This is a genomic window from Aureibacillus halotolerans, from assembly GCF_004363045.1.
GTDB classification, from domain to species: Bacteria; Bacillota; Bacilli; order Bacillales; family DSM-28697; genus Aureibacillus; species Aureibacillus halotolerans.
In genome coordinates, this window is record NZ_SNYJ01000007.1 from 115343 (window position 1) to 173013 (window position 57671).

Here is a 57671-nt window from a genome sequence, read left to right on the forward strand (position 1 = left end):
AGCGGCATGGAAAATCGCAATGGAGTCAACTGACCGACCAACAGCTCTAGTATTGACTAGACAAAACCTTCCAGTGCTTAAAGGGACTGTTGAAAATCGTTATGAAAAGGTTTCTAAAGGGGCCTATACGGTTTCGCCAGCATCCAAAGACATAGCAGATGCATTACTGCTTGCGTCAGGATCTGAAGTAAGCCTTGCCGTTGACGCACAAGAAGCGCTTGCAAAAGACGGCATTGATGTCGCAGTTGTTAGTATGCCTTCTTGGGATTTATTTGAGCAACAATCGGCTGAGTACAAAGAAAGTGTCTTGCCAGCAGCAGTGACAAAGCGTTTTGCAGTTGAGATGGCTCAGCCACTTGGCTGGGAACGTTATACAGGATTAGATAGTGATATTCTCGGGATCACAACGTATGGTGCTTCTGGAGAAGGTGGACGAGTGGTCGCTGAGTATGGCTTTACGACTGAAAATGTCGTTACTCGTGTGAAGGCGCTACTAAAGAAATAAAGTAAAAACGGTTGTCTTTTCGAGGGGCGTCGTTGCCTTCTTAGGCAACGAGCTTCTAAAAAGGTATAGCCAAAAAAGCAGATGAACAGTCTAAAACAGCCCACGGGCGTTTTAGGCTGTTTTTTTAATCGACAAAACTTGTGGTTCTTTGCTGCACAAAAAGACAGGTCTCTTGCCCATCTTCCCGTATACTTTGGACAACCTGTTAGAAACTTATCGTTGCTACTCTATAGCGTAAGCCATTGTTTACAATTTTTCCTGTTAAAAAGGAGGCCTTGGGCGATGTCTGTATATGAAATTTATCTCGTCAAAGAAAGTGTGGCGTACGACTTTTTTGGAAAAGAGCACAAACTGTTCAATCTTTTTCTTGAAAATCAGTATGAAGATTCTACTCTAGCGGCCATTCTTCAAAAACAAGTCACCTATATTACATGTTCTCTTTCCGAACAATTGCTTATTACGTATATCCTTTCGCGAACGTCAGGTGCACGACAACATACGTCTGAACCAAATGTAATCACTTATTATGATACTGCTTCAAAAGGCGCGACACGATTAACCGTTTGTCCAGATCGTGTACTATTGGAATCTGAAGGGTGTTTTTCAGGCGAGATGTCGTTTTTCGAATCGCTCCGTTCGTTTCATGGCTATTTTTTTGCATCTGATTATGAGTCAAGCCGTTTTGGTTGGTTAAAGCCACTCCGACTTAAAAATACACTCCATCCGACGGAACCTGTTGCGACTTCACAACTGATCTAGTACACTTATGGGTAGATGATGTGAAGGAGGATTAGCAACATGTGGTGGATTTACGTTCTTGTGGGCCTAGGTTGCCTGATTGCAGGTGCCGCATTAGGGTTTTTTATTGCCCGCAGATACATGATGAGTTACCTGAAGAAAAACCCGCCGATTAACGAGCAAATGCTTCGAGTGCTCTTAATGCAGATGGGACAAAAACCTTCTCAGAAAAAGATCAATCAGATGATGAAAGCGATGAACAATCAAGCAAAATAAACGGCGTACACCCATCATGAGCTTGTAACAGATGAAAGGGGCTTCCATGAAAGGCATTGACGATTTAATTCTGCAGTCGACGGTAAAAATCATTGCATTTGTCATTTTGGCCTTCTCATTATATTCCTTATTTGCAGGCCATAATGCGACAGGCGGTGGATTTATTGGCGGATTGATGACCTCAGCGGCACTGGTGCTTATCTTTATCAGCTATGGCTATGAGGTGGCAAGACATGTCATCCCCGTCGATTTTAAACGTTTAATTCCAGCAGGATTAGGCATTGCGCTTTTAACGGGAATAGGGTCCTTCGTGTTTCAACAACCTTTTCTAAGTCATACTTATGGCTATTGGGATCTCCCTTTCTTCGGCAAATTTGAATGGGCAACGGCTATGTTGTTTGATTTAGGCGTTTATATAACTGTCGTCGGAGTTACTATGACCATCATTTTATCGATAGCTGAAGATCAATAAAGAGAATGAAGGGGCTTGTTCCAGACGTCATAGCGATGACTCATGGGACAGGCTCTTTTTAATGTGGAGTCTCTTTGAACAAGCCTTTAGGGGTATGGTATACTGGCAAAAGACCTTTTATTGAAGGAAGGGATTTTTATGGAAGTGGTCATTGCAACCATTGTTGCAGTATGTATGGCACTTATTGCAATTATGATTCGACTAAAGGCTGCAGCAAAGCCAGCGAGTTTAAAGAAAATCCTCTTGCCTCCGCTTTTTATGAGTACGGGCTTTTTAATGTTTACCCAACCGATGTTCCATATTTCTTTAAGTAATGCATTGGAAGCCTTTATCGTTGGGGCTTTGTTTTCAATTGTCTTGATAAAAACATCCCGGTTTGAAGTGCGTGATGAAAAAATTTATCTAAAACGTTCTCGTGCGTTTCCTTTTATATTACTAGGGTTGCTTGTATTCCGGATTATACTGAAGCTCGTTTTGGGTCAATACATTGAATGGGAAGCCCTCAGTGGCATGTTCTTTATTCTAGCCTTCGGTATGCTTCTCCCATGGCGTCTTTCCATGTTCATCAAGTTCAAACGTGTTGAAAAAACGGTAATACCTCCGCCAACGCCAGTATCATAATCTACCCTGAAACAAACAAAAAGGATGCTTCTTAAGTAAGGAGGCATCCTTTTTGTGATTGTAGAAAAAGCTGTATAATGGACAGGCAACAAATTCAAACGACATGATGGCGCTTAAAAATACTGCTCGTATGGAGCGACATCTATATTTTGCTTAGCAAGCGTTTTTCGTAAATATTTATGATCTCGCTTTGGTGTGGCAAGTATATACCCTTCAATGATGAGACCTTCTGTCATCTGTGAAGAGTGGCGCTCAAGGGCAATTTGCCCAATTTTCCCTGCGATTTTCTCACGTGCAATATCACGAAACAATTCAGGAACTGGCTTAACAAGCTCTTCTAGTAGATGTTTTTGTTTGTCAGACCAGAGATTTTTTGTTTGCTGTATATAATAGTCCTGCCAATCTAGTATTGATTTTCCATCATCCTTAGGAAGGCGCTTTAAAAATTTCCGAAACATGAAAAAGCCACCGATAAACATAAAAACGATCATAAACAATCCCCAACTAAGAATGAACCACCCGAACCATCCATCGAACTCCATGTCTTACCCTCCCATCCCCACGGTATTGTCGCTAAAAATAGCTTACCAAATAGAAGACAGGACAGGCAATCCTTTTATGACTGTTTTACGAACGATGCCATAGAAAGATAAAAAAAGATGGCTCTTCTAAACTCAATGGAATGGCTGTTTGAAGTAGAGGTTCTGTGGGAAGACAAACCATATCGGTCCGTAATGTTGTCGTGATAAACAAGAAAGGCTCCTGCCAATCGAATGAAATGAATTGTTCATTTTCCCATTTTTCGATTTCAAGCTGAAGGAACTCGTCTGATAAATAAAGATGAGAGGAGGGAGACCAAGGATCCACAATAATGCATCTCCTTTTTCCCTATCCTATGCAAGCGCGGCGAGAAGTGCCGAATATGAAAAAAATTCCGATGAAGCAGGGCATCGCACAAAGCCATGCTTTTAAATAACGCAATCCGAACTCGATCTTTCGCTGCCTGTGAAGCAGATGATTTTCGGGAACCTGATGACTCAATTTTCGAACCTTAATTTCGGGGACACTCATAGAAATAGATGGATAAACCTACAATTTATTGTTGCATTTTATACAAGCTGCTATACGCTCGCTTTCATTCTAAAGGGCACAAGCGCAACATCGACTCCAAATGCTCTCGTCGTGTTTTCTTTGCACCCTAAATAGGTGGGACCGGGAAATAAAAAAATTTACTCAGGAAACATCAGCGTAGTCAAAATACGCAGACTCCTGCGGCAAAGAAAACACGACGAAGTCTTTTTGAGTCGATGTTGCACTTGTACCCTTTAGGGTGGAACAGCGCGAGCTGAAGATCCCCTTGGAAAGCTTTTGCTTTCCGAGGAAGCTGAAGCCGTGCCCGCGGAAGCGAAGTATTTTGACGAAGCGGTCGAATACTTATTAGCTTATCGTTCAATAGACAACTTAAATCAAAAAGCGGTTTGTACACAAAACTGAGTTACTTAAGAACCTTCCCCTTGATTAGCTTTCGTATGATTAGCTTGTTTCACTTTTTTTGAACCGCTAAGAGGCTTTTGTGAGTTTGCTTCCTTTTTGTTAGACGCTTTCAATTGCTTCACCTCCATTCAGGTATTCATGAAACTTATCGCTCTTCATAAAAGAGTTGAAATTTACTTATGATAGAGAATCATGTAAGATAGTAAAGGGTTTATAATAATTATAAACACGATCACTGTAAGCGAAATTGCTGGAAAAGGAGGGATTCCCATGGGTATAGATTCGTATCAAGCAAAAAAGACTTTCGAATCAAGTGGGAAAACGTATACGTACTATGATTTGCACGCTTTGGAGCGTGAAGGGTTCGGTAACATCTCTAACTTGCCTTTTTCTATCCGCGTATTGCTCGAATCCGTACTCCGTCAGGAAGACGGCAGAGTCATCACTAAAGAACATGTGGAAAATCTGGCGCATTGGGGCACAGCAAAACAACAAGAAATCGATGTCCCATTTAAGCCATCTCGCGTCATCTTGCAGGACTTTACTGGTGTCCCAGCTGTTGTTGATTTGGCTGCACTACGTAAAGCGATGGCAGATCTCGGGGGAGACCCAAATCAAATCAATCCAGAGAAACCGGTTGATCTTGTTATTGACCACTCTGTACAGGTTGATCGATTCGGCACTCCGGAAGCGCTTAAATACAATATGGAAATGGAATTCCAACGTAATGCAGAGCGTTATCAATTTCTAAGCTGGGCACAAAAAGCGTTTGACAACTACAGAGCAGTTCCACCAGCAACAGGGATTGTCCACCAGGTCAATCTGGAATATCTAGCAGATGTTGTCCACGCTGAAGAAAGCGCAGATGGAATTGAAGCGTATCCAGACACACTTGTTGGAACAGATTCCCACACTACGATGATCAATGGCATCGGCGTTCTTGGTTGGGGCGTGGGTGGCATTGAGGCCGAAGCAGGCATGCTTGGGCAGCCATCGTATTTTCCTGTACCTGAAGTAGTAGGTGTGAAATTCGTAGGTGCGATGCCTCCAGGAACGACAGCAACAGACCTCGCACTTAAGGTCACACAAATTTTGCGTGAGAAAAAAGTGGTTGGCAAATTTGTCGAGTTCTTTGGACCAGGTCTAGCCGAAATGCCTTTGGCTGACCGTGCGACAATTTCCAACATGGCACCTGAGTATGGCGCAACATGTGGATTTTTCCCTGTTGACGACGAGGCATTGGCTTACATGCGCCTCACTGGTCGTGATGAAAACCAGGTGAAACTCGTTGAAGATTATTGTAAGCAAAACGGCTTATTTTATACATCAGATCAAGCAGATCCAAAGTTTACAGAACTTGTTGAAATTGATCTTACGACGCTTGAACCTAGCCTTTCAGGACCTAAACGTCCACAAGACTTGATTGAGCTGAAGCATATGCAGGAAGAGTTCAAAAAAGCGCTCACTGCACCTGCCGGCAACCAAGGTTTTGGTCTTTCGCCTGAGGAGATTAAACGTACGGCTACGGTCGAACATCCAGACGGAACGAAGGCTGAGATGCAGACAGGCGCGGTAGCAATCGCGGCAATTACAAGCTGTACAAACACATCAAACCCATACGTAATGCTTGGTGCTGGTTTGTTGGCGAAAAAAGCTGTTGAAAAAGGGCTTAAAGTGCCTTCTTATGTCAAAACTTCCCTTGCTCCAGGATCAAAAGTAGTTACAGGGTATCTCGAGGATAGCGGCCTTATGCCATACCTCAACGACCTTGGTTTTAACCTTGTTGGGTACGGGTGTACGACATGTATCGGAAACTCAGGGCCTCTTGCCGAAGAGGTTGAAAAGGCGATCAGTGAAACTGACTTGACCGTTTCTTCTGTTCTCTCAGGAAACCGTAACTTTGAAGGACGAATTCACCCACTCGTTAGGGCCAACTATTTAGCGTCACCACCACTTGTTGTTGCGTATGCATTGGCAGGTTCCGTAGATGTTGACCTGCAAAACGACCCAATCGGTACAACAGAAGCTGGTGAAAAAGTTTACTTTAAAGACATTTGGCCAGACAGCAATGAAATTAAGGCTGAAGTTGAAAAAGTAGTCACACCAGAGCTCTTTAAGAAGGAATATGAGCGTGTATTTGATGACAACGAACGTTGGAATGCGATCGAAACAACGGATCAGCCTTTGTACAAATGGGATGAAAGCTCAACGTACATTCAAAATCCGCCGTTCTTCGTCAATCTTTCAAAAGACCCAGAGCCTGTAAAGCCTTTGACAGGTCTTCGTGCGGTTGGCAAGTTCGGTGATTCTGTGACAACAGACCACATTTCACCGGCCGGCGCGATTGCAAAAGACTCTCCAGCAGGGAAGTACTTGCAGGAAAATGGCGTACGTCCAATTGACTTTAACTCATACGGTTCCCGTCGAGGCAACCATGAAGTTATGATGCGCGGAACGTTTGCGAACATCCGTATTAAAAACCAGCTTGCCCCAGGCACTGAAGGCGGTTATACAACGTATTGGCCTACAGGCGACGTGATGCCTATCTTTGACGCGTGCATGAAGTATCAGGAGAGCAATACAGGACTCCTAGTTATGGCTGGAAAAGATTACGGCATGGGCAGCTCACGTGACTGGGCAGCAAAAGGCACAAACCTACTCGGCATTAAAACCGTTATTGCTGAAAGCTTTGAACGGATTCACCGCAGCAACCTTGTGCTCATGGGTGTGCTTCCGTTACAGTTTAAAGACGGTGATAGCGCAGAATCTCTTGGTCTTAATGGCACAGAAACATTTGAAGTGACTGTTGGTGAAGACGTTAAGCCACGCGACTTTGTCTCTGTAAAAGCGACGGATGAGCAAGGCAATGTGAAGCAGTTTGACGTACTCGTACGCTTTGATAGTGAAGTGGAGATTGATTACTATCGCCACGGAGGCATCCTTCAGATGGTTCTACGTGACAGACTAGCATCGATCTAATACGAGGAACAATGAAAACGTCGGCGCTTGAAGCCGGCGTTTTTCATATATACATCAAAAATTTCAATGACCGTATTTTTATGACATTTTTGTGACGACCGTCTATAAAAACAAAATTAAGGGAATACTATAATGAACAGCACAGAAAGGGGAGTAAACCGTTATGAGAAGAATAAAACGTTCATTAAATGATTTGATTTCTGAAAACAGAGAATCCTTATTGAAGGACCGGCTCGCAATGGAAAAAATAGAATCAAAAATAGATCAAAAACATACCAATCGCGTACGAACATCTTAAACTTGAGTGCATTGATGGGTAAACCGAACATTCGTTCTTTTGGAGGCGAATGTTTTTCTATTTAAATACAACAAAGTAAAGGGAACGAACTTCACACCATAAAATTCGGACATATCGAGCTTATCAAAGTGCTCGATGCTTAGTGTCACTATTCAGGATTAAACAGAACAGGAACATTCGTTCGTGGAAGCTGTTTAGCGCACCACATACGAACAACGAGACAGACGATTGTCTGTCTTTTTTGTGTTCACAAAAGGTTTAGCTTAGAGGATGGAAGAAATCTGTCTGAACTAATAAAATTTCGGGTAGGAGCCCTAAATTAGCCTTTATTCATTATAGTGATTGACTTCTGCGAATTTACACGCATATAATTAACATAATCAATATATGAATGATTGATCATATGTGTATTTATAGTTCGTTTAGAGAGGTGAATCATGAGTACAACTCAAGAAACAGTTCAGCGAGAATGGATACTTGAAGGGCTTGATTGTGCCAACTGTGCTAGAAAGATAGAGAACGGCGTACAAAAGGTGAATGGAGTAACCTCCTGTAATGTAAATTTTATAACAAAGAAATTGACGTTAGAAACTGAGGGAAAGATGCTCGAATTTGTAACCGAGAGCGTACGCAAAAAAGTCAAAAGCCTTGAGCCGCATATTCAGATAATTGATGCAGCCGCAGGAAAACGGGCAAATGCACGTGTCAAAAGCGCAGGACAAATGGAGTCCGGTCAAGCCGGGCATTTGCATAGCAGCCATGATCACAGCCAAAGGGATGACGATCATGTCCATGGGCAAGGGACAACACGTAAAACGATCTATCGTCTAATCGCCGCAGCTGTAATGGCAGTAATTGCGTATTTGTTTACTGACCAATACTGGCTGTCGTTCGCGTTCTATGTGGTTGCTTACGTGGTCATCGGTGGGGACATTCTCTTGCAGGCTGGACGCAATCTGGTCAGAGGCCAGTTGTTTGATGAGTACTTCTTAATGTCGGTAGCGACTTTAGCCGCCTTTTCAATTGGTGAATACCCTGAGGGCGTGGCTGTTATGTTATTTTATCAGATTGGTGAGATGTTCCAGGGAATTGCAGTCAATCGCTCGCGTAATTCAATTACATCTCTCTTAGATATCCGGCCGGATGCTGCCAACTTGCTTAAGAACGGCGAAGTACAACGTGTCTCTCCAGAAGATGTCCAGGTTGGTGACCATATCCAGGTTAGACCAGGCGAAAAAATTCCGCTTGATGGCGAAGTGATAACAGGACGCTCCATGGTAGACACCTCGGCACTAACCGGAGAATCTGTTCCACGCAGTGTCGATGAGGGCGAACAAGTATTAAGCGGTATGGTGAACAAAAATGGTGTGCTTGTCGTTGAAGTCAAAAAAGAGTTTGGCGAATCGACAGTATCCAAAATTTTGGAGTTGGTGCAGAACGCGAGCAGCAAGAAAGCGCCAACAGAAAAATTTATTACGAAATTCTCAAGATATTATACGCCTGCCGTCGTCATCATCGCGGCGTTGATGGCAGTAATTCCACCATTAGTACTTGGTGGCGCAACATTTACTGAATGGATTTATCGTGCAACGATTTTCCTTGTGATCTCCTGTCCTTGTGCACTTGTCGTTTCAATCCCCCTCGGATTTTTTGGTGGGATCGGCTCGGCATCTAAAATTGGAGTGCTGATTAAAGGCGGCAATTATCTCGAGGCATTAAATTCAGTGAAATACACTGTGTTTGACAAAACGGGGACGTTGACGAAAGGGTCTTTTAAAGTCACTGGTGTTTTTCCAACCGGCCATCTGAATGAAACCGACCTTTTGGAGACGACCGCTCTAGCTGAACTCCACTCCACTCACCCGATTGCAGAATCAGTCAAAGAGGCTTTTGGTGGGCATCTGGATGCGAGCCGTGTGGACCAATATGAGGAAATCTCTGGCCACGGGATTCAAGCCATTATCGATGGACAGAAGGTGCTTGCGGGAAATGCAAAATTGATGCAACTAGGCGACATCGCCTTTACACAATCTGATAACATCGGTACAGTGGTCCACTTGGCTGTGGACGGAGCTTATGTCGGCCATTTGATTATCGCAGATGAAGTGAAAGGTAATTCTGCAAGTGCCTTGGCTGAGCTGAAGAAACTTGGTGTCAAGAAAAGAATTATGCTTACTGGAGACGCAAAGGCTGTCGCAGAAGCTGTTGGCAAACAGCTTGGATTGGATGAAGTACATGCAGAACTTTTGCCACAGGACAAAGTGAAGAAAGTGGAAGAACTTGTGGCTAGTAAAACAGCGAAAGAGAAGATTCTTTTTGTTGGAGATGGCATTAATGATACGCCTGTACTCGCAAGAGCGGACGTTGGCGTCGCTATGGGTGGGCTTGGCTCGGACGCTGCGATTGAAGCGGCGGATATTGTTATTATGAACGATGACCTTTCCAAGCTGCCTGAAGCGATGATGATTGCTAGGCGCACACGACAGATCGTATGGCAGAATATTATCTTCGCTCTTGGGGTGAAAGCCATGTTTCTAACACTTGGGGCATTTGGAATAGCCACGATGTGGGAAGCTGTTATTGCCGATGTCGGTGTCACGTTGCTCGCTGTGCTTAATGTGATGAGGGTCTTGAAAACAGATAAAATACCGAATCGAGCCGGTGCAGCTTCAGCACAAATGAAGTAAACAGCTCGGTAATCGTTTTTAAAGAGAGTGACGCTGAATAACGCACGGATTCAATTCGTGTTCCGAAAAAAGCAGTCCATTCCTCCTCCGAGGGTGGACTGCTTTACTATTCGTAACAAATGCAGTCAATCTTTTCACCCATTGACTTTCAATTGTTCGAAAATTCTGGTGGGTTGAAGGGTAAGCTGACTAAGATTCCTCCTTGCAGATCGTGAACACGTCTATGTCAATGAAAGTGGTATTTACGAGAGTAGATGTCTCGATCGCTACAACGAAAATGAGCTTGTCACTCCTTAAGTCAAGAGCATTGAACGACATGCTTGGGAAAGACTAAAACCGAAAGGAGGAGAAGTTCATGAGCAATCCAAAAAAACATGCCTCTCAGTTTCAGCCGTCTCATTTAGGAACACAACCGCGTAAAGCCGGCGGAAACAAAGGGGCACAGATGCAGGATAAAACCGATCAGCAACCTGATGTCATTCAAACAAAGGGACATTAAACGACGCATGCGCAAAAACACGTCCGGGTTTCGGACGTGTTTTATAGTGAACTCAATGCCGTCCCCTAAAAGGGCAGATTCGATGAAGAACCCATGGTCTGTATGATAAAATAGTATCGAGTTCTTAAAGGAAGTGACGTTATGATACAAGAAAACAGCACAGATGAGCACTGTACACAGACGATAGATGAGCTCATTCAAGCACTATCTGAAAATAAGCATGATCATAAACAGCAAGCTCATGTGCTTGTCAGGTTGGCTAATAGAATTGCATTAGAAGGTCAATATACAGCGTTACAATCGTATTTAAACACACAAGCTCTAGCCTTAGATGAGTCCAATGAACACGCCTCTCTTTGGCAAGAACGCAAAGCCCTTGAACAAATCCGTGAAGCTCTGGATGAAATGGATTGGCCAGAAATTCGTCAAACCGATCATCCATCAACAAAACGTAGAAAGATTGTGGCAGCTGGCGAACGTGCACTTAAGGTAGAAGAGCATTTAACGAAGGCAACACCACGTGTTCTTTCAGAGCAAACGAAAGAGCAAATGAACCGCTTGCTTGCCAACGTTCAGCAAATACAGCGTTTGGCTCAAGAGTACGCAGAGAATTTCACCCGCACGATGGAGGGAAAAACAGCGTTAACGGAGTTCATGTCATTTCTTAACGAGGCAATGGCAGGAAGTACGGCGCTTGAACATGTATTGCCGTCATATACAGAGGAGCCTGTCTCAACAGATCTCATCGGTCTTGAACAAATTAAAACGAGAATGGCGCAGCTACAGCATTACGCATCGTTTATGCAGCGACGCCAGGAAAAGGGGCTTAAAACCACAGACCCTCTTGCTCTTGATGTGATATTAACGGGAAATCCAGGCACTGGGAAAACTACGCTCGCTCGTTTGCTTGCAAAGCAATATTATGAGGCAGGACTGATTGCGAAGCCAGATGTGATTGAGGTGCATCGTGGGCATCTTGTAGGCGAGTATGTTGGGCAATCGGAAGAGAAAACGATGCAAGCCGTTCGGAAGGCAGAGGGTGGCGTTCTGTTTATCGATGAAGCGTACAGTCTGAAAAGGGAAGGACAGTCGCAAAATGATTATGGGCAAGCCGTTGTTGATACACTTGTTTCAGCAATGACGAGCGATGAGCACCGTGGCACATTTGTTGTCGTACTTGCCGGATACCCGACAGAGATGCGTCAGCTCCTTTGGGCAAACCCTGGGCTTTCAAGTCGTTTCCCAGCTTCGAATCGGTTCCACGTCGACGACTATTCGACAGAAGAATTACTGAAAATAGGGTCCCATATGGCGATGCAAGAAGGGTTTTTGCTTGATGGGAGTGCGTATATCGAATTGAAGCAACGCATTCATGACGAACAGGTGGATGAAAGCTTTGGAAATGCAAGGAGTGTAAAGCAGATTGTATCCAACGCAATTTTTCATAAAAGTACTCGTACGAGCACGCATGAAAATGATGTGCTGCCGTTCATTTTGCTTGAAGGGGAAGATTTTAAGCGGGAGCAAATCGCCTCATCTGCACCTGAAGAAGATTTACGCGAACTCGTCGGACTTCATGAGGTGAAGCAAGAGGTTCTCAAAGTGATAAAGCTTGCTGAACTTCAACAAGTACGGCGTGAACGCGGCATTTCAATCCCACCAGTCCAATTTCATGCAGTGTTCACAGGACCACCCGGAACTGGAAAAACAACGGTGGCGAAAGTGTATGCACAACTTTTAAGATCGACGTCTATGCTGAAGCGAGGACATCTCGTCATAGCTTCTAGAGCTGATTTAATTGCACCGTATGTTGGGCAAACGGCCACGCAAACAAGGAAAAAGGTGCGAGAAGCTCTTGGTGGTGTGTTGTTCATTGACGAGGCCTATGCCTTAGTAAATGGAACGTCAGGCGATTATGGCAAGGAAGCAGTTGACACGCTTGTTGATGAAATGACTCGACACAACGAAAACCTCGTCATTATTATGGCTGGCTATTCGGCTGAAATGCAGCTGCTTCTGCAAGCAAACCCAGGTTTTTCAGGTCGTTTTAAACGCCATCTACATTTTTCGCCTTATACATCTTCAGAGCTATATGAAATCTTCACGAAGCAAGCCTCTAAGGCTGGTTATGAATTGGCGGAAGATGAGGGCGATGAGATAGTCAATCTCTTTCCGAATGAGCCAATAAAAGACAATGCTCGGTGGGCAGAAAACGTGTTAAATGAAGCCATTCTAGTCCAAGCAAGTCGGCTTGCGGAGGTACACACTGAGGTAGGTATGTTATCAGACAAAGAATTAGCTACGCTCACTGTTAGTGACATTGCAGCTGCTATTCAAAAACAATCCCTGTAGGAAGTGAAAACAATGCACAAAACAACCTCACGAATTCAAATTCGGTATGGAGAAACGGATCAAATGGGTGTTGTATATCACGCCAATTATGTTATTTACTTAGAGATTGGCCGCACTGATTTTTTAGCTTCATTAGGATTCAAATACAATGAAATGGAAGAGTCGGGATATGTATCTCCTGTATTGTCGATTGATGTGCACTACAAAAAAGCGCTTCGCTATGGAGATACCGCTACAGTGTACACCTGGTTGGAAGCCTATGATGGCCTAAAGATGACTTATGGGTACACTATAGTCAATGAAAATGGGGAAACGGCGGTTGCGGCAAAAAGCGTGCATCTATGTGTAACGAGGGAAGGGTTTCGACCTGTACGTGTGCGAACAGCGTTCCCTGAGCTCAATAAAGCCTACAAGCTCGTCTTAGAAGGGGATGCGTAATGGCCTTTGGAATTAAACGTCATGAGCTTATGCACTGGAAGCGAGCGGTTGCTCGAGGTGAAATCGCATTTTTGACACATTATTGGATTCACCCTGACAAGGATGATGTTCGAACAATTACAAAGGCAGGCTGTAGAGATGTTGACAAACTTGTAAAGTGGGGAGCCACGTACGGCTTAAAAAAAGAGTGGATACACTTCAGAGAAGCGTACCCACACTTTGATCTTTTTGGTCATATCCAATGGACGGTTTTGAAAAGGGAAGGCCTTGACAGTCACCTTGTTCGATTTCAAATTAAGAAGGAAATAGACACGCTGTAGTCATCATACATCAAACATATTTTTAAGCAGGTTCCGGAAATGTAAAGGCAAGCTCGTCTGTTGATTCGTCAAACTTGACCTCTAGGTCGTGTGAATCAAAAAACCATTCGTCCGTTTGTTCTACAAAAAACAAGATATTATCCCGCGTTGTTTCTGCGACTGGATCTTTTGGTATAGTCACATCAACACCAAGCGAGAAGTTGCTTTGTACAGAGCTACAGCCACCATAGCGGACGAAAAAACGGACTTGTGATTGGTCGCTAACACCCATTTCATCCTTAAACCATTCAAGCGCTTGATTGGAAACGTCTATTTTCATTGCACACACTCCCTGTGAAAATACATTCGATGTTCTTCTTCTAGTTTAGTGCAACAACGCCAAAAGCAAAAGTGTTTTGCTTTTGGCAGCTTTATTGCGTTGTCGAAACAGCTACCCTTGTCTCGTATTATTTGTCTCGGTAAAGATAGTTGAACCAGAAATTTCAATGACCGTATTGCGATAGAAAAGCTTAAAAAGTATACAAAGAAAGCTAATTAAAAGAAGCGCTACTCCTTCAAGCGATACTAAATACCATGGGTACGGACCTAGCACATCTAATAGTGATCCTTGCAACGGCTTATGTGAGACAAAAAAATAATTGCCTCCAGTGATGACATTAACGAGAAATGCACTCGCAGCTAATACGTTTAGAACGCCCCATGCTTGTAAAATAGCACGCCACTGCAATACAACACGCTTCGTCCAGAAAAGATGCAGGTTGGCAGCCAAAATCCCAATATGAGCAATAAAAAATTGATAAAAACGAAAATGATCATAGCCATAAAATAGTTCTGGCGTCAGAACGGCTTGAATAGCTCCTGAAATGGCCAATAAAAAAATGATTGGTGCCAGCCACTTGCTTGGACGCCAAAGCATCCATACGGTCCCATACAGCATCAGACTGCATAAATTATAGGGGAGTGTTGTGGCAGGATTCCATGCCCCTGTCGCTAAATACCAGACATACAGCGCGCCATCCATGACAAGCAGAATGCCAATCCAAATGTGTCTCCAAGTACGATCATTTTTCAAAAGCACCCGCCGACAATGAAATTGAAAGAAAAAGATCATACATGTGAGCACAAGAACAATGATATGTGCTAAGCTCCCGAACTCAAATCCAGTCGATTCGAGCGAAAAAAAACGATCTATCATGAGGGATCCACCTTTGATTTATTTGATACCAACGTAAACATAAGGAAAGCGGTCGAAATGATTTACTCATTTCGGCCGCTTTCCTTATTCAAAGAAAAACGCTGTATACATGTGGAGGACGTATTGTTCATTGTAAAACGTCGATCTTATTCTCCCAAAGCATCATTAAAATCAAGCAATTCATCAATACTACGTAGCGTTTTATGAGGCTTCCCAGAAGCAACGTCTTCTGCTGTATGGAATAGCTCTAATGAAAATTCCTCTGAATCACCGACGGTATGCGTCACAAACTTTACATTTGATTGCTCCCTATTCATTGTCATTGCTCCTTTAATGTGTATTTTTGATCGATGTTTGATGAACAAAATTTACTGCCGCCAAAGCGTTGGTTCAATGGAGTGCAACGCGCCTTTGTCTAACAAAAAGCAGTCATATTTAATATACGTAAATCAACATAGGTTTATGAATTCGCTTAATTGTGACAATTAAGCGAACTCGTATGTTACATTAAAAGCGGCTATTAAGCTCTAACCATTCGGAGAGAGCTTAATATTGCTATCACTTTCAAAAGACGTTAAGTTGTTAAGGAAAAAGTATAAGCGTACTAAGCTTCTAACGAAAGCTAAGTATTGCTAACATTTATACCTTAATTGGCAATAAAAATCAAGGGACAAATGAGCAGATTATTGCCCAAATTGGTTGAGCATATCATAGAATGAGATGAGGAAGCGATAAAACATCATGTCAGAAGGCGCAAGTTCTCGTTTCTTTGTCACGATAACGCCAACTGACCTTGATAAATCTGGCTCCGAAATGTTCATTCGTTTCGTTTCTCTCGGAACATTATCACTTAAAGACATTTCTGGAAGCAAGGTAATGCCAAGACCCGCAGCAACAAGCCCTTTAATCGTATCGGCATCATCTCCTTCAAAAGAGATATGTGGTTTAAAGCCGATATGCTTGCAGGCATCAAAAAATAAATCTCTCATTGAAAAGCCATTTGAAAAGGTGACAAAATGTTCACTTCGCAATTCATCAAGGCGCAATGAAGGCTTTCCTGCTAATGGATGATTTAATGGAAGGAGAGCGAGAATCTTTTCTGAGAAAAAAATATGCCCAGTTACATCAGGATGATGCTTTGGCACTGGAGATACAAGAGCGATATCGATCTCACCAGACACAACCTTTTCGAGCAACTGCTCATGAGTCCCTTGCTTCAAATGAAAGCCAATGTCTGGATGCTGCTCCTTAAAGGAAGCAATCGCAAACGTAAGCGTTTTTGGGGCCAATGTATTTGGAAAGCCTAAATGGATTTGTCCAGATTCTGGATTTAGAAATTCATCAACTTTTCTTTTCGCAAGTTCGATCTCATCAAGGGCTGCTTGTGCATGCTCCATAAATAAGGCGCCAGCTTTTGTTAGTTTTACATTCCTTCCTTCTCGGGTAAATAATTGTACGCCGAGTTCTTCTTCTAGGTTTGTAATTTGCCGACTGACTGCAGATTGGGCGACGTGCATATGAATTGCTGCTTCTGTGACATGCTCACGTTTGGCCACTTCTATAAAGTATTTTAGCTGTCTGAGTTCCATTTATATCACCCAATCATTAATTCATATCAAAAATAGATCAATTGCATCTAATTTATATATTGCTAGTATTATTCGCTAAATTTAGAATAGGGGTTAAAGGTTTCATGTGCAACTTCCTAACAAATGTATAGACATTTACCACAGGAGTTGATGAATGACATAGCCGCATTTTACCCGAGGGGGTTTTGAACAATGACACATCATGGATTTCCAATCAAACAAGGGCTATACGATCCGAAATTTGAGCACGACGCTTGTGGCGTTGGATTCATCGCTCATATTAAAAACAATGCAACACATGACATCGTAACACAGGGAGTCCAAATGCTTTGTCGTATGGATCACCGTGGGGGTCAAGGGAGTGATCCTCTATCAGGTGATGGAGCGGGCATTATGACTCAAATTCCTCACACCTTTTTTCAATCAAAAATGAAAGAACAGCAGGTACACCTGCCCAATTCAGGTCAATATGGTGTTGCCATGGTGTTCTTCCCCATGAATACCTCACTTCGCGAAACATGCGAAACCATCTTTGAAGAGACTATTCGAAATGAAGGTCAGACGTTTCTGGGCTGGCGTGATGTTCCAGTGGACGCATCCGTCATTGGTGAAACGGCAAGGAATGCTCAACCTTACGTGAAGCAAGCGTTTATTGAAGCTACTGGTGATTTGAAACAAAACCAGGAAGCATTTGAGCGCAAGCTTTATGTTATTCGTAAAAAGGTGGAGCATGCTGTAGCTCAAGAAAACGGATTGTCAGAAAGCATCTTTTATGTACCTAGTTTATCGACTCGTACGATTGTTTACAAGGGAATGCTTACACCAGATCAATTAGATCGTTTTTATGTTGACCTTAAAGATGCTGGATATACGTCTGCCTTTTCGCTAGTTCATTCACGTTTTAGCACAAACACTTTCCCAAGTTGGGAGCGTGCGCATCCAAACCGTTATCTAATTCACAACGGTGAAATTAACACACTTACTGGAAACGTCAATTGGATGAAAGCGCGTCAAAGTGTTGCATCCTCTTCATTATTCGAAAACGGCATTAAAGAGATCACACCTATTATAGATGAAACAGGTAGTGATTCTTCCATGCTGGACAATGCGCTTGAATTTTTAACGCTAGGTGGAAGACCTTTACCGAAAGCAGCTATGATGATGATTCCTGAGCCTTGGGATAAAGAAATTCATATGGACCCTAAAAAACAGGCTTTTTATGAGTACCATAGTAGCTTAATGGAGCCATGGGATGGGCCAACCGCAACGGCGTTTTCAGATGGAAAACAAATCGGCGCTATGCTCGACCGCAACGGATTACGTCCGGCACGTTACTATGTCACGAATGATGACCTTGTCGTGTTTGCTTCAGAGGTTGGTGTGCTTAATATCCCTGAAGAATCCATTGTGGAGAAAAAGCGACTCAGCCCAGGGCATTTGCTTTATATTGATCTTGAGGAAGGTCGGATTGTTTCTGATAAAGAGATCAAAGACCACTACTTTAACGAATACCCTTATGAGCAGTGGATTGATGACAATATGATTCAATCGGCAAACCTCCCATCAATTGAAGCGGACGCAAAGGTTGGAGCAAATGATCTTTTACGCTACCAAAAAGCGTTCGGCTATACGTATGAAGAGCTGCAAAAAAACCTAAAGCCAATGGTTACTGAAAAGAAAGACCCTATTGGCTCTATGGGGAATGACGCTCCATTAGCAGTGTTATCAAATAAGTCGCAGTTGCTTTATAACTATTTTAAGCAGCTTTTTGCACAGGTCACGAATCCGCCAATTGATGCGATCCGTGAAGAGTGCGTTACGTCTACGTTAAGCTTTTTAGGAGCTGAAGGTAATCTCCTTGACCCTCAGCCTGAGAGCTGTAGAAGAATTCGTTTAGAAACACCTATTTTAACAGCCAAACAACTTGCTGCATTGCGACAAATGCAAGCACCGGAATTTGTAGCTGAAACGTTAGATATGACCTTTACAGCAAATGAGAGCTCTATCGAGGAAGGTTTGCACGACTTGTTCGCACAGGCAGACAAGGCGATTGCAAATGGAGTGACGTTGCTCATTTTGTCAGATGTCAATATTAGCATTGAACGTTCTGCTTTGCCTGCGCTGCTTGCTGTGAGTGGCTTGCATCATCAGCTTGTTCAAAAAGGTACTCGTTCAAAGGTCAGCCTTCTTGTCGAAACAGCAGAAGCGAGAGATGTCCATCATTTCTCTATGCTTTTAGGTTATGGAGCAGACGCAATTCAACCGTACCTTGGTGTCGCGTCTCTACATCAGTTGATCCAAGATGGGGATATTGAAGGATTTACGCCTGAAGAAGCTGAAGCACAATATATTGATTCTGCAACGAGTGGCATTGTTAAAGTGCTTTCGAAAATGGGGATTTCAACGATTCAAAGCTATCGTGGTGCACAAATCTTTGAAGCAATTGGGATTCACCATGATGTTATTGAAAGCTACTTCAAGGGCACAGCATCCCAGTTAAGCGGGATTCAGTTAGATATGATCGCAAAGGAAACCCTTTTGCGTCACGAAAAAGCATTCCACTCATCAGCCTACGACGAGCTTACTTTAGATACAGGCGGCGACTTGCAGTATCGTCGCAACGAAGAGCACCATGCGTTTAATCCGTTAACGATTCATACGCTTCAGCAAGCTTCTCGTACGAACAATAAAGACCTCTATAAGAAATTCTCTGACATGGCAACAAACGATGAAGTGACGTTTTTGCGTGGTTTGTTGGATTTCAAAGACAGCGATCGTTCAATCCCTCTTGAAGAGGTTGAGCCTGTAGAAAGTTTATTCAAACGTTTTAAAACAGGTGCTATGAGCTACGGTGCTTTGAGCGAAGAAGCTCATGAAGCGCTCGCCATTGCGATGAACCGAATTGGTGGCCGCAGCAATAGTGGTGAGGGCGGTGAAAACCCTTCTCGTTTCACACCAGATGAAAATGGCGACAATCGGATTAGTGCGATTAAACAGGTGGCTTCAGGGCGTTTTGGTGTGAATAGCCATTACCTAGTTAACGCAGATGAGATTCAAATTAAAATGGCTCAAGGCGCGAAGCCGGGAGAAGGCGGACAGTTGCCAGATTTCAAGGTGTATCCTTGGATTGCTGAAGTGCGTGGCACGACGGCTGGCGTAGGTCTTATTTCACCACCACCGCACCATGACATTTATTCAATTGAGGATTTGGCACAGCTCATTCATGATTTGAAGAACGCCAATCCGAGAGCTCGAATTAGCGTAAAGCTCGTAAGTAAGACAGGTGTTGGAACAATTGCGGCTGGTGTTGCAAAAGGACTTGCTGATGTTATCCTAATCGCTGGATATGAAGGCGGTACTGGAGCATCTCCGCGTACAAGTATCCGCCATGCTGGTTTGCCTTGGGAAATCGGGCTTGCTGAAACACATCAAACACTGTTGTTAAACGATTTGCGAGATCGTATCGTGCTTGAAACAGACGGTAAAATGATGACTGGCCGGGATGTCGTATTGGCAACATTGCTTGGTGCAGAGGAATATGGATTTTCGACAGCACCACTTGTCGTGCTCGGGTGTATTCTCATGAGAGCATGTCATTTAGATACATGTCCGGTTGGGGTGGCGACACAAAACCCAGAGCTTCGTAAAAAAATGATTGGCTCACCAGACCACGTCGTGAACTACATGACGTTCATTGCTGAAGAAGTACGCGAAATCATGGCGCAGCTTGGCTTCCGTACGATTGATGAAATGATCGGACGGACCGATGTTTTAGAGATGAGTGCGAAAGCACAAAATCACTGGAAAGCAAAAGATTTAGATATTACAGCATTACTCTATCAACCGAATGTGCCTGACACTGTTGGGCGTTATCATACAAAATCACAGGATCATAAGCTTGATCAGTCACTAGACTCAACATCGATTGTAGCTGCTTGTGAACCAGCTTTAGAGAGACAAGAAGCTGTGGAGTTGACGTTGCCAATTAGCAACATCAATCGTGTCGTTGGTACGATCCTCGGGCACGAGGTAACAAAACGTTACGGTGCAAAAGGGTTAGCCGATCACACCATCCGAGTGAATCTTGAAGGATCTGCTGGTCAAAGTCTTGGTGCCTTCCTGCCTAAGGGCATTACGCTTTCGCTAACAGGCGATGCCAATGATTATGTCGGCAAAGGGCTTTCAGGCGGTAAGGTCATTGTGAAAAAACCGACTTCCTTCCATTTTGAATCCTCTGAGCACGTGATCGCTGGGAACGTAGCGATGTTTGGTGCCACATCAGGTGAGGCGTATATCAATGGGAAAGCCGGAGAGCGTTTTGCTGTAAGAAATAGTGGCGGACGTGCCGTTGTGGAAGGCGTTGGTGATCACGGCTGTGAGTATATGACAGGCGGACGGGTTGTAATTCTTGGTGAGGTAGGTAAAAACTTTGGAGCCGGAATGTCTGGTGGAGTAGCCTATGTATTGGCGCCAGAGGCACAAGCTTTTGCAAACCTCTGCAATCACGAACTTATTGAGTTGCACGACGTCACAGACGCTGTGGATGCTCAAGAGCTTAAGCACCTCATTGAACAGCACGCATTGCATACAGATTCAGATATTGCGAAGCGTTTGCTTGCCGACTGGGAGAACAGCCTTGGCTTGTTCGTTAAAGTGATCCCTACAGACTATAGAGAGATTAACAATGCCATTACTGGCTATACAAATAAAGGCATGAGTCGTGAAGAAGCGATCATGAAGGCCTTTAATGCAAAAAAGCAAAAATCAATACAGCCGACCAGTGACGAACCACTGGTGCCTGTTGAGAATTAAGGAGGGCGTCTGGAATGGGTAAGCCAACAGGATTTATGGACTATCAGAGAGAAAAGCCTAAAGAGCGCGATCCAGTGTCCCGTTTAAATGACTGGAAGGAATACCAGCTCCCTTATGAGGAAAAAACACTCAAGCAGCAAGGGGCTCGTTGTATGGATTGCGGCACACCTTTTTGTCACACCGGCATTGAAATTGCCGGTGCGGCATCTGGTTGCCCGTTGTACAACCTTATTCCTGAATGGAATGACCTTGTTTATCGAGGACGTTGGAAAGAAGCACTTGATCGTCTCTTAAAAACAAACAATTTTCCTGAGTTTACTGGGCGAGTGTGTCCAGCTCCTTGTGAAGGTTCATGTACGGTTGCGATAAATGATCCAGCGGTTGCCATTAAGAGCATCGAGCGATCCATTATCGATAAAGGGTTTGAAGAAGGATGGATGACGCCACAGCCCCCTTCTCATCGTTCTGGCAAGCACGTGGCGATCATTGGATCTGGTCCTGCTGGATTGGCTGCAGCCGATCAGCTAAACAAAGCTGGTCATTTCGTGACAGTCTATGAAAAATCAGATCGCATTGGCGGTTTATTGATGTACGGCATCCCGAACATGAAGCTTGAGAAACGATTGATTGAACGTCGCGTGGAGCTCATGGAAGCAGAAGGGGTCACGTTTGTTGCCAATACAGAAATTGGAACAGACCTTTCAATGGACCAAGTGAAAGCGGACAATGATGCGGTTATCCTTGCGATTGGTGCATTGAAGCAGCGCGAGATCGACCTCGAAAATCGTGAAGCGGATGGCGTCCATTTGGCAATGGATTACTTGACGCAAAACACGAAAAGCTTGCTTGATTCAAATCATGAAGACCAAAACTATATTTCAGCTGAAGGCAAGGACGTTATCGTCATAGGTGGGGGAGATACTGGAGCTGACTGTGTCGCTACAGCTGTTCGCCAAAACTGTAATTCTGTCGTGCAGTTTGGCAAGTACCCTCAGCTTCCATACGACCGTATCAATGAAAATCCTTGGCCACAGCAGCCGCAAGTTTTTTCGCTTGATTATGCGTATGAAGAAGCAAAAGCGTTGTTTGGTAATGATCCACGTGAATATGCGATTATGACAAAGCGTTTCGAGATGGACGAGAATGGAAAGCTCAAGGCTTTGCATACCGTTCAATCGCAAAAAGAGGTCGATGAAAACGGACGGGTGACAATGCGCGAGATTCCAGGAAGTGAAAAAGCCTGGCCAGCTCAGCTTGTCTTCGTAGCAATTGGGTTTGAAGGTCCAGAAGAAGAATTGTTAAGCCAAATGAATCTTGAGCGTGGGCAGCGCAACACAGTAAAAGCGGAGTATGGCACCTATACAACGAACGAAGAAGGCGTATTTGCTGCCGGAGATGTTCGTCGCGGACAAAGCTTAATTGTTTGGGCAATTCATGAAGGCAGAGAAGCCGCAAGAGAATGCGATCGTTTTCTCATGGGGTCAACGGTTCTTCCGTAAATCATATGAATGCAGAGTCGTTTTTTACTGACACCAAGCTCGCTTCAGTTCGGGGGAGATTCCTTGAATTGAAGCAACCTGGTGTTTTTGTTTTACTTTTGTTCGATGAAGGGAAGAGAAAAATAGCAGATGGAAAGGATGAGACAAAATGAAAGCGTTTGTAGTCGAAGCTCCATTTAAAGCAAGTGTTCAAGAGGTTGCTGAACCAGCATGCGGTCCGGATGAGATTCGAATTGCCGTAGAGCGTGTTGGCATTTGTGGAACAGATCATCATATCTTTAAAGGAGAGTTTTTATCCCCATACCCCATCATTCCTGGGCATGAATTTTCAGGCACCATCGATCAGATTGGCGAAAATGTGAGCTCGTTTACAGTTGGAGAGCGTGTGACCGCGGATCCAACACTTGTGTGTGGGGCTTGCTACTACTGCCAAACACAGCGTTTTAATCATTGTGAGCAGTGGGGCGCGATCGGCAATACGGTCAATGGGGCAATGGCCGAAAAAGTCGTTGTTCCTGCAAAAAACGTGATGAAGCTTCCGGATCAAATGTCGTTCGGAGAAGGTGCTTTCGTTGAACCTGTGGCTTGTGTCGTTCATGGCATGAATCAGTTGAATGCGAAAGCCGGTGATCGAGCCATTCTTTTTGGTGTTGGAGCGATGGGTCAACAGCTCGTTCAGGCTCTTGTAAAGGTCGGCGTCTCCGAGTTAACCGTTGTGGATGTGGAGGAGGATAAATTGGCTCTAGCCGTGGAGTGGGGGGCAACACGTGGGGTTTTATCTACCCATTTGGACGAGGAGCTTGCGGAAGAACGATTGTTCGATATCGTCGTAGATGCAACGGGTATTCCAGCAGTGGTTCAAAAAGCCTTTACCTTCTTAGGGCCAGCAGCTACGTATTTGCAGTTCGGCGTGACTCCGCAGGGCAGTAACGTGCAGCTCGATCCGTTTACGCTCTATCACAAAGACTTAAAGCTTCTTGGTTCCATGGCAATTAATCAGACATTTATCCCTGCGTTTCATTGGGTCGCCAACCAACGTGTTTCGGTGGAGCACTTGATTCGTCGTACCGTCACGTTAGAGGATCTAGCGCAATATTTTCAAGATGGACCAACTGCTAAAGATATGAAAACACAGCTGCAAATATAGCCGTTAGATGAATGAGCCTCCGAGGTGATGAGCCGACTCCAGGAGGCTTTTTTCAATTGCTTTTAAACTGTAAATAACGAGTCGGCAATAATTTCATTGAACATAAATAAATCACAAAAAATGGTCACAATCATCAACTGATGATGCGTGACCATTTTCAATTGTAAAGTAAGGGATAAAAAGATAGTTGTCGAGCATTTAAACATATCACGAAAGGAGGGAAAATTAAACTAGATTAGACCTAAATTTACATAATCTTCATGATGCATTTACATTATTTAGGTAGGATTAGGACTATGAAAACTCAATTTCATAGGAGTCGAAAATATGGATGTTGTAATGAATAACGTCACAATGATGTTTCAAAGTAGTACAGCAATAAAAAATACAAGCCTATCCTTTCAAAGTGGTCGATTAACAACTTTGCTAGGTCCGAGTGGGTGTGGCAAAAGCACAACTTTGTTTTTGCTGGCCGGTATTTACAAGCCTTCGAATGGAAGCATTTATTTTGGCGATCGAGATGTGACGAAGGTTGAGCCTGAAGATCGTGGTGTAGGGATGGTTTTTCAAAATTATGCTCTTTACCCACATATGAGTGTTCTAAAGAATATTATGTTTCCGCTAAAAATGATGCGCGTCCCGAAGGCTGAACGATTCGAAAGAGCCATGGATATGGCGAAGCTTGTGAAGATCGACCACCTAGCAGACCGGAAGCCTAAGCAGCTCTCGGGAGGACAGCAGCAGCGTGTGGCTATTGCTAGAGCATTAGTTAAACAACCTTCGTTGTTATTGCTTGATGAGCCTTTATCCAATCTCGACGCACGCTTGCGGTTGGAAATGCGTGATGAGATTCGCCGGATTCAACAAGAAACAAAGGTCACAACGGTCTTTGTTACACATGATCAGGATGAAGCGATGAGCATCGCCGATCATATTGCATTGATGCATGAGGGAGACCTACAACAACAAGGGTCAGGGGAGTCTCTTTACAGGACACCTGCGAATCAATTCGTTGCGTCGTTTTTAGGCACTCCACCGATGAACTGGTTGAATGTCTCTCAAACGAAAAACAATTCTATCATGATTAATGAAACAAAAAGTGCGTTGGCTTTGCATCATATTAATCTATCTGATTGCTCACAAGAGATGGTAGCAGGTGTTCGACCGGAACATGTGCACATTCATGAAAGAGGCGCATTATCAGGGAAGGTGTTGCAAGTGTATTTCATAGGTCGTGATCGGTTTGCCAAGATCGCACTGAAGGATGGCGACATTTCCGCTCTCCTTTATCAACACCAACAAGTGGATGTAGGAGACTTTGTCCATGCGGCTTTTTCTGAAGAACATCTTCATCTCTTCGATAAGACAACGAAGGAGAATTGCTTTATCTCTAGAGAGGAGGATGAGAATGAACGAACAACCAACGTGGGCATCCACGGCTAAGGCGTTTGTGTATTTATTGCCTGCCTTTGCTATCATTGCGGTGTTCACGATGTATCCGATTCTCAGTTCACTCGTTATGTCATTTTATACAGACTATGACTTTTTCAATAATGAAGTCTATGCCTATGGGTTCGGGAATTTTGTTGAGCTTGCCACCGACCCAAGTTTCCGAACTGCTCTACTGAATACGCTCATTTTTGTCATTGGTGTTGTACCAGCCTCTATCTTGATTTCATTGGTCATTGCAGTCTTACTCAACAGCAACATCAAAGGCATCCGCTTTTTTAGAACATCGTATTTTTTGCCTTTCGTCACATCTGTTGTAGCTGTAAGTATCGTATGGAACTGGATTTATCATTCAGACTATGGCTTGCTGAACTACGGACTAGGGTTGTTTGGAATTGCCCCTATTGACTGGTTGACGGATCCGGCTTATGCAATGCCTGCCCTTATTATATTGTGCATTTGGAAGGGGTTAGGATTTAATATCGTCATCTTTTTGGCCGGTTTGCAAGGCATTGATCGTAATCACATCCTCGCTGCAAAGATCGATGGTGCACGTGGGACAAGGCGGTTCTTTCACATTATTGTGCCTTTGCTTTCTTCTACGACCTTCTTCGTCACGCTCATTACAATGATTTCTTCTTTTAAAGTGTTTGATGAAGTGTATGCACTTTTTAGTGGAAGGCCAGGTCCTGCCAACAGCGCACTGACTGTTGTGTATTATGTGTACCAAAAGTTTTATAGTGAGTGGGAGTTTGGACTAGCTTCTGCAGCAGCGTATGTCCTGTTTGTCATTATTCTGCTATTAACTATCGTGCAAATCGTTGTTAGTAAAAAGTTGGTGCATTACCAATGAACAAAAGCAGACAGATGTTGGCAACCGTTGTCGTGTATTTTGTATTAACAGTTGGGGCTATTTTCATGCTTTTGCCTTTTGTGTGGATGATCATCACCTCCTTGAAAGAAGCCAATGAAGTAATGTCAATGCCACCTGTATGGATTCCATCTAGCTGGGAATGGTCGAATTATGCCGAGGCATGGGCAAAGGCACCTTTTGATACCTATTTTATGAATAGTATGATCATCACAGTGGTCGTGACAGTTGGTGAGCTCATCACAACGATTCTGGCAGCGTATGCCTTTTCACGAATGTCCTTTTACGGACGTGATGTGTTGTTTGTTTTATTTCTGGCAACGATGATGGTCCCTGGGGAAGTGCTTCTCATTCCGAATTACGTTACTGTAACGGAATTCGGATGGCTGAATAGCTATGAAGCACTCATTGTACCTTGGACAGCAAGTGTTTTTGCCATCTTTTTATTACGTCAATGGTTCCTAAATATGCCTAAAGAGCTGAGCTATGCGGCGAAGATAGATGGATGCAAAGATCGTCACATTTTATTGTATGTGTTTGTCCCTTTAGCAAAACCATCGCTCGTCACTATTGCGCTTCTGAAAATTGTTGGGAGCTGGAATGCGTTTTTGTGGCCACTCATTGTGACCAACTCCGTTGAGATGAGGACACTGCCTGTAGGATTAACATCCTTTACAACAGAAGCAGGCACGATATATGAGCTTCTCATGGCCGCATCAACGATGGTCATTCTACCAATGGTGCTCTTGTTCTTCTTTACACAAAAATACATTGTCGCTGGTGTAGCAAGGGCAGGCATTAAAGGATAAGGAATGCAATGAAAATTGCTTATACCTCCAGTATGTAAGACAAGCCTTTACGATATTATTTCTATCACTAAGAGTCAAATGCCATTTTTGGCTACAAATAGAGAAAGGGTGAATGGTATGAAAAAGCAACAAATTAAATGGGTAATGCTGTGTCTACTATGTATTTTAACGGCATGTGGAGGGAATTCTTCATCAGCACCATCAGCCCCGGCTTCGAATGAAACGAACAATCAAGAGGCAGAAACCTTCACGACAACATTGACTGAACCTGTTGAACTTGAGTTTTGGCATGCGATGACAGGCGATCATGAGACGGCATTAAAAGCGATCGTCGATACGTTTAATAGCGAGCATGAAAACATTACGGTAAAGCCTGTACCACAAGGCAATTATGGGGATCTTCAGCAGAAGATTATGGCCGCTGCAAAAGCAAAAAATTTACCTGCTATAGCTCAAGCAACATCAGATGCTGTGCCAATGTACGCAGCGAATGACTTTCTAATTTCATTCACGCCTTATGTTGAAAATGAAGAGGTCGGCTTGTCTGAGGAAGAGTTGGAAGATGTTGTTGAAGTCTTCCGTGCTTCGTCACAATGGAATAATGAATATTATGCGATGCCTTTTTCAAAGAGCACGAGAATTCTGTTTTACAACCAAGGATTGCTAGAGGAGAACGGTCAAGAGGTCCCAACGACCTGGGGAGAAGTACGCTCAGTTGCGGAAGCAATCACCACCGATACAGTAACAGGAATGGGCTTTGAAAACGATCTTCTTTCAGAATTTCAGGCAGTCTTGAAGCAGATGGGCGGTCAGTACATGGAAGAAGAAACAGGCGAAATCACTTTTAATACGGATGAAGGCATCGCAGCGTTGACATTAATTGATTCAATGATTGCTGATGGTATTGCGAGGACGGCTGGTGAGGATGGGTTTATGTCAAATCCATTCGGAAGAGGCGACGTGGGCATGTACATCGGATCGTCTGCTGGCTTGCCGTTTGTCGCTGCAGCGGCTGAGGGCAACATTGAGTGGGGAGCCTCCACATTACCATCTTTTGAAGGAACAGAAGCGACCCAGTTTGCAGGGAATGATGTCGTTGCCTTTAACCAAGGAACACAAGAAGAACAATTGGCCTCATGGTTGTTTGCGAAATACCTCATTTCCCCAGAAGTGACGGCCGATTGGTCAATGAAAACGGGGTATTTGCCTGTACGTTACTCGGCTCAAGAATTGCCTGAGTATCAAGCATATGTAGAAGAAAACCCAGGACATGCAGTCGGAACAAAACAGTTTGATGCCGGCTTCTTCACTGCCAGACTTGAGAATTCGAATGCAGTTCGTACCATTGTGAACGAAGAGATTGAAAATGCCATTCTTGACCGCAAGTCAGTGGAAGAAGCGCTGTTAGCTGCTGAGGAACGGGGAACCGAAGAGTTAGGGAATTAAGTGGTGTATCTTTCTAACTCAACTTTCGCAGAGCAAAAAACACTTTTAACGTTTGCTGTGCCTGAGTTGAAGCAAGGTGAGATAGGGTAATTGCCATCTTGAAAACATGTGTAAATACTTGCATTTTAAAAGATAGTCGTCGTATTTTGACTACGCTTATGTTTTGTTTCTGCGTAAAATGTTTTTATTTTGTCCGGGTTCCGTATATCGGATTACTTTTGCGAACAAGACAAGAAGCGCATCGTTTCATGAAAAGTTGTATCACCTATTGCAAGATTGATGAAGAGGTGGACTCCATTCGTAGAGCAAAAATCACCTTGAACGCTGGCTGCGCTTGAGTAGAAGCAAGGTAAGATAGATTATTTCACCACTTCAAAACAACGCCTACTATATTCAGTAAATATAAAAGTGCCAATGCTCACAATCCTGTAATTATAATAGATCGCCTCTTAGTAACGTCCGGTACGCCTGCGAAAAAGCGCCTTGCTTGGAACGAAATTTCGGCAACAGCTGCTCCCTTTAGAGTTCTCAGGCACGCCCTAGTTAAATCACTAGATGATTCCCTGTTCAATTCATGTCACATCATAAAATGAGGCCATCATTAAAAGATGCACTAGCGAGACTCCGGCGGCAAAGAAATCACGACGAGGTCTTAACGAATCGATGTTGCACTTTTACCCATTAGGGTGAAAGCGAGCGTATGGCTGCTTGTATAACAACTGCAACATTGGCTTGCAGGTTTACCCAGTGACATATAGTGTGCCTGCCAAATAAAAGGTGCGAAAGTTGAGTTTCAAATGCTAAACAAAAAGGAGTTTCAAAACGATGAGTCAAACGACTGTCATGTTCTATGGCGGAACGAATACTATTGGCGGGACAATCATTGAGGTGGCGTATCAAAACCATCGCCTCCTCTTTGATTTTGGCTACCTTGCTTCAGGCATAAAGGTCGCAAATGGAACGATAAAGTATGCAAAGAACAATCGTGTAAGAGAGTTCCTTTCTTTAGGGCTTGTGCCGGCGATAGATGGTCTCTATCAATCTAAGGCCGTTTATGGAACTCGCTTGCGATCCGCAGAGGAGGACGACCGTGAGACCATTGTTTGTGTCTCGCATCTGCACCTTGACCACTCTGGTGCGATGGATTGCGTGTCACCGACAATTCCGGTGTATCTTACACGCGAATCAATTGAGATGAAGCAGACACTCCACTGGCTTTCAGAAAGTGATGGACTGCGCCGGGAGTATGCCTTATTGCCTTATTTTCAACCTCTCCAGCACGGGGAAATTTCCATTGAAGCCGTCCCTATGGATCATGATATTCCTGGGGCCTGTGGGTTTCTTATTCGAACACCAGATACAACGATGTTCTATACGGGAGATTTCCGTTTGCATGGTCGCCATGCGGAGAAGGTTTGGCAGGCCGTGGAGCATGTACGTGAGGCAGGCGTTGATTGTCTTATTTGTGAAGCGACGTCATGCTTTCCTGATGAAGGCACAAAAGAATTCTCAGAGCGTTCGGAGGAAGACGTGGTCAGCGCTTTAGACAGTCACTTAAGGAACAACGCAGAGCGTCTTGTGGCGATCAACTTATATGAGCGAAATGTGGAACGTTTTCTCAGCTGTCTGGCGTGTGCGGAGCAAAACGGGCGGCAGGCAGTCGTTGACGCGCAGGTGTATGCCTTTATTGCGCCTTATGTAACTTCACAAACACAGTCTCTGCTCTGGCTGAATTTAACTGGAGAACATCATCAAGGGGCAGTAACTATTGAAGAAATGAAGCAGGCGCCAGGTCAATATGTTTGGTTCCATCGCTACGAAGATTTGTTGCTGTTAGTGAATTTTACAGGACCTACGATCACTTATTTGCATGCAAATGGGGTTCCTCTCGGAGCTTATGATCCGCGGTACGACGTACTTCAAACGTATCTGCACAAAAACGGCATCATGTTCACATCGATTGGATCTTCTGGTCATGCAACACCTAGTGCCTTACAGGATTTTGTGAATCGCATCAATCCCGATCTTTTGATCCCGATTCACAGCCTTGCTCCTGAAAAATTGCAGGCGGCTCCAGCAAAAAAAAGACTGCTCCCAAAAGAACAGCAGAGATACACAGTTCGTAAAGCTGATTTTTCTCTTGAAGCAGCAAAAGTATAGTAAAAAAACAATCTCCTTGGCATAAAGAGTGTTGCTTGCCGGGGAAATTGTTTTTTTTCGTCTGTTTTATGGTGGTGGAGCTTACATCCATTTAATTTTGGGTTCGGTTTTATTAACGATACGTTTAATGTTTGCCAGATGGCGTAGCACTACAAATAAAGTGAGCCCTAATGTAACAAACACAAGAATTAAATTGCCAGTTGTGATGGCGAAAACAGTGCCGACAATGCCAGCAACCATTGAGGAAAGGGAAACGTATTTGGACAAGTAAAGCGTTAAAAGGAAGCTCGCAATAATGACAACAAAAAGTACCGGTGCAAAGGCCAGCAACACGCCTGCTGACGTGGCAACGGCTTTTCCTCCTTTGAAGCGAGCGAACAAAGGAAAGACATGTCCGAGCACAGCTGCACATCCAAAAAGCAGTGGGTGCCATGTCGCTCCGATGATGGCCATTCCAACCCAAGTCGCTGCAGCACCTTTCAGAATATCGGCAATTAACACAATACTTCCGGCTTTTACCCCCAATGTTCGAAAAACATTGGTTGCACCCAAGTTCCCGCTACCGTGCTGACGAACATCAATATTAAAGCCTACTTTTCCAACGATTAAAGCAAACGGGATTGATCCTAAAATATATCCTATCAAAAGGCATATGACATTCCACATACAAGAGCTCCTTTGTGCGTTATGCCTACATTGTATCATGAAATAGTAGATTTGCGACGGTATCAAAAATCACTTTTTTCATTAATGAATTAAAATCCTTTTCATATTGTCAAAGTTTGATACGATGGAGTAGGCTTGATCTAAAAGGAGGTGTGCGTTGCGCTAGAAACCTCGTCGTTTCTGTCGTACCAACCATGTCGAGAGTGTTAAGAGAAAGACGACCAAGGAAAAAACGTAGGTTTCGCAATTTTTTAATGCTAGGGTTCCTTTTAACAACGCTAGCCGTTGTGTACCTGTTCTTATTTCCCCCTGCATCAAATGAAAAAGTACAGTACCCGCTCCCAGAACATCCGATCGTTTTTGAAAATGCGATCTATTCTTCGTCAGCTCAAGCTTCAAATGCAGGACTTTTAGTGCCACTTGATTTTGTGAAGGATGCGCTGCGTTTGCCAATGACGTATGATACTGCGAGCGATTCAATCCTTTTTACGACGAGGCATCATATCTATCAATTTCCCGTTGCAAAAGCACAATACATAAAAGATGGTCAATTGGTTGAAACACCATCCACCGTTGTAGAAAAGCATGGAGACAGTTTATTTATTCGCCCATCCATCTTGCCTGAAGAGGACATTCCATTTGTGTTTACGTCGCCTGAGAATAGTGACGCGTTATTTATATATCATGTCGAAGGCACTGTGGCAAACGTATCTGTCGAAGAGGAGAACGTAGATCAGCGCAGACTACGTACGGGAACGAGCCTGCAAAATCCATATGTCGCTGAGGCACTACCTGGTGAGCGGCTGTTTCTCATTAACGAAGGCCCGTCATTTTCTGAAGTGAGAATGCCAAGTGGGATTTCAGGTTACCTTTCAAATGATGTACTAACTACACCTGAAACAACGACGATCACATCAGCATATCAGCAAGAAGAACGCTTTACGCCAGGCGTTGCCTCTGAGGAAGTCATTAATATGACATGGGAGGCTGTGTATTCAGCTAATCCAGACACGACGACCATTCCACCAATGCCAGGTGTGAATGTTGTATCGCCGACGTGGTTTGCGTTGGAAACTGAAGCTGGGGATCTTTCTTCTAAGGCGTCTACATCGTATATGAATTGGGCAAACGATCGAGGGTATGAAGTGTGGGCCGTCGTGACAAATGACTTTGACCCTGATAAGACGGCGGCAGCGTTGCAAGCCTATTCAACACGAACACATATGGTGGATCAGCTCGTCGCCTTTGCTAAAGAATATCAACTAGACGGCATTAACATTGATTTTGAGAACGTAAATGAAGAAGATGGTCCGCTCGTTACACAGTTTGTTAGAGAGCTTACCCCAAGGCTGCATAAAGAAGGATTTACTGTGTCCATGGACATCACATTTATCTCAAACAGCGGCAATTGGTCTGCGTTTTATGAGCGTGATAAGCTCACTTCAGTGGTGGACTATATGGTCGTTATGGCGTATGACGAGCATTGGGGGTCTTCACCTGAAGCAGGAAGTGTGTCGAGTCTGCCATGGGTAGAGGGCCATTTGCAGCGCTTGCTGGAGGTCGTGCCGAATGAACGTTTAATTTTAGGCATTCCTTTTTATGCGCGGATTTGGGAGGAACAAACAACGGCCAATGGAAATATTGAAGTCAGTTCGTCTGCCCACAGCATGGACGGCATCGAGGCATGGATGGAGGAAAGGGGATTGACCTCCACCTATGATGACCAAACTGGACAGGATTATGCTGAATATCAAGAAGAAGGAACACACTACAAAGTATGGATGGAGAACGAAACGTCACTCCAAAAACGAGTTGACTTGATGCATGCTTACGAGCTCGCAGGGGTGGCAAGCTGGACAAGATCACTAGGCTCAGATGAGATTTGGCAGGTTCTTGAGAATGCATTAAACGAAGAGTAACGCCTGGGATTATTCACAACCGAAATTCTAGTGCAGCAAAGAGGGAATACGTACAGCCGGGATGAAAATGTTCCGGCTGTTTTTGTTTGCCGATTCGTTCGTTTTGCATGTGTTTGCAGTTCGGTAGTGACTAATGTCCGTTCAGGTAACGTAGATCTTATTTTAATAGAATGAATTGTGGTGCTTGTTTTTGCACAAATTAACAGCTGGAAAACACTCTCTATAGGCAAACGGCTATACGTTCGCTTTCACCCTAAAGGGTACAAGTGCATCATCGACTCAAAAAGACTTCGTCGTGATTTCTTTGCCGCCGGGCTTCTGCTGCGCCTCCTCGAGCGTGTTCACGCTCTGCGGGGTCTCGCTTGGCTCGCTTTCCACCCTAAAGGGTACAAGTGCAACATCGATTCGAAAGTACCTCATCGTGTTTTCTTTGCCGCAGGAGTCTCACTAGTAGCCGTTTTTGGTTTATTAAAAGGACGAATGAAACTAGAAAGGGCTTTTGAAGTTTCATTTTCAACTGTTACCAAATTAAATTCGTGGAAAGGGCACTAGGACGAAGAGTTCACAACAAGGCACCAAAACGGTATCACCTCATTCGATGCTTTCAAAGTGACCTTGCTTGCTTTCTTTAGTATGATAGTCACTTGATGTAACCACACGATGCGAAGTCAACAGCGATGCGACGAGGCAACGATTGATTGGGCCGTTCGAATCGACTGTTTTAATAGGGGAGGTTTAATAATGTTGTAGCGATTTAGCGTTTTAGGATTGATGGAACCGGGAAATATAGAGAAGCGCGGAACGTGAGGAGGCAGATTAATTGATTACATTTTCATCGATAAGCAAACGCTATGACAAAGGACCTAACGCGTTAACAAACATTAACTTTACCGTCGAACCGGGTGAAATTTTTGTGTTGATCGGTCCGAGTGGATGTGGCAAAACGACGACGTTAAAGATGGTGAATCGTCTTATTGAGCCTACATCAGGAGAAATTAAAATAAAAGGCACCCCATTGCAACAGTATTCAATCGATGAGCTGCGCTGGAACATCGGGTATGTTCTTCAACAGATCGCCCTGTTTCCACATATGACGATTGCGCAAAATATCTCCATCGTACCTGAAATGAAAAAATGGACGCCTAAAAGAATTAAAAAGCGGACAGACGAATTGCTCAATATGGTTGGGCTGGAGCCAAGCGAATATCGTGACCGTCGACCTTCAGCGCTCTCTGGAGGACAGCAGCAACGTGTCGGTGTCATAAGAGCTCTAGCTGCCGATCCCGATATTGTGCTGATGGACGAGCCGTTTAGCGCGCTTGATCCCATAAGCCGCAATCAGCTCCAAAATGACATCCTTGAGATTCAGAAAAAAATCCGCAAGACGATTTTGTTCGTTACGCATGATATCGATGAAGCGATGAAAATTGCGAATCGTATTTGTATCATGAAGGATGGTGAAATCGTTCAAATCGGTACGCCAGATGAGCTATTGAACCATCCTGCAAATGACTTCGTCTCTACTTTTGTGAATCAATCAAGCATGCAGAAGCGCTCTATGTCCACCGTGGCTGAGCTGTCGTCACTTTCAATGGAATATGTGCTTTTAGAAGAGAAAGCGAACGATGCTGGCAATGGAAGTGGGCTATGGTTTCTCCACGACCATGCACAAACGTATATCGGTGCGCAACGGGATGGCGCACGAACAGATATTCCGGCAATAGAGAAGGATATGGACGTGCATAAGGCCCTTAACCAGCTAAATCAATCGGCATATGGCATGCTTCCGGTATGTGAGAATGGCAAATTAATCGGCGTCTTGACATACAAGGATCTCGCCCAAGTGCTTTCACGTGAAGGAGAACATGCCACATGAACCAGAATGAATCTTTCTTTACTGACCTTATACATGTGTACAATAATCGCCAAGAGCAATTTTGGACAAGCATTTGGGAGCATTTGCAAATTTCGGTCACAGCTCTTCTTTTAGCAATTGTGATCGGCGTACCACTCGGAATTTTGCTGACACGTAAAAAGCGTTTGGCAGAGCCTATTATTGGTGTTGCTGCGGTTGTTCAGACCATTCCAAGTCTAGCCGTTCTGGCGTTTTTAATCCCGTTGTTTGGAATAGGCGAAAAACCTGCAATTATTGCCCTCGTCGCCTATGGTTTGCTACCCATCCTAAGAAATACATACACGGGAATCAATGAAGTGGATGCCTCCTTAAAAGAAGCCGCAAGAGGACTTGGCATGAATTCCTTTCGACGCTTGCTAAAGGTTGAGTTTCCGTTAAGCATGCCTGTCATCCTCGCGGGGATTCGCACGTCAATGGTGCTCATCGTTGGGACAACGACGATCGCAGCGTTAATTGGCGCGGGAGGTCTTGGTCAACTCATTTTGCTTGGGATTGACCGTGGGGCAGAAACTAGCCTAATTTTGTTAGGTGCCTTGCCGGCGGCCATCCTTGCCATCCTCCTCGATACCGTATTTCGTTTACTAGAGCGTCAAAAAAGCGCAACGAGCATTCGCCCGTTTATTAGCGTCCTCGTTGCTCTTGTGCTTGTGGTGAGCGTCCCTCTAGCTTGGTCTGTGGCGACAGAAAGGCCAGTAAAAGGGACGATTGTAGCCGGCGCAAAGCTCGGCGCCGAGCCAACGATTTTAATCAACATGTACAAAATGCTCATCGAACAAGACACCGACATCCAAGTAATTCTCGAGCCAAACTTCGGGAAAACGGATTTTGTGTTTACCGCATTACAAAATGAAGAAATCGATTTATATCCAGAATTCAGTGGCACGGCCATCGTTACGCTCCTTGACAGCCAAGCTAAGAGCACCGACGAAAGGGCCGTTTACGAGCAGGCAAAAGCAGGCCTTGCCGCACGTTATCAAATGGCTTATTTAGAACCAATGGCATTTAACAACACGTATACCCTTGCTGTGAAGGAGGAATTTGCAGAGGAAAATGGGCTCAAAACGATGAGTGACCTCTCCCCAATTGCTTCTTCAATGACGGCCGGGTTTACGCTTGAATTTGCAGATCGAGAAGATGGTTATCAGGGCATCCAAAAATTGTATGGCTACCAGTTTGGCGAGGTGGATACGATGGAGCCTGGATTACGTGAAAATGCCGTTCGAGGTGGGCATGTGGATGTAATTGATGCCTATTCAACAAGCTCATCTATGGTTGAGTTGAATCTTGTGGCGTTAGAGGATGACAAAAACTTGTTCCCGCCTTATCAAGGAGCTCCACTTTTGCGTCAAGAAACAGTCGAGAAATTTCCTGAGATCAAGCCCGCATTAAACAAGCTAAGCGGAAAAATTACTGATGAAGAAATGAGAGAAATGAACTATCAGGTGGAGGTCGAAGGGGCATTACCCGAAGACATTGCCCGGACATACCTGCAAGAAAATAACTTACTTGAGGAGTGATTTGAATGTTATCAATGTCTGAAGAACACATGCGTAACGCGTTAAAACAAGCCAAAACAATCGCTGTCGTCGGCCTTTCCGACCAACCCGATCGCACGTCCTATCAAGTAGCAAAATATTTGCAAGCGAATGGATATACAATTATCCCTGTCAATCCGACCATTTCAGAAGCGTTAGGCATGAAGGCCGTTCCTTCTTTAAAGGATTTAGAGACACCTGTGGACATTGTCAATGTTTTTCGTCGATCTGAGCATCTATTAGGTGTGGCAGAGGAGGTTGTCGCTATTGGCGCTCCGCTGTATTGGGCTCAGCTTGGACTCGAGAGCAAAGAAGCCTACGATTATTTAGCCGAGCACAATGTAGACACTGTGATGAACCGTTGTATAAAAGTGGAGCATGCGAGGCTTGTGTAAAAATAAAAACACTCGTTAAGGATTTTTGCTTTAAACCATTGATCTCGATAAGAAAATCTACTACAATAGAAAAGGATTGGTCAGTCTAGTGCTTGATTTTTCATAGGCTAGCCTCTATAATTGGCTATTGGAAACATTGATGCTTATGTATGTGTTGGAGGTGAAAGAAATGAAACAAGAAACGCATCCTGAATATCGTAAAGTGGTTTTTTTGGATACGAACGACGGCTCTAAATTTTTGAGCGGCTCAACTCGTTTTTCAGACGAAACAGTCGAATGGGAAGACGGTAACACGTACCCTGTGATTAAAGTTGAGATTAGTTCAGCAACGCACCCGTTCTACACAGGCAAGCAGAAATTTGCTGATGCTGGTGGACGTGCTGAGCAATTTATGAAAAAGTACAATATGAAGAAATAAATGACAGATCAAGGGCTGCTCTCATTACGAGAGCAGCTTCAGTCTGATGACAAACGCTCGCTTTCTTCGTTGCTTTGACTTGTCCAGTGCTCATTGCCCTTGTGGCAACTCCGCGCCTCCCAAGTCTTCGCGCCTCGATAGCCAAGCGTTTTCATTCAGCCTGATTTTTCAATACTTAGAAAGCTGCTCTCATTACGAGAGCAGCTTTTTTACATGCAGAGCGCAACAATTGCAATGCATGAAAGGAATTCGTATGATAGTGAGTAGAACTGACGAAGGAAAGAAGGTTTAAGCGCATGAAACAAATTGATACAAAAGAGTTACAAAACCAATTACAAGCTTTTGTCAACGACACTGTATATGTTCATCTAGAAACGACAAATGGTGCTTATGCCGCCCATCATAACGAAGGTTTTTTAAGTGCGGGTGTCTTTTTGCGTAACGGACGTATACAAGTTGAACGAGCGACGATTAAAGGCGACGGTCCTTATCGCATTGGCATAAAACTTCCTGAAGGTTGGCTGTATGCAGAAGGATTGACACACTTTGAAAAAACGCCAACTCAGCTGCTTATCGCAGGTCTGAATGCAGAAGGTCGTTTGGCCGTGGCATTGCAACTGAGCCGTCAGCCTTTCGGAGACCAGAACAAAGGAGTGGATGCAAATGACTGAAAAACTACTCGTCGTGTTTCCGCATCCTGATGATGAATCCTTTGGTTGTGCTGGCATTATTGCCAAGCATATTAAAGAAGGTGGAGAGGTTACATATGCCTGTGGAACGCTTGGTGAAATGGGCAGAAACATGGGGTCGCCGATCTTCGCAACACGAGAAAGCCTCCCGCTCGTTCGTGAGGTTGAATTAAAAGAAGCATGTGAAGCGTTAGGCATTCAGAAGCTACGTAAGTTGGGCTTGCATGATAAAACGATTGAATTTGAGAGCATTGAGACGCTTTCTGACATGCTTCTAAAAGTGATAAAAGAAGAACAGCCGACAAAGATTTTAACACATTATCCAAACTATGCGGTTCATCCAGATCATAACGCGTTAGGTGCCGCGACGATTCGTGCGGTCCAAAAACTGCCAAAGGTAGGTCGACCTACGGTGATCGCCCATGCGTTTTCAAGAAATCATGAAGACCATATCGGCGAAGCAGATGTCGTGTTAAATGTGACTGAATTTATGGATACAAAATTGGCTGCATTGAAAGCACATCGCTCACAAACAGAAAATATGCTTAAAGGGGTAGAGCTTCAGCTGTCGAATAACGACCCAGAAGCGTTGTCGTTTTTTGCAACCGAAAGATTCTGGGTTGTTGATGCAGAGCAATTTGATCTTAGTGAATAAGATAACGAAACGTATGTTATGTAAACTTATTTTTGGTGGGGTGATGCGATGGATCGGCTCATTGAAGAGAGAATTCGCAAAGCGATGGAAGAAGGGGCGTTTAACGATCTTCCAGGCAAAGGAAAGCCTTTGCCTAAACCGAAAGATGTTAACGTCCCCGGTGACCTGAAGCTGTCACATAAGGTGTTGAAAAACGCTGGGTTTCTGCCGCCTGAAATGGAGCTTCGAAAAGAGATTTTGCATCTTAGGGATCTGTTGGATTGTTGCGTCAAGGAAGAGAACAGAACAGACCTGCAGAAAACAATTTCTGAGAAAGAAATTCAGTTTGAAACGATCATGACAAGACGAAAATTGAATTCACCGTCTATGGCAGCATACAAACACAAGATTCGTCAGCGTTTCTTTTAATGCAAAGTGACGGGTATGCTGCGAGTTTGTGAAGTTCGTTTTCTCCCGAGTAAAAATGCTAGGAAATACTTCAAGTAGTCTGTTCTAATTTTTTGTTCTAGTTAGTTAGGCATTGACCGCTACGTCAAAATACTTCGCTTTCACCCTAAGGTTACAAGTGCAACATCGACTCGAGAAGACCTCGTCGTGTTTTCTTTGCCGCAGGAGTCTACGTATTTTGACAACGCTAATGTTTTGTTTTTGCGTTGAATTTTTTAATATATCTCGTTCTCGTATAATGGGGAAATTGAAAAAGAGAGTTGTGCAGTGTTGCTTCAACAAACGAGATAATTAAGCGCATCGTTTAATGCAGAATTACCTGGGTCTCCGAAGACCATCCTGCGAAATAGATGGTCTTCGGATTTGTATATGATTTAGTAAAGAACACAATCTGCATGTATTACGGCAGACCAGCCTCTGAAAAAGGATGGCCTGCTTTTTTCATACCAAGGATTCAACTTCCATGTACGAAGTGATTTTCGTCAGAAGCAAAGCTTTTGCAGGACTTTTTAGAAGAGCATTGCTTTTCTAGAGGTCATTTTGTTTTTGTTGAACGGATGCTTTCAAGCACGTGCTCTAAGCCGTCTAACTGGTGGCTATGCCTGCGCTGAAAAAAATCACTGGCATGAACTCCGATTTCATTTGACGCTTTATCAGCAAACTGTGTAAAAAGATCATCTTTGTTTTCAACCTCGTCCGCCAATTGTTCAAGCCATTTTTCGGTTTTGCCTGCACGTGCAGAAAGCATTTTCTCTAAATTTTTCATCGGATGATCCATAACGATGCCTCCTAAAATTACGAGCTTAACGATGACTTTTAATGTTATGATATTCAAGAGGTTAGGTAGAGTGAACCCTTGCGTTAGTCGTTTAATTCATTTGTAAAAAACACCGCAAAGAGACGGGCTATACGAATGGCCCGCACGTGTATTTTACTAAAAAATATATTTTTACTAAAAAAGAGGTGATACCGTGGCTACACTTAAAGAAATTGCCGCCGAGGCTGGGGTATCCATTTCAACTGTTTCTCGTGTTCTGAAAGGAGACACCAGCTTGCAAGTGACATCGAAAACTAGAGATACGATTTTTCGTGTTGCGGATTCTCTAGGGTATCAGCGCAAGAAAGCACCTACTCCTTCTGAAATGAATCAATCACCAGTGACAATTACTGTTTATGTGCCCTTTACATATCTTGAAAGCACATCGCTTAAAGAAACGATGCGAGGAATTGAGTTATATTGTATATCAGAAGGATTTTTAGTAAAAACAATACATCACGCGCCAGGAAACTTTCCTTACGATACAAACGATGTTTTTACGATTTATTTAGAGCGTGCGATTGAAATAGAAGATGCCCAAAAAGATAATTCGGAAAAATTTACTAAAAACACTCGTACAATCACACATTCTGTTCAAATTGATGAATCCTATGCTTTAAGACAATGGTGCACACCGGAGATGCCTTCTACAGTTGTATTCTCGTCAATGACTAGCTCGCGCGTGCGCGACAGTGTAAGAGATCTTGAGGCGAAAGGGCGGATTAAAGAGGTCATTCAATGCCCTCGTGATGATGCCGCCGAGAGTTATCAAACAACGATGAGGCTGTTAAGTGCTGCACAGCGACCGGAAAGAATAATATATGGCAATCAGCTCTTAGCATTAGGTGGTTTACGCGCATTCTTTGATAAGGGTGTACAGCCGGGGCATGAAACGAAGGTCGCTTGTTTGCACGGAGATGCTAATGCGCGATTTATGTTGCCTTCCCTAACTGTACAAGAAATGCCTTACCGATTGGCAGGGGAGCTTCTCGTCAAGAATCTGTTCACATCGGACGAAACCGATGAATTCCAGCGAAAGATTATATTGACCCCGAAAATTCACTGGTACGCTTCATGGAAAGAGTTTGACTAAAAAATAAAATTTTAGTAAAAAGGAAGTGCCTGTTTGTCTAAAACGATCGTATTGACGGGCGGAGGGAGCGCTGGCCACGTGACGCCGCATCTCGCCCTGATTCCACAGCTTCAAAAGGAAGGCTATTCTGTTGCCTATATTGGTTCAAAGGATGGCATTGAAAAAGATATGATGGCAGAACAACAGATTGACTACACTGGCGTGTCGACAGGAAAGCTGCGTAGATATAAGGACTTGAACAATCTGAAGGACCCGTTTCGAGTGTTGAAGGGGATTACTGAAGCACGAAAAGCCTTAAAAAAACTGAAGCCTAGTCTAGTATTCTCAAAAGGTGGATTTGTGTCAGTACCAGTGGTAATTGCAGCTAAAACCCTTGGCATCCCATGCGTTTTACATGAATCAGACCGATCACCAGGGTTGGCAAATAAAATTGTCCTGCGTTTTTGCGAGAAAATCTGCGTAACCTTTCCGGAAACAGCCAGCCTACTTCCAGAAGGCAAGGCAATTCACACTGGCGCCATCGTTCGTCCTGATTTATTCAAAGGAAATGCGGCAAAAGGCCGTACGTTGTGTGATTTCTCATCGTCCAAACCCGTCCTGCTTGTCATGGGGGGGAGTATGGGGGCGCAAAAAATTAATGATACCATTCGGACTGAGCTCGATGTGCTGCTGAGCACATTCCATGTCATACATATTTGCGGAAAAGGGAAAATAGATCCTAACGTTCAACAATACGGTTATAAGGCTTTTGACTATGTATCATCTGAGCTTAGCGACTTGCTCGCTTGCACAGATGTCGTCGTTTCTAGAGCTGGATCGAATGCAATTAACGAATTTCTAGCGCTCCGTATCCCGATGCTTCTCGTACCTCTTTCTCCTCGTGTGAGCCGTGGTGATCAGGTTGAAAATGCCGCTTCATTTGAAAAACAAGGCTTCGCATCTGTTGTCCAGGAGGAGGAGTTGAATTCAGACACACTTCACGCTCAGATCAATGAACTTTATACGAAACGAGAAGATATCCAAGAACGCATGAAATCAGCAGATGCGTATACAGATGGTACTCAAGTTGTGGCGATTTTTAAAGATATTATTAGCCGCAAGGAAAAATAGGATAAGAGGATTTAAAAGAACTATTTAACATCCTACTTTTGGTTGAAAAAAGAGGATATTGGCGAAAAGAAGAGAATTTTAGTATATAGATGTAAAGGAGGACAGTTGAGTGAGGCTATTAAAGACCGCAATCCAAAACAAAATACAGGAATCTCCTGAAACCATACACCGTCTCACACCTCTTCTTCAATCAAAGAATGAAGAGGAATTGCTCCGCTTTGTCGAGGACCCGAAAGACGAGTTAGAAGACTTTCACGCCCTATTGAAAATCATCCGGACCCTATTCCCTGAGAGAGAGCGCGAGCTTATGGAGGATTATTGCTTGAATTTGGATCCTGAGAAGGAATCGATGTCCATTGGTTTAATCTATTCTTTTATTACAAACTTTAAAACACTTGAAAAAAGCTTAGTCTTACTCATTTCGAAAAGTGGCTATGATAAAGAACTTGCAGAATTAAGTTCAATCGCACTAAAAGTGAAACAAAAACAAATGAATGAATTAAAAGGAATTGAACTTCTATATGAATACAATGAATCTCCTAGTTCAATAGTTAAAGCTTTTGCAAATGTACTACAATCTTCATTCTACTTTAACCTTCGAATGATCGATTTCTATTTACAATTATCAATTATAACCAAGAGACTTATTGACCAAGTTGAAAACCAATACATTCGTTATCTATTTAAAGCTAGAATGTCATTGTTAGAAACAGCTGGATATGTGGCGATTGGTTTAACTGATGATGGCAAACAGATTGGAGTCGAAGCCTTAAAGAATACTGATGAACCTTACATGAAGTACATGTTTCATGTTTTTATTGGTAATAGCTTTTTGTTCGATGATTACGAAAATGCAAAATTAAATTTCGAAACAGCTATCGAATCCATAGAAATTTATGACGATATAACGCCAAACGATGCTTATCGAAGCCACAACTTTTTAAATAACTTTTGGGGTAAACCTCCAATATTTTTAAACGATCAAAGTGACCATATATCTGACATTCATGAGATTGCCTTTTATTATATTCGTAATGATAATCCGGATAAAGGGTTAGGTGTATTAGATAGTATTGATTCACTATTATTAAACGATAGTCAAAAAGGATTTCATAACTATTATAGAGGTCTTGCAACTCAACAATTGGATTATTTTTATGAATCCATACTTCACTTTAATTATGCTGGAGAGAAATATTTTAAGAAATTTCCCATACATGAATTAGAAAAAAGTGGAGTAAGTAACACACTTATTAGAGTATTAAGTAGTTAATTAGTATATAATAACTATAAACTTTATTTTTTGGAGAGGGGTAATTTTATGAAACAACTTAGCAAACATCGCAAACATCTTGTATCTGCCTTGGTTTTGGGTTTACTTATTTTTTCTCAAAACGGAAATTACGATTTTACACCTGAAAAACTAGAACCTATTAATAATTCTAACAACAACATGCAGACAATGTACGATCCAGGTTTAGAAGTGTAAAGCAGAAATTCTTACTATTACTGCTCCAGCTTGTAGAAAAGCCATCCTAATGGTTTATCTCTACAAGCTTTTTTATGTGTATCGATCCTTTCTAAAACAAATCAAGAGATTATTATGTTTAATTTTGTATTTCGTATCCAGATTTTTATAGAATGAGAATCAATATGAATTTAATTATTATGTTCTATTTTAAAATCAGCTACTAGTGAACCCCCTTTGAATACAGCGAGCTAAGTGAGATCCGCAAGTTTCCCCAGCAAAGAAACACTTTAAGAGCGCATTGAGTCAATATTACCTCTAATTACTCGGGTGAAAGCTACTGTATGCCAATTTGTTGCCACCTAAAAAACTAAAGTATTAATTAATCATTAATCACATCTCCCACACATCCTCTTTTATAGTAGGTGAAAATCATCAAATATCCTCGCTAATTACTCACTACTTCTAAAATTCCACCTACCAAGTGCCGAAAATTGTGATAGAATATCCGTGAATCTTCTGTTTGTCGGACAAATGACCCTTAGTTCTTGTAAATAATACAAGTCAATAGGAGTTTGTTGGGTAACTTTGTAGAAGAATTTCACACAAAAAAGGGAAAATCGACGTTTTAACGGTGCATCTTTTTTTGTGAACGTGCTACAATGGAGTTGTTCTAAAATGCAAGCTGGCTTTTTGTTAATGCACAATAAAAAAAGCCCTTACATGAAACATTATTAATTTAATCGCAGGCCATTTGAAAAATACGCTGTACATCACTAGTTGTGGGGGTATTATTGAAACATGTCGAAAGCTGAAAGAGATTACAGCACTGAACCTTGGGGTGACCTTAGTGGTCCCAATTTAGGGTACTTGCAGGAGCAGTTTGACATCTATGTCTCTGATCCTGAATTGGTGGATCCAGACCTACGTAAGCAGTTTGACCAATGGGGTGCGCCGCCTGTTGATTCTGTTCAAGAGGCAAACATCACAGCTGCAAAAGGAGCGTTTTCGTTTGATCCTGAGAAAATTGTAGCGGCCACAAAGCTCGTTGGGAATATCCGAGCCTATGGTCATCTATCTGCACAGGTGTATCCATTTTATGATCAAAAATCTCGAATTAAAGCGGAAAAGCACGCACTTACACCTAGCGATTTTGGGTTAAGTGAGCAGGATTTACGAGCAATTCCAGCGAAGGTGATTTGGTCAAATGCACCTGAGTCCATTCAAGATGGGTTTGAAGCATTCACACGATTACGTGAAATTTACTCTAAAAAACTAACGTTTGAGTTTACACATGTACATGTTGAGGAAGAGCGTCAATGGCTCATCCAAATGGTGGAGACTGAAGCGGAATACACTGTTTATTCGGATGATGACAAACGGTCATTGCTTCGTCGCCTATTTCAGGTGGAAGGGTTTGAGAAGTTTCTTCATAAAACATTTGTTGGTCAAAAACGTTTCTCAATCGAGGGGATCGATGCGCTCGTTCCGATGCTTGATGATTTAGTGAAACGTGGAAATGACGACGATGTGGAAGATATTGTGCTTGGGATGGCTCATCGCGGGCGTTTAAATGTGCTTGCACACGTGTTAGGCAAACCATATGAAATGATCCTTGCCGAATTTCATCATGCGCCAAACAAGGAACTCACACCTTCGGAAGGCTCATCAACAATAAGCGAAGGCTGGACAGGTGATGTGAAATATCACTTAGGTGCCAATCGTGAAATCAAAGACGAAGCGCATCGGACGCGTGTGTCTTTGACAAACAATCCTTCTCATTTAGAATATGTTGACCCTGTAGTTGAAGGGCTCACGCGAGCTGCACAAGATGATCGGTCAACGGCTGGTTACTCCAAAACAGATGTAAAAAAGGCAATTGCGATCTTAATTCACGGGGACGCAGCATTCCCTGGAGAAGGCATTGTGGCTGAAACATTAAATTTAAGTAGATTGCCTGCGTACCAAACAGGCGGTACGATTCACATCATTGCCAATAACTTGATTGGCTTTACAACCGAGCGTCGTGATGCGCGGTCTACAAAATATGCAAGTGACGTTGCGAAAGGATACGAAATTCCGATCGTTCATGTCAACGCTGATGATCCAGATGCATGTATGGCTGCAGTTAACCTAGCTTACTTGTATCGCCAAAAGTTCCAAAAAGACTTTTTGATTGACCTTGTCGGCTATCGCCGCTTTGGCCATAACGAAATGGATGATCCAGCGGCGACACAGCCAAAGCTTTACAAGCTGATCAATGATCATGATACCGTTGCCAAACTTTACAGCAAAAAGCTTCATGAGGAAGGTATCGTTTCCGAAGATGACGTTGATAAAATGGAGCAGGAATGGCAAACAAAGCTTCAAAAATTGTATGATGAGGTATCGCAACAGGAAGGTGAGGTCGAGGAGAAGGAAGCACCTAAGAAGCTGACTGAAGAACGTCTCCCGAAAATTGATACGACAGTTCCTGCTGATGTCTTGCAAAATTTGAATAGCGATTTGCTCAAATGGCCTGAAGGATTTAACGTTTATCCAAAGCTCGAACGGATTCTTAAGCGTCGTGAAACGGCTCTTGAGGATGGTCAAAAATTGGATTGGGCGCATGCGGAATCGCTTGCCTTTGCATCAATCTTGCGTGATGGCTGTCCAATTCGTATGACGGGCCAGGACAGTCAACGAGGAACATTCGCACATCGTCATGTTGTGCTTCATGATTCAGAGACTGGGGAAAAGTTTTCTCCAATGCATGTATTCCCAGAAGCAAAAGCAACTTTTGATATATACAACTCAGCACTCTCAGAGTCGGCTGTGTTAGGTTTCGAGTATGGGTACACGATCCAAGCACCAGAAACATTAGTTATTTGGGAGGCACAGTTTGGCGATTTCGCCAACGTGGCCCAAGTTATTTTTGATCAATTCTTAGCGGCAGGACGCGCTAAATGGGGTCAGAAATCAGGATTGGTCATGCTTCTGCCTCATGGGTATGAAGGACAAGGGCCAGAGCATTCAAGTGCACGTTTAGAGCGCTACTTGCAGCTGTCTGCCGAAAACAACTGGACCGTTGCGAATGTCACGACTGCAGCACAATATTTTCATATTCTCCGGAGACAGGCGAAAATATTGCCGATGGAAGAAGTTCGTCCATTAATTATGATGTCGCCAAAAAGTCTTTTGCGTAATCCGAGAGTTGCTTCACCGCGAGAAAACTTCACGGATGGTAGGTTCTTCACAGTTTTCCCAGAACCTCTCCTTGATGGGGCTCCAGAAAAAGTAACTCGTGTCATCATGGCCAGTGGAAAAGTGGCTGTCGATTTAAGTGCTCGTGTGGAAGAAACCGAAGCGTCTGCGCTTGAACACATTCAAATTCTTCGCGTGGAGCAGCTGTATCCGTTCCCTAGAGAAGAAGTACTGGAGTTCTTGAGCAGCTTTGAGAACCTTGAAGAAATCGTTTGGGTTCAAGAAGAGCCGAAAAATATGGGAGCATGGACCTTTATTGAATCGAAGTTGCGCCAGGTAGCTCCTGAGAACGTTAACGTCTCCTATGTAGGCCGTAAAGAACGATCTAGTACAGCGACCGGTGAACCTGATGTGCATAGAAGACAGCAAGAGTATATCATCACTACGGCATTGCAAATAGACTAGGAAACGAACGAAGGAGGAGACGGACAATGTCCGAGATAAAAGTACCAGAACTTGCAGAATCCATCACAGAAGGAACCATTGCTCAGTGGCTTAAACAGGTTGGCGATCATGTAGAACAAGGTGAACCTGTCCTTGAGCTTGAAACGGATAAAGTAAATATCGAAGTAAACAGTGAACAAAGTGGTGTTTTACAGGAACAATTAAAGCAACCAGGCGATACGGTTGAAGTAGGGGAAGTCATTGCTCGCCTTGGAGAAGGTAGTGGCGAAAGCGCATCAGCACCTGAAAAGGAAGATGCTCCAAAAGCAGAAGAGCCAAAGAAAGAGGAATCAACATCCTCCACGAAAGAAGCACCAGAGGCTAGTTCTTCAGAGCGTCCAGTCGCTTCGCCAGCAGCTCGTAAAAAAGCACGTGAGCTCGGCATTGATTTAAATGACATTTCTGCGCGGGATCCTCTAGGGCGTGTAAGAACGGAGGATGTGGAACGTCATGCGGCTGCACCGAAGCAACAGGAAGCTCCAGTGCCAAAAGCGGAAAGCAAGCCAGCACCGAGTGCCGATCCGCAGAAACCGGTAGAGCGTATCCAAATGTCGCGTCGTCGCCAAACGATTGCTAATCATTTGGTTGAAGCACAGCATAATGCAGCGATGCTGACAACGTTTAATGAAATTGACATGTCAGCGGTTATGGATTTGCGCAAACGTCGCAAGGACGCTTTTCAGGACAAGCATGATGTACGTCTAGGCTTCATGTCCTTCTTTACAAAAGCCGTCGTTGCCGCATTAAAGCAATTCCCGCTATTGAACGCAGAGATTCAAGGCAAGGAAATCCTGAAAAAACATTATTACGATGTAGGCGTTGCCGTGTCTGCAGATGAGGGTCTTGTCGTACCGGTTGTCCGTGATGCCGATCGTTTAAGCTTTGCACAAATTGAGCGTGAAATTACAACTTTAGCAAGCAAGGCAAAGGAAAATTCTTTGCAGCTCAAGGATTTACAAGGTGGGTCGTTCACAATCACAAACGGTGGTGTCTTTGGTTCATTGCTTTCGACACCAATTATAAATGCTCCCCAAGTAGGGATTCTTGGCATGCACACGATTCAACGTCGCCCTGTTGTTGTCGATAAAGACGACACAGTAGAAGTACGACCAATGATGTATGTCGCATTAAGCTACGATCACCGTATTGTTGATGGAAGCACAGCTGTTCGCTTCCTAGTGACGATTAAAAATCTTCTTGAAGATCCTGAGCAGCTTTTGCTTGAAGGATAATACATCATTTTGGGACGCCTTTTCGAGGCGTCCCTTTTTGCATACTGAGGAGAAAGGGATGAACTGATGAAAGATACAAATGCTGTGATCCCAATGCTTGCGATCCGTGGCGCACATAAGGCAATCATTTTCTACAAGCGTGCCTTTCAAGCTGAAGAATTGACGATCATGCAAAGCGAAGATGGAACCATTCAGCATGCGGAACTTGCCGTTAATGAGGCAAAAATAATGATTGCTGATGAATTCCCTGAGCACAATCAAAGCCCTGCAACATTACAAGGCACATCAGTAATTTTGTATGTGGAGGTTGGCGATGTGGACGTTTTTTACCAGCGTTCTCTTGAGTATGGAGCTGAGACTTTACGAGCTCCTGAAGCTGGCTTCGGCGAGAAAAAAATTTGCAAAATAAAGGATCCTTTTGGTCATGTGTGGATGTTTTCGTCCTAATATTCTGCAAGGTCATCGTTCAGGGAGTATGCTGGGGGAGTAAACAAAAGTGGCATTGGTTCGTCCATAGACGTTGAAAACGTAGGGGAGGAACAAGAAGATACAACCTCATCACTGGGAGAGTGAGGAAAAAACGAAACACAACCAACACAGCAGCATTGCGTCTCGATTTTCCGCGAAGCTTAACTCAAATGCTGGAATGCCTTGACCAGATGACAATTAGGGTTTGCAAAGTCGCGTCTCCCTTATGCACGCTGCGGCTCAAGTTTAAAAAAGACTTGGCATAGTGACTGCTTGCATACACAATAATGAAACAATTATTATGGTAAACACGAGGGCTGGCATTGTTTTGCCCAACGAATCACGCACACGGATATGCACAGAACATGCAACCACCATCGTCACACCAAGCCAAATACAACCAATAACCAACGACCACGTTAGCCAATAGCCGGCAAAGAGGGCTATTGCCCCAGCCAATTGGACAATTCCTGTCACTATCCGAAAACGTGAAGAGAGCTTAAGATGCTGAAAAATATCAATCCAGTATTTGGCTCCAAATACTTTGGCCAATCCCGAAAAAAGATAATACACCACCAATAAGCTTTGAAGAATTACTACAACGATAGACATGTCCATCCCCCTTCATTGTTTTCATGCTTTGGCGTTTACTCCTCTAGTTGGACCAGATCGAGTTCAGGAAAACGTGCTGCATTTGAAATGACATCAACACCGATAATTTTGTCGTTCAAATAAGTGAATTCGAGGACAAGCAGCAACGTTCCACCTGGTGAAACATCGACACCTATCTTTCCATTTATGAGTGCAGCTCGTGCTGCAGCCGCTCGCCCACCCATGAGCTGTTTTGCTACAGCACGAGCGCCAATCGTTTCTTCAGGGGCGTTTTCGCGGTCATTATTCAATACAACACGAGGATCCAGCAACGTAAGCAGCGCTTCAAAGTCCCCCTTTCTCGCTGCAGTTAGAAACGAGTCAACCAATCTGCGTTGGGTATCTATATTCGTCGAAAATGTTTTATTTGCTCCTTGGATACGCCGCCGTGCGCGACTAGCCAATTGACGGGTTGCCGGTTCAGAGCGTTCTACAATTTGAGCGATTTCTTTAAAAGGCAAGGAAAAGATATCATGCAATACAAACGCAATGCGTTCCTCAGGATTTAGAGTATCAAGCAACACCAGCAAGGCAATACCGATGGAATCCGAGAGCAGCATTTCATGCACTGGATCGCTCTCCGCCACATGGTCTGGAAGAAAGTCGATGTAATGATTCTCCATCGGTTCCTCTCGCCGCGTCTTTCGGGACCGCAGCATGTCAAGACATACTCGAGATACAACGGTTGTTAGCCACCCCGCAAGATTCGTAATATCGCTGCTGCCAGAGCGACTAAGCCTCAACCAGGACTCCTGAACAGCATCATCCACCTCATCCCAACTCCCAAGGATTCGATAAGCGACTGCACGCAAATGAGAACGATGAACCTCAAATTGTTCCGTTAACAAGTTTTCATTGTTCATGAAGCCTCTCCTTTCAAAACGGGCGTATACTATATTGACGGATGAAATCACAAGATTGTGACCCATAAAAAATGTTTAATTTCAATTTGGTTTAATCGTCATTCAAAGGGTCCGTTTAAATCGCTTCATTTTGTTCACCAATCCCTTTCACTCTTCGCTTTTAGTGACGCTTTCTCCTAGTTTAAATGTGGAAGGATGTTTGGATTGGAATAGGCAGTGAGAGCCGATCTGTTGAATCGAGTCGTTGTTAAATAGCCGACAGAATCTTGGAAAGCATGTATTTATCAAAAGATTGATGTTCCCCCTAATTCTTTTTTGGAATGAAACAGTATAGTCTCCATACGATAGAAAGAAGTGAAACCATATTAGATGATTCACATATGGCTTCTTTGGGAATAGATAAGCATGACTCTTAGGAAAGGATGACGCACGCATGCAAAAGTATCTTTTGCCCGTTCTTAATACACTTGCTTTTATCGCAGTCATCATCGTCAACTATCTCGCCAACGCATTGCCTCTTTTTGGACGCTCCACTGGTGAAATATCCGACATGGTGGCGAACCTTCTGACACCTGCTGGTTATGCCTTTGCCATTTGGTCTGTCATCTACTTACTGACTGGCATTTGGGTCGTCTTGCAATGGGTGCCGAGTTGGAGAGAAAGAACACATTACAAGTCTGTAGGGTTGCTCTTCGTTCTTGCAAGTGCATGTAATGTCACTTGGTTATTGCTTTGGCATTCGCTGCTTTTTTATGTCACTCTACTTGTGATGGCGCTTTTCTTAGTTACTTTAATTATTTTGTATCGTCGCTTAAGAAACAATTCATCTACTTTAAGTCTGCTACCTTTTTCTATTTACCTAGGCTGGATATCAGTGGCCACCATCCAAAACGTGGCGGTTGTCATCAATACGATTTATTCAGCTGAGCCAACGTCATTTGATCAAATGGTTGCTGTCATTGTCCTTCTTGTTGGTACGCTTATTTCTGGTTATATGTTAGTTAAACAAGGGGACAGGTGGTATCCCATCGTCTTTATATGGGCCTACGGAGCGATCGGTGTGAAGCAAAGTACGTATCCATTTGTTTCGTATAGTGCTTGGGTGTTGGCTGCCCTTCTTGTTGTCCTAATCGTATGGCACGTCTTCAAAAAGCAACGAACGTCGTAACCACGCAAGGACGCTCTTTCCTGGTATAGCGGTTCCACCACCCACATAGGATGGGAGAAAGGCTGTGATGGCCAAGCTATATGAAAAGGAGAGAGCGCTGATGGAGGACATATTGATCCTTTCCACTACATTGGTTCCCATAGTGACAGCCCTTGTAGAGATTTTAAAGAGAGCATTTCGCGTACCAAAGCATATGCTGCCATTGCTATCAGTCATTGTAGGCTTAGTGTTAGGAGGCTTGGCCTTTCCGTTTATGGAATTAGAGCTTTCTTTGCGGTTATGGGCAGGAGGACTTGCCGGACTGGCAGGAACGGGACTTTTTGAGGTCGGGAACAAACGTTATCGATTTAAGCGCAAGAAAAAATAAAATGTAAATACAAAAGACCAACGGGCATCCCACATGTCCGTTGGTCTTTTTCTGTGAGAATAATTCAATCAAATAATATTATTATCTATACAATAGTGTGCGACATACAGTATAATAAACGTAGGAGTTGATGACATGGCTGATGTAAATGAAACAATCACTCATCTGTTAAGTGAATTGAGGCGGGGGACTATTGTGATAAGCGTTCTAAGTCAATTGGCCACAGCGCAATATGGATACTCTCTTGTTCAAACACTCGAAGAAAAAGGGAGTGCTATTGACCCGAGTACGTTGTATCCCTTATTGAGACGACTCGAAAAGCAAGGGTTGCTCGAAAGTGAATGGGATACTCAAGAAACCCGTCCACGTAAGTATTATAAACGGAGTGCACATGGGGATGCGGTGTATGTGGGTTTATGTAAGGAATGGACTCGGCTCGTTAAAACAATGGATGGGATCATCGAAGTAAATAATGAAGGAGGACGTCCTCTTGGAGATCATTGATCGCTATATATATGCCGTGACGCACAGATTTCCAGAGCTGCAAAGAAAGGAAATAAAACGAGAGTTGCAAGGGCTCATTGAAGATATGCTGGAGGAACGAGTGCAGTCGGATGAACCTACGGAAAAGGAAGTAGAAAGTGTGCTGCACGAATTAGGTCACCCTGCTTCACTGGCAAACCAATATCGTGGGTATGATCGCTATGTGATTAGCCCATTGATGTTTGATTCGTATGTTATCACGATAAAAATCGTTCTGCTCTCCATTCTCGCTGCACTAACTGTAGTATTTGCGATTGATGTCATATTAGAGCCAATGGGCATTTTACAGCAATTTATTGAATACTTGGTATCGCTCATCAATGTTGGAGCTCAAGGATTTGCCTGGGTGACGATCATATTTGCACTCGTCGATTTAAAGCAGCGTAGCAATCAAAAAGAAGCGACCAAAGCAAAAGAGTGGAAGTTATCCGAATTGCCGCAAATTCCGGATGAGAACGCAACGATTAAACGAAGTGACCCAATCGGTAGCTTGATTTTCACTGTGCTATTTACGATTGTACTGTTGTATTCATCAGAACTGCTCGGCGTGTGGAGATTTACAGATGGTCAACGGCTCGTCATCCCATTTTTAGATGGTTCAGTATTTCAAAAATATGCTCCATTGGTGTGGGGGATAGCCATCATCAGTATTCTCAAAGATTGTGTCAGAATGATTCTTCGAAAAAGAAACGGGAAAATGCTTGTTTTTCATACGGTCGTATCGGTGATTGCATTCGCTTTAGTAAGCATCATCCTTACAGATGCGCAAATCTGGAACCCTGATTTCATTCAGCAATTGCAATCTGTAGGTCTACTAACCGCGAGTGGCGAGGACTACAACACCGTTGTTTCTATCTGGGAAGGGGCAACTGAAGGAATGCTTTTAATCGCTGGTCTCTTTGTCGTATTGGATGTATTGTCTGAAACGAGTAAGTGGTACAAAGGGAGAGCAGCCGCTGGCAAAACGACTGCAAGAAAAGCAAGCTAGGCGAGAGCCAGCAATATTTCGAGTCTATGTTGCGCTGGTGCCAGCGAGTAAAAAGCGAGTGTTTGTCAGCAATATCAAAACCACCGCAGAAGAAAAAACTACGGTGGTTTTTGGCATTGTTTTAATGTGATGCAGCTGGATGAAATAGTGCAGATAAGTTTGTCTGATAGTCGCCGCGAATGACGCCTTTTTCCGTGATGATTCCGTCTATATATTGATGCGGAGTGACGTCAAAGGCGGGATTGTAAACGCGAACAGTTTCCGTCGTGATGATACGTCCGTGCACATGTGTGACTTCTTCAGCTGCTCTTTCTTCAATTGGAATGTCAGCACCTGTAGCAGTGTGCACATCAATTGTTGATAAGGGGGCAGCCACATAAAAGGGAACGCCAAAGGCTTTGGCAGCAACGGCCAAGCTAAGTGTGCCAATTTTGTTAGCTGTATCCCCATTGGCCGCAATTCGATCGGCCCCAACGATGACCGCCTGAATACGACCAGATTGTAACGTGTGGGCAGCCATCGAATCGGTTATTAAAGTCACATCAATCCCCAGCTGCTCAAGCTCCCATACAGTTAGGCGTGCCCCTTGGCCGACTGGTCTTGTTTCAGTGGCATACGCGTGGAGGGTCATGTTTCGTTCCCTCGCGAGGTAAAAGGGAGCAAGTGCCGTCCCGTACCCTGCGGTTGCGATACCGCCTGCATTGCAATGGGTGAGCAGCGTATCACCATCCTTGAGGAGGGTTAACCCGTGTTCGCCGATTGTTTTGCAAATCAAAAGGTCTTCTTCGTCAATTTTCTGCGCTTCTTGCGTTAACGTCTCCACAGCGCCATCGACGGAAGCCGCTGTGTCCGAAACGCGAAGCAACCGATCCACCGCCCACGCAAGATTGACTGCGGTAGGGCGTGTCGCTTTCAGACCATTTGCTTCCGTAATGAGAGACTGCTTGAATACGTTAAGATCCTGCTCTTTACGATTTGATTGTGCCCAAAGAACGAGCCCATAAGCTGCAGCGATGCCAATGGCAGGTGCTCCACGGACGCTTAATGATAAAATGGCTGCCTTGATTTCTTCTACGGTTGTTAGCTTTAAAAACACCGAGTCTCCAGGAAGCTTGCGTTGGTCAAGTAGGGTAACAACGCCGTCGTTGTAAGTCACAGCGGTAATCATGACACAACCGCCTTTACAAAAGCCTCTGACGTATGAATATTTGTTGAAAGCAGCAAGTGTTTTCCAACTCGTAGTGCAGCAGTCTTAGCTGCGAGCTTTCGATCCTTATCCGCAATGCTTTCAAAATCCTCAACAAGGGCGAGCCCAATGGTACGTCGAATCAATTCACAGCCAGCAAAACGTACAGCATCCTTCCAAATCGCCTCAATATGTTTTTCCGACCAACCAGGAATGGAGGCATGAGGTTCGACATTATGGTTTTGCCAAAGCGTGGCATATTCGTCTTCAAAGGTTTTCCATACTGACATCATTTGCTGCTGAAGGCTTTGCTTCGCTGTTTGACGATCATCGTCCGCGGTTGCATAGCCTGCCTGGGAGATATGAGCAATCGCCAAGTTGCCAAGGAAGGAGCCAATGTCAAAGCCTACGGGACCAAAAAAGGCAAACTCAGGATCAATCACCTTTGTTTGTGTTTCATCAGCAAAGATACTGCCTGTGTGTAGGTCACCATGAAGCAAAGCCTCAGCTTTCGTTAAGAACTGATATTTGGCCTTTGCTACTGCAAAAAGAAGCGTCTGATCATTCCAAATATGTTCTTTTACATACGCTTGCAATCCTTCATCGATCGAATTGGATTCGACATCATAAAAGGGATCAGTAAAAAACAATTCTTCTGTTATTTTGCACAAGTCCGGATTACAAAAACGCTTTTGAAGCTGCTTTTTATCCTGCTGGTTCATGCCAAAATCAGACGTAAAGAAAAGCGTATGTGCAGTGTATCGACCAATCGCTTCTCCTAAGACAGGAAAGTGGTCGCCTTTTTTAAGTGCCTTCCGAGCGATTTGCAAATGGCTCAAATCCTCCATAACAGTCAAGGCTTGAACCGAATCTGTGTGAAGCACTTTTGGCACTAATTCAGGCACATACGTCCCATAAATGGTGAGCACTTCACTTTCAATTCGGGCACGATCCAATGTAAGCGGCCAGCTGTCTCCAATCACCTTGGCATAAGGCAAGGCTTGTTTAATGATGAGGCGTTGTCCATCTTGCCCGGTAAGACGAAACACGAGGTTTAAGTTGCCATCGCCAATTTCTTCGCCATACACTTCTTCGTTTTGTGTAAAATACGACTGTCCCTTTGCGTATTGAATCGCTGTGTCGATTGTTAGCGGGGTATACCCATGTTCTGTTGCAGTGCTCATCGGAGTCATCCTTTCGTGTGGCAGAAATTTTAATACAGGGGAAAGGAATACAGAAAAGGCCCCTCTTGATAGATGTGCTCAAGAGGGGCCTTCGTAAAGGATCCGTTCATTCCTCTCTTATCTTCCAGACATTGATGTCTGTTGGAAGAAGCACCTTCGCACAAATGCGGGTTGCCGGGCGTCAAAGGGCCAATTCCCTCAGCCTTCTCATAATAAGAGTGTTGCTGTTGCTACGTATCATAGCCTCTTGCTACGAATCTGTCAATGAAGAATTACGTTTTCCAATTGACGAAATGACGAAGATCGTGGCATAATGTCTACCATAACGAGTTGAATACTTTCTATTAAAGGTAGGGACAATACATGAGCAATGTGGTGGCGACGTACCGAATTAAAGCAAAGGCTGATCTAAACAAGCAGGCAGAACAAATCGCTCTTGGGCTAACGGTAGGCTCTTGGACATCATTGCCTCTCGTCGATCAAGAACAGCTGCGTGCGCACAAAGGCCACGTTGTATCTGCCCAATACATAGACGATCAATATGCAAAACTAGCGATCTCTTATCCTGCCGTCAATTTTACAAATGATCTTCCGGCAATCTTAACGACAACATTCGGCAAGTTGTCTCTTGACGGAGAGGTAAAGCTGTTGGATTTGGATTTTTCTAACGAACTTGCCGCGGCCTTTCCTGGTCCTGCGTTTGGCATTGAAGGCATCCGCAAACAAGTAGACGTCTATGACCGACCGCTCTTTATGAGTATTTTTAAAGGCGTCATTGGTCGAACGTTAGAGGATCTCGCTGAACAAATGAGGCAACAGGCTCTCGGTGGTGTAGATCTTGTCAAAGATGATGAGATCCTTTTTGAAAATGAAGCAACGCCGATTGAAAAACGTGTCAAAACAAACAAAGAAGTGCTACGCCAAGTGTATGAGAGCACTGGGAAGCGAACGCTTTATGCGGTGAACGTTACTGGACCGACACGACAGCTTGTGAACCAAGCCGAGAAAGCACAAGCTGCCGGAGCAGACGCGCTTCTTTTTAATGTCTTTTCTTATGGACTTGACGCGTTGCAGATGCTGCGAGAAGCCCCTGAAGTTCATTTGCCGATTATGGCCCATCCCGCCTTTAGTGGGGCAATGATTTCTGCACCAAACCACGGTGTGAGCACATCCCTTTTACTCGGTAAGCTCCTTCGTATGGCAGGCGCCGATTTCTCTTTATTTCCATCACCTTACGGATCAGTCGCCATGCCACGCGAAGAAGCGTTGTCGTTAAAGGAAGCGTTAGTCGATGATCAGTCGCCATGGAAACGAACGTTCCCAGTTCCGTCAGCAGGCATTCATCCAGGTCTAGTCCCTCAGCTTATTGCTGATTTTGGGTTGGATTCTATCATTAATGCAGGCGGTGGGACACACGGCCATCCCGATGGTGCGGAAGGTGGAGGAAAAGCTTTTCATGCGGCAATTCGGGCAACGCTTGACGGCGTTCCACTAGAGAAAGCTGCAGAAGGGAGCGAACCACTTGCAAAAGCCATTCAGCAATGGGGACAC

Annotated in this window: 54 protein-coding genes and 1 riboswitch (3 of these 55 only partly in view); of the genes, 41 read left to right on the forward strand and 13 right to left on the reverse strand. The window is 43.8% G+C overall.

Going from position 1 to position 57671, the window contains the following annotated elements:
- From tkt to EV213_RS10145, 5 genes are all read left to right on the forward strand, one after another.
- Positions 1-505, forward strand: partial view of a transketolase gene (gene tkt / locus EV213_RS10125; protein WP_133580416.1) — the 3' portion only. Its footprint begins 1505 nt before the window's first position; only the last 505 of its 2010 coding nucleotides appear in the window; its start codon lies off the left edge, out of view; it ends in the stop codon at positions 503-505.
- 282 nt (positions 506-787) lie between these two features.
- Positions 788-1264: a sporulation inhibitor of replication protein SirA gene (gene sirA / locus EV213_RS10130; RefSeq protein WP_166639250.1), complete on the forward strand. Its 477-nt coding sequence runs from the start codon at positions 788-790 to the stop codon at positions 1262-1264.
- A gap of 39 nt (positions 1265-1303) precedes the next feature.
- Positions 1304-1519 (forward strand): YneF family protein, encoded by a 216-nt coding sequence (locus EV213_RS10135; RefSeq protein ID WP_133580418.1) that lies wholly within the window; start codon positions 1304-1306, stop codon positions 1517-1519.
- Between the two features lie 46 nt (positions 1520-1565).
- On the forward strand, positions 1566-1991 hold the full coding sequence (locus EV213_RS10140) for a Na(+)/H(+) antiporter subunit B (RefSeq protein WP_133580419.1): 426 nt from the start codon (positions 1566-1568) through the stop codon (positions 1989-1991).
- A 138-nt stretch (positions 1992-2129) separates the two neighbouring features.
- Entirely contained in the window at positions 2130-2612 is a 483-nt protein-coding gene (locus tag EV213_RS10145; protein ID WP_133580420.1) for a CcdC family protein, read from the forward strand.
- A gap of 113 nt (positions 2613-2725) precedes the next feature.
- On the opposite strand, the gene EV213_RS10150 is transcribed toward EV213_RS10145, so the two are convergent.
- The 3 genes from EV213_RS10150 to EV213_RS10160 form a co-directional block, all read right to left on the reverse strand.
- Entirely contained in the window at positions 2726-3154 is a 429-nt protein-coding gene (locus EV213_RS10150; protein WP_133580421.1) for a DUF2621 family protein, read from the reverse strand.
- A gap of 85 nt (positions 3155-3239) precedes the next feature.
- Positions 3240-3479: a hypothetical protein gene (locus tag EV213_RS10155; RefSeq protein ID WP_133580422.1), complete on the reverse strand. Its 240-nt coding sequence runs from the start codon at positions 3477-3479 to the stop codon at positions 3240-3242.
- Positions 3480-4111: 632 nt separating this feature from the next.
- Positions 4112-4219: a small acid-soluble spore protein P gene (locus EV213_RS10160; RefSeq protein ID WP_424923041.1), complete on the reverse strand. Its 108-nt coding sequence runs from the start codon at positions 4217-4219 to the stop codon at positions 4112-4114.
- A gap of 157 nt (positions 4220-4376) precedes the next feature.
- Between EV213_RS10160 and acnA the strand changes: the two genes are divergently transcribed.
- From acnA to EV213_RS10195, 7 genes are all read left to right on the forward strand, one after another.
- Complete coding sequence (acnA, locus tag EV213_RS10165; RefSeq protein ID WP_133580424.1) at positions 4377-7085, forward strand: aconitate hydratase AcnA; 2709 nt, start codon at positions 4377-4379, stop codon at positions 7083-7085.
- A gap of 163 nt (positions 7086-7248) precedes the next feature.
- Positions 7249-7383, forward strand: coding sequence for an FbpB family small basic protein (locus tag EV213_RS10170; protein WP_133580425.1), 135 nt, complete (start codon positions 7249-7251; stop codon positions 7381-7383).
- A 437-nt stretch (positions 7384-7820) separates the two neighbouring features.
- Positions 7821-10070: a heavy metal translocating P-type ATPase gene (locus EV213_RS10175; RefSeq protein WP_133580426.1), complete on the forward strand. Its 2250-nt coding sequence runs from the start codon at positions 7821-7823 to the stop codon at positions 10068-10070.
- Between the two features lie 355 nt (positions 10071-10425).
- Complete coding sequence (locus EV213_RS10180; protein WP_133580427.1) at positions 10426-10569, forward strand: acid-soluble spore protein N; 144 nt, start codon at positions 10426-10428, stop codon at positions 10567-10569.
- Positions 10570-10710: 141 nt separating this feature from the next.
- A complete protein-coding gene (locus tag EV213_RS10185) occupies positions 10711-12921 on the forward strand; it encodes an AAA family ATPase (protein WP_133580428.1) in 2211 nt (736 codons plus the stop codon).
- Positions 12922-12933: 12 nt separating this feature from the next.
- Positions 12934-13359: an acyl-CoA thioesterase gene (locus EV213_RS10190; protein WP_133580429.1), complete on the forward strand. Its 426-nt coding sequence runs from the start codon at positions 12934-12936 to the stop codon at positions 13357-13359.
- Complete coding sequence (locus EV213_RS10195) at positions 13359-13679, forward strand: hypothetical protein (protein ID WP_133580430.1); 321 nt, start codon at positions 13359-13361, stop codon at positions 13677-13679. The genes EV213_RS10190 and EV213_RS10195 overlap by 1 nt, the downstream gene beginning before the upstream one ends.
- 22 nt (positions 13680-13701) lie before the next feature.
- On the opposite strand, the gene EV213_RS10200 is transcribed toward EV213_RS10195, so the two are convergent.
- From EV213_RS10200 to gltC, 4 genes are all read right to left on the reverse strand, one after another.
- Complete coding sequence (locus tag EV213_RS10200; RefSeq protein ID WP_133580431.1) at positions 13702-13998, reverse strand: HesB/YadR/YfhF family protein; 297 nt, start codon at positions 13996-13998, stop codon at positions 13702-13704.
- A gap of 111 nt (positions 13999-14109) precedes the next feature.
- Positions 14110-14874 carry a YwaF family protein gene (locus tag EV213_RS10205; protein ID WP_133580432.1) on the reverse strand — a complete coding sequence of 255 codons (765 nt, stop codon included), beginning with the start codon at positions 14872-14874 and terminating at the stop codon, positions 14110-14112.
- 146 nt (positions 14875-15020) lie between these two features.
- Positions 15021-15191 (reverse strand): hypothetical protein, encoded by a 171-nt coding sequence (locus EV213_RS20720; protein ID WP_166639251.1) that lies wholly within the window; start codon positions 15189-15191, stop codon positions 15021-15023.
- 366 nt (positions 15192-15557) lie between these two features.
- Complete coding sequence (gene gltC / locus EV213_RS10210) at positions 15558-16463, reverse strand: glutamate biosynthesis transcriptional regulator GltC (RefSeq protein ID WP_133580433.1); 906 nt, start codon at positions 16461-16463, stop codon at positions 15558-15560.
- A 192-nt stretch (positions 16464-16655) separates the two neighbouring features.
- Between gltC and gltB the strand changes: the two genes are divergently transcribed.
- The 8 genes from gltB (at position 16656) to EV213_RS10250 (ending at position 30656) form a co-directional block, all read left to right on the forward strand.
- Positions 16656-21275: a glutamate synthase large subunit gene (gltB, locus tag EV213_RS10215; protein ID WP_133580434.1), complete on the forward strand. Its 4620-nt coding sequence runs from the start codon at positions 16656-16658 to the stop codon at positions 21273-21275.
- 14 nt (positions 21276-21289) lie between these two features.
- Entirely contained in the window at positions 21290-22774 is a 1485-nt protein-coding gene (locus EV213_RS10220) for a glutamate synthase subunit beta (RefSeq protein ID WP_133580435.1), read from the forward strand.
- 148 nt (positions 22775-22922) lie between these two features.
- Positions 22923-23921 (forward strand): alcohol dehydrogenase catalytic domain-containing protein, encoded by a 999-nt coding sequence (locus EV213_RS10225; RefSeq protein ID WP_133580436.1) that lies wholly within the window; start codon positions 22923-22925, stop codon positions 23919-23921.
- A 327-nt stretch (positions 23922-24248) separates the two neighbouring features.
- Positions 24249-25364, forward strand: coding sequence for an ABC transporter ATP-binding protein (locus EV213_RS10230; RefSeq protein ID WP_166639252.1), 1116 nt, complete (start codon positions 24249-24251; stop codon positions 25362-25364).
- Positions 25330-26223: a carbohydrate ABC transporter permease gene (locus EV213_RS10235; RefSeq protein WP_133580437.1), complete on the forward strand. Its 894-nt coding sequence runs from the start codon at positions 25330-25332 to the stop codon at positions 26221-26223. Before EV213_RS10230 ends, EV213_RS10235 begins: the two co-directional genes overlap by 35 nt.
- Positions 26220-27050: a carbohydrate ABC transporter permease gene (locus EV213_RS10240; protein WP_133580438.1), complete on the forward strand. Its 831-nt coding sequence runs from the start codon at positions 26220-26222 to the stop codon at positions 27048-27050. Before EV213_RS10235 ends, EV213_RS10240 begins: the two co-directional genes overlap by 4 nt.
- Before the next feature lie 117 nt (positions 27051-27167).
- Complete coding sequence (locus EV213_RS10245) at positions 27168-28496, forward strand: ABC transporter substrate-binding protein (protein ID WP_166639253.1); 1329 nt, start codon at positions 27168-27170, stop codon at positions 28494-28496.
- An 825-nt stretch (positions 28497-29321) separates the two neighbouring features.
- Positions 29322-30656 (forward strand): MBL fold metallo-hydrolase, encoded by a 1335-nt coding sequence (locus tag EV213_RS10250; protein WP_133580440.1) that lies wholly within the window; start codon positions 29322-29324, stop codon positions 30654-30656.
- Positions 30657-30737: 81 nt separating this feature from the next.
- On the opposite strand, the gene plsY is transcribed toward EV213_RS10250, so the two are convergent.
- Positions 30738-31322 (reverse strand): glycerol-3-phosphate 1-O-acyltransferase PlsY, encoded by a 585-nt coding sequence (gene plsY, locus EV213_RS10255; protein WP_133580441.1) that lies wholly within the window; start codon positions 31320-31322, stop codon positions 30738-30740.
- Between the two features lie 152 nt (positions 31323-31474).
- Here plsY and EV213_RS10260 point away from each other — a divergent pair, with 152 nt between their 5' ends.
- The 8 genes from EV213_RS10260 (at position 31475) to EV213_RS10295 (ending at position 39256) form a co-directional block, all read left to right on the forward strand.
- The gene (locus tag EV213_RS10260) at positions 31475-33241 is read left to right on the forward strand and encodes a glycosyl hydrolase family 18 protein (protein ID WP_133580442.1); all 1767 of its coding nucleotides are present in this window, start codon (positions 31475-31477) and stop codon (positions 33239-33241) included.
- A gap of 820 nt (positions 33242-34061) precedes the next feature.
- The gene (locus EV213_RS10265; protein WP_133580443.1) at positions 34062-35117 is read left to right on the forward strand and encodes an ABC transporter ATP-binding protein; all 1056 of its coding nucleotides are present in this window, start codon (positions 34062-34064) and stop codon (positions 35115-35117) included.
- On the forward strand, positions 35114-36673 hold the full coding sequence (locus tag EV213_RS10270; RefSeq protein ID WP_133580444.1) for an ABC transporter permease/substrate-binding protein: 1560 nt from the start codon (positions 35114-35116) through the stop codon (positions 36671-36673). The genes EV213_RS10265 and EV213_RS10270 overlap by 4 nt, the downstream gene beginning before the upstream one ends.
- A gap of 5 nt (positions 36674-36678) precedes the next feature.
- Positions 36679-37086 carry a CoA-binding protein gene (locus tag EV213_RS10275; RefSeq protein WP_133580445.1) on the forward strand — a complete coding sequence of 136 codons (408 nt, stop codon included), beginning with the start codon at positions 36679-36681 and terminating at the stop codon, positions 37084-37086.
- A 169-nt stretch (positions 37087-37255) separates the two neighbouring features.
- A complete protein-coding gene (locus EV213_RS10280) occupies positions 37256-37504 on the forward strand; it encodes a type B 50S ribosomal protein L31 (protein ID WP_133580446.1) in 249 nt (82 codons plus the stop codon).
- 296 nt (positions 37505-37800) lie between these two features.
- Positions 37801-38175, forward strand: a complete 375-nt coding sequence (locus EV213_RS10285; protein WP_133580447.1) for a YojF family protein — start codon at positions 37801-37803, stop codon at positions 38173-38175.
- Entirely contained in the window at positions 38168-38848 is a 681-nt protein-coding gene (bshB2, locus tag EV213_RS10290) for a bacillithiol biosynthesis deacetylase BshB2 (RefSeq protein WP_133580448.1), read from the forward strand. Before EV213_RS10285 ends, bshB2 begins: the two co-directional genes overlap by 8 nt.
- A 48-nt stretch (positions 38849-38896) precedes the next feature.
- The gene (locus tag EV213_RS10295) at positions 38897-39256 is read left to right on the forward strand and encodes a DnaJ family domain-containing protein (RefSeq protein ID WP_133580449.1); all 360 of its coding nucleotides are present in this window, start codon (positions 38897-38899) and stop codon (positions 39254-39256) included.
- A gap of 574 nt (positions 39257-39830) precedes the next feature.
- On the opposite strand, the gene EV213_RS10300 is transcribed toward EV213_RS10295, so the two are convergent.
- Positions 39831-40073: a hypothetical protein gene (locus tag EV213_RS10300; protein WP_133580450.1), complete on the reverse strand. Its 243-nt coding sequence runs from the start codon at positions 40071-40073 to the stop codon at positions 39831-39833.
- A 193-nt stretch (positions 40074-40266) separates the two neighbouring features.
- On the opposite strand from EV213_RS10300, the gene EV213_RS21205 reads away from it, so the two are divergent.
- From EV213_RS21205 to EV213_RS10330, 7 genes are all read left to right on the forward strand, one after another.
- Positions 40267-41205 carry a LacI family DNA-binding transcriptional regulator gene (locus EV213_RS21205; protein WP_133580451.1) on the forward strand — a complete coding sequence of 313 codons (939 nt, stop codon included), beginning with the start codon at positions 40267-40269 and terminating at the stop codon, positions 41203-41205.
- 33 nt (positions 41206-41238) lie between these two features.
- Positions 41239-42315: an undecaprenyldiphospho-muramoylpentapeptide beta-N-acetylglucosaminyltransferase gene (locus tag EV213_RS10310; protein WP_133580452.1), complete on the forward strand. Its 1077-nt coding sequence runs from the start codon at positions 41239-41241 to the stop codon at positions 42313-42315.
- 109 nt (positions 42316-42424) lie between these two features.
- Positions 42425-43588: an AimR family lysis-lysogeny pheromone receptor gene (locus EV213_RS10315; RefSeq protein ID WP_133580453.1), complete on the forward strand. Its 1164-nt coding sequence runs from the start codon at positions 42425-42427 to the stop codon at positions 43586-43588.
- A 48-nt stretch (positions 43589-43636) separates the two neighbouring features.
- Positions 43637-43804 (forward strand): hypothetical protein, encoded by a 168-nt coding sequence (locus EV213_RS20725; RefSeq protein ID WP_166639254.1) that lies wholly within the window; start codon positions 43637-43639, stop codon positions 43802-43804.
- Between the two features lie 780 nt (positions 43805-44584).
- Positions 44585-47431, forward strand: coding sequence for a 2-oxoglutarate dehydrogenase E1 component (locus EV213_RS10320; protein WP_133580454.1), 2847 nt, complete (start codon positions 44585-44587; stop codon positions 47429-47431).
- A 26-nt stretch (positions 47432-47457) separates the two neighbouring features.
- A complete protein-coding gene (gene odhB, locus EV213_RS10325; RefSeq protein ID WP_133580455.1) occupies positions 47458-48702 on the forward strand; it encodes a 2-oxoglutarate dehydrogenase complex dihydrolipoyllysine-residue succinyltransferase in 1245 nt (414 codons plus the stop codon).
- A 66-nt stretch (positions 48703-48768) separates the two neighbouring features.
- Positions 48769-49149: a VOC family protein gene (locus tag EV213_RS10330; protein ID WP_133580456.1), complete on the forward strand. Its 381-nt coding sequence runs from the start codon at positions 48769-48771 to the stop codon at positions 49147-49149.
- 267 nt (positions 49150-49416) lie between these two features.
- Here EV213_RS10330 and EV213_RS10335 read toward each other — a convergent pair whose 3' ends face one another.
- Both EV213_RS10335 and EV213_RS10340 read right to left on the reverse strand, forming a co-directional pair.
- On the reverse strand, positions 49417-49782 hold the full coding sequence (locus EV213_RS10335; protein ID WP_133580457.1) for a DoxX family protein: 366 nt from the start codon (positions 49780-49782) through the stop codon (positions 49417-49419).
- Between the two features lie 35 nt (positions 49783-49817).
- Positions 49818-50684: a sigma-70 family RNA polymerase sigma factor gene (locus EV213_RS10340; protein WP_133580458.1), complete on the reverse strand. Its 867-nt coding sequence runs from the start codon at positions 50682-50684 to the stop codon at positions 49818-49820.
- Between the two features lie 433 nt (positions 50685-51117).
- Between EV213_RS10340 and EV213_RS10345 the strand changes: the two genes are divergently transcribed.
- From EV213_RS10345 to EV213_RS10360, 4 genes are all read left to right on the forward strand, one after another.
- Complete coding sequence (locus EV213_RS10345; protein WP_133580459.1) at positions 51118-51852, forward strand: tryptophan-rich sensory protein; 735 nt, start codon at positions 51118-51120, stop codon at positions 51850-51852.
- A 100-nt stretch (positions 51853-51952) separates the two neighbouring features.
- A complete protein-coding gene (locus EV213_RS10350) occupies positions 51953-52219 on the forward strand; it encodes a holin (RefSeq protein WP_133580460.1) in 267 nt (88 codons plus the stop codon).
- A gap of 135 nt (positions 52220-52354) precedes the next feature.
- Entirely contained in the window at positions 52355-52723 is a 369-nt protein-coding gene (locus tag EV213_RS10355; RefSeq protein WP_133580461.1) for a PadR family transcriptional regulator, read from the forward strand.
- Positions 52710-53750 carry a hypothetical protein gene (locus EV213_RS10360; RefSeq protein ID WP_133580462.1) on the forward strand — a complete coding sequence of 347 codons (1041 nt, stop codon included), beginning with the start codon at positions 52710-52712 and terminating at the stop codon, positions 53748-53750. Before EV213_RS10355 ends, EV213_RS10360 begins: the two co-directional genes overlap by 14 nt.
- 121 nt (positions 53751-53871) lie before the next feature.
- Here the strand turns inward: EV213_RS10360 and mtnA are convergent, their stop codons facing one another.
- Positions 53872-54918: an S-methyl-5-thioribose-1-phosphate isomerase gene (mtnA, locus tag EV213_RS10365; protein ID WP_133580463.1), complete on the reverse strand. Its 1047-nt coding sequence runs from the start codon at positions 54916-54918 to the stop codon at positions 53872-53874.
- The gene (gene mtnK / locus EV213_RS10370; protein ID WP_133580464.1) at positions 54915-56120 is read right to left on the reverse strand and encodes an S-methyl-5-thioribose kinase; all 1206 of its coding nucleotides are present in this window, start codon (positions 56118-56120) and stop codon (positions 54915-54917) included. The genes mtnA and mtnK overlap by 4 nt, the downstream gene beginning before the upstream one ends.
- Positions 56121-56234: 114 nt before the next feature.
- Positions 56235-56339: riboswitch (SAM riboswitch) on the reverse strand.
- A 144-nt stretch (positions 56340-56483) separates the two neighbouring features.
- Between mtnK and EV213_RS10375 the strand changes: the two genes are divergently transcribed.
- On the forward strand, positions 56484-57671 hold the 5' portion of the coding sequence (locus EV213_RS10375; RefSeq protein WP_133580465.1) for a 2,3-diketo-5-methylthiopentyl-1-phosphate enolase. Its footprint extends 3 nt past the window's final position; the window shows 1188 of its 1191 coding nt (coding positions 1-1188); it begins with the start codon at positions 56484-56486; its stop codon lies off the right edge, out of view.
- On the forward strand, positions 57643-57671 hold the beginning of the coding sequence (locus EV213_RS10380; protein ID WP_133580466.1) for a 2-hydroxy-3-keto-5-methylthiopentenyl-1-phosphate phosphatase. 655 nt of this gene lie beyond the right edge of the window; 29 of the gene's 684 nt are visible here — the first part of the coding sequence; its start codon is at positions 57643-57645; the stop codon falls past the right edge of the window. The genes EV213_RS10375 and EV213_RS10380 overlap by 32 nt, the downstream gene beginning before the upstream one ends.

Excerpts from the sequence above, each read along its gene's own strand:
- EV213_RS10250 (WP_133580440.1), top strand. The coding sequence starts at position 29,322 with ATGAGTCAAACGACTGTCATGTTCTATGGCGGAACGAATACTATTGGC.
- acnA (WP_133580424.1), top strand. The coding sequence starts at position 4,377 with ATGGGTATAGATTCGTATCAAGCAAAAAAGACTTTCGAATCAAGTGGG.
- plsY (WP_133580441.1), bottom strand. The coding sequence starts at position 31,322 with ATGTGGAATGTCATATGCCTTTTGATAGGATATATTTTAGGATCAATC.
- EV213_RS10355 (WP_133580461.1), top strand. The coding sequence starts at position 52,355 with ATGGCTGATGTAAATGAAACAATCACTCATCTGTTAAGTGAATTGAGG.
- EV213_RS10195 (WP_133580430.1), top strand. The coding sequence starts at position 13,359 with ATGGCCTTTGGAATTAAACGTCATGAGCTTATGCACTGGAAGCGAGCG.
- sirA (WP_166639250.1), top strand. The coding sequence starts at position 788 with ATGTCTGTATATGAAATTTATCTCGTCAAAGAAAGTGTGGCGTACGAC.
- EV213_RS10150 (WP_133580421.1), bottom strand. The coding sequence starts at position 3,154 with ATGGAGTTCGATGGATGGTTCGGGTGGTTCATTCTTAGTTGGGGATTG.
- EV213_RS10280 (WP_133580446.1), top strand. The coding sequence starts at position 37,256 with ATGAAACAAGAAACGCATCCTGAATATCGTAAAGTGGTTTTTTTGGAT.
- EV213_RS10350 (WP_133580460.1), top strand. The coding sequence starts at position 51,953 with ATGGAGGACATATTGATCCTTTCCACTACATTGGTTCCCATAGTGACA.
- EV213_RS10175 (WP_133580426.1), top strand. The coding sequence starts at position 7,821 with ATGAGTACAACTCAAGAAACAGTTCAGCGAGAATGGATACTTGAAGGG.
- EV213_RS10180 (WP_133580427.1), top strand. The coding sequence starts at position 10,426 with ATGAGCAATCCAAAAAAACATGCCTCTCAGTTTCAGCCGTCTCATTTA.
- EV213_RS10205 (WP_133580432.1), bottom strand. The coding sequence starts at position 14,874 with ATGATAGATCGTTTTTTTTCGCTCGAATCGACTGGATTTGAGTTCGGG.
- EV213_RS10190 (WP_133580429.1), top strand. The coding sequence starts at position 12,934 with ATGCACAAAACAACCTCACGAATTCAAATTCGGTATGGAGAAACGGAT.
- bshB2 (WP_133580448.1), top strand. The coding sequence starts at position 38,168 with ATGACTGAAAAACTACTCGTCGTGTTTCCGCATCCTGATGATGAATCC.
- EV213_RS10220 (WP_133580435.1), top strand. The coding sequence starts at position 21,290 with ATGGGTAAGCCAACAGGATTTATGGACTATCAGAGAGAAAAGCCTAAA.
- EV213_RS10145 (WP_133580420.1), top strand. The coding sequence starts at position 2,130 with ATGGAAGTGGTCATTGCAACCATTGTTGCAGTATGTATGGCACTTATT.
- gltB (WP_133580434.1), top strand. The coding sequence starts at position 16,656 with ATGACACATCATGGATTTCCAATCAAACAAGGGCTATACGATCCGAAA.
- EV213_RS10320 (WP_133580454.1), top strand. The coding sequence starts at position 44,585 with ATGTCGAAAGCTGAAAGAGATTACAGCACTGAACCTTGGGGTGACCTT.
- EV213_RS10335 (WP_133580457.1), bottom strand. The coding sequence starts at position 49,782 with ATGTCTATCGTTGTAGTAATTCTTCAAAGCTTATTGGTGGTGTATTAT.
- EV213_RS10300 (WP_133580450.1), bottom strand. The coding sequence starts at position 40,073 with ATGGATCATCCGATGAAAAATTTAGAGAAAATGCTTTCTGCACGTGCA.
- EV213_RS10295 (WP_133580449.1), top strand. The coding sequence starts at position 38,897 with ATGGATCGGCTCATTGAAGAGAGAATTCGCAAAGCGATGGAAGAAGGG.
- EV213_RS10270 (WP_133580444.1), top strand. The coding sequence starts at position 35,114 with ATGAACCAGAATGAATCTTTCTTTACTGACCTTATACATGTGTACAAT.
- EV213_RS10140 (WP_133580419.1), top strand. The coding sequence starts at position 1,566 with ATGAAAGGCATTGACGATTTAATTCTGCAGTCGACGGTAAAAATCATT.
- EV213_RS10225 (WP_133580436.1), top strand. The coding sequence starts at position 22,923 with ATGAAAGCGTTTGTAGTCGAAGCTCCATTTAAAGCAAGTGTTCAAGAG.
- EV213_RS10285 (WP_133580447.1), top strand. The coding sequence starts at position 37,801 with ATGAAACAAATTGATACAAAAGAGTTACAAAACCAATTACAAGCTTTT.
- odhB (WP_133580455.1), top strand. The coding sequence starts at position 47,458 with ATGTCCGAGATAAAAGTACCAGAACTTGCAGAATCCATCACAGAAGGA.
- EV213_RS10170 (WP_133580425.1), top strand. The coding sequence starts at position 7,249 with ATGAGAAGAATAAAACGTTCATTAAATGATTTGATTTCTGAAAACAGA.
- mtnK (WP_133580464.1), bottom strand. The coding sequence starts at position 56,120 with ATGAGCACTGCAACAGAACATGGGTATACCCCGCTAACAATCGACACA.
- gltC (WP_133580433.1), bottom strand. The coding sequence starts at position 16,463 with ATGGAACTCAGACAGCTAAAATACTTTATAGAAGTGGCCAAACGTGAG.
- EV213_RS10235 (WP_133580437.1), top strand. The coding sequence starts at position 25,330 with ATGAACGAACAACCAACGTGGGCATCCACGGCTAAGGCGTTTGTGTAT.
- EV213_RS10200 (WP_133580431.1), bottom strand. The coding sequence starts at position 13,998 with ATGAAAATAGACGTTTCCAATCAAGCGCTTGAATGGTTTAAGGATGAA.
- EV213_RS10345 (WP_133580459.1), top strand. The coding sequence starts at position 51,118 with ATGCAAAAGTATCTTTTGCCCGTTCTTAATACACTTGCTTTTATCGCA.
- EV213_RS10240 (WP_133580438.1), top strand. The coding sequence starts at position 26,220 with ATGAACAAAAGCAGACAGATGTTGGCAACCGTTGTCGTGTATTTTGTA.
- EV213_RS20725 (WP_166639254.1), top strand. The coding sequence starts at position 43,637 with ATGAAACAACTTAGCAAACATCGCAAACATCTTGTATCTGCCTTGGTT.
- EV213_RS10275 (WP_133580445.1), top strand. The coding sequence starts at position 36,679 with ATGTTATCAATGTCTGAAGAACACATGCGTAACGCGTTAAAACAAGCC.
- EV213_RS10185 (WP_133580428.1), top strand. The coding sequence starts at position 10,711 with ATGATACAAGAAAACAGCACAGATGAGCACTGTACACAGACGATAGAT.
- EV213_RS10340 (WP_133580458.1), bottom strand. The coding sequence starts at position 50,684 with ATGAACAATGAAAACTTGTTAACGGAACAATTTGAGGTTCATCGTTCT.
- EV213_RS10330 (WP_133580456.1), top strand. The coding sequence starts at position 48,769 with ATGAAAGATACAAATGCTGTGATCCCAATGCTTGCGATCCGTGGCGCA.
- EV213_RS20720 (WP_166639251.1), bottom strand. The coding sequence starts at position 15,191 with ATGAATAGGGAGCAATCAAATGTAAAGTTTGTGACGCATACCGTCGGT.
- mtnA (WP_133580463.1), bottom strand. The coding sequence starts at position 54,918 with ATGATTACCGCTGTGACTTACAACGACGGCGTTGTTACCCTACTTGAC.
- EV213_RS10135 (WP_133580418.1), top strand. The coding sequence starts at position 1,304 with ATGTGGTGGATTTACGTTCTTGTGGGCCTAGGTTGCCTGATTGCAGGT.
- EV213_RS10245 (WP_166639253.1), top strand. The coding sequence starts at position 27,168 with ATGAAAAAGCAACAAATTAAATGGGTAATGCTGTGTCTACTATGTATT.
- EV213_RS10230 (WP_166639252.1), top strand. The coding sequence starts at position 24,249 with ATGGATGTTGTAATGAATAACGTCACAATGATGTTTCAAAGTAGTACA.